The following is a 54,650-nucleotide window of genomic DNA, read 5'->3' as shown; positions in this document are numbered from 1 at the left end:
CGGCGACGGCACCTGACTTGGTGCGGGCCTTCCGGATGAATCTCATGGTCATGGTTCTAGCCTACGGTGGGCGCATGAATTAGTGTCCCTTTTCGATCTTCTGACCGGATGAATGGTCAGGTCAGAGGGTATTGATGATATACAATCACTAACCGTGGCACGATACAGGAGAAGTCCCATTTGAGGCTATTTAGCACTGTTTCAGACCATAGGAAAGTACCACGTCGGCACTACGGAACCAGCCCGTAAAGACAACTCGCTGGGGTTGCTGCTTCACTTGTGGGTGCGAAGGCGAGTGTTGGTTGAGTTTTTGTCGGAACCATCTTCGCACCTCCCGTAAACCACAAGTATTCGTTTAGTTAATTAGATCTCAGACGTGACTGTATTAATATTGGTAGAAGCCGATTCCTTCTCAGTATTCTGGGAAACTCAACTCATAAAGGGCGAAATGATGTCCAGAGCCCTGAGTCCACGTCGTCAGAAAAGAAGTACCATCTAAAGCTGTTTAGCAAGTAGCTTACCTCGGGGCATTGTCTTCGCTAACTCGTATTGGATCTTTAAGAAATCATTGTGGAGTAATTCTGGTATAGTTTTTTTCGTAAATAGCATGCTCTGCTGCGCCATTCTCCAACGCAGATATACAGTCTGATAAATCACCATTAAATATGGTGCTTAGGTATTCCGGTTCAAACTGCCACCACCGCGTTGCAAGTAAGCGATTTTTAGTTTCTTCCTCGAACCTCCATTTAATGAAACGCGCTGGAATACCACCGACAACTGCGTATGGTTCGACGTTGGAAGTGACAACTGCACCCGCTGCAATAATGGAACCATCGCCGACAGTTACCCCCGACGCGATTTTTACGCCGTCTCCAATCCAGCAGTCATTCCCGATAATTACTCTCCGCTTAGGATCATTGGATACCAAATTGGAATTCGATGGGTTAACTGGAAACGGGAAATACGGAGACGTCGTAATGTTGTTGTAATCATGGATCCCCAGGCCAATCGTTACATCTCGTCCAATACTGCAATATCTCCCGATCTCAACATAACTCCTTAGGAAACCACGATTCATGTACGTTCCAAAACCCACAAAAATAGTTCCAATTATTTCACACCCTGCGAGTCTGACTTCTGGTTCAGCGAAACACGCCCATCCCTTGGACACAATCTGAGAAAGTAAAGGGGGCTTTCGACTTTTCACAAACACTCACCTCCCAAAAACGAAACTTATCAATCATTCATCAACCGAGACAAAAAATACAATCAAGTATATTGGATATTTTACTTTTGCCGCTTCACTGAGGAAATCGAACTAATATTGAGCACATCTGGCAGTGTAATCTCAGTTTCGCCATCAAGGTGCCTCCTCAGAAGAATTATCTCAAATAATAAATCGTCCATTTCCGTTAATAGTTTGTTTTCCGTGTAACTAATCAGACCCTCAACACCACTCAAAATCTTGTTTTTAATGTCAGAATCATCAAAGGATTTAACTGATTTATTAATTTCTTTAGCTTCGATTATAATTTGAGAAATTAAGTCGGACTCTCGTTTACTGGCCCTCGCGCGAGCTCCTTCGTGATCACTCAACTGCTTTCTCAATAGCTCAGTATTAGTTTTCAAACCTTCCAACTCAATGTCCAGGCCACCCCGCAAGATGCCATCAAGATCGTTCAACGACTCTTGCACTTTAGAAATATGATTGCCGAAGCGGTCACTGAACTTACCGGTATGAGTGGCAATCTGACTAGAGATCTCGTCAATCTGGTCACTTAGGCGTCGCAGCATATGCTCTGCAGAAACACGTGACTTTTCGGCTGCCCTCACTCGAGCACCCTCATGGTCCGCAAGCCTACGACTATTTAACCGGACTTCAGAAAGAATCTTTTGGGATCCCCTAGCCCTTGAACTTTCGTGATCGATTAGTCGTTTCGAATTGTCATCAAGGCAGGTAAGCATCTCCTTAGCTAGAAGATTTTGCCGTTTCTCCATCGCCAGAAGTGTATCCTTCGTGTTCTTCGCATACTTCGCATTTTGGCGACGAATGCGCCAAGTTTCAATGAATAGGAAGAGTAGGACTAGAGAAAAACCAGCAAGAACAACAGTTGAGATATCAGCCAACAACCACAGCAGATAGAGGGCTACAATGCTGAATACCAAATAAAGTAATGACGCTAGAGAATCTAACCTTTTCATTTGTTATTCCCCTTCGCTACGCGGCTAACAAAGGCGCGAAGATGCAAGCTCATGATAGGTGCCATGTTAGACATACGCTTTGCTTCGACGGATTCACTGCCTAACGTAGAAATCCCATTCCACATAACCTCATCGTTACAAATCATCGGAAGAAATTCAGTTAGTTCTTCTGGTCCTGAGATTTCGACCGACGCCCCACCGAAGGTCTCCGAGAGCGACTGAGGCATTTCAGTGTGAATTACAGGCACCCCGAGTGATGCGGCTTCTACTGGAACCATCTCGAAGGTTGCAAACTTAATAGGATTCACCATTAATTTTACGGTGGAGAGTCTTGCTTCGTACTCTTCGATCATGAATGGCCAGACTTCGTCAATATCTAAAGGCACTTGATTCGCCGGACGGTATTGTTGAACCGCAATAATGGGCTCGTTCGGTACTGCTTTTCGAATTGCCCGAATCCATGCGTGAACGTCCCCTTCTACTAATTCAGGGTTCGACAATTTACCGATATCGCCGATAAATACACCCTTACGGTCTTCAAAACGTAGTGGCGTTTCTCGGAAAGTTTCCAGGCTCTTAGGGAAAACAGTCATTAGGTGACTGATAGTTTTGAACGCTTTGAGTTGCTTGACTAGGGTTGAAAAAACCATCAATGATACGACATTTCCATGTCGCGACTCATACTCTTTCATCTTTGCAACAATGAGTTCATTTCGGTTCTGCATGATATTTAGCGAGAGATTAATAAGTACCGGAATACCGGCAATTGCGTACTTTTCAATTAATCTTTCGACAGAAGCAAAATCAGGTCGTTCTGGATCACCTACATAAATGATTACGCAATCGGGGTCGAAAACATTAACGTCTTCGAGGTTGCTAGTTTCAATATCGTAAAGTTTTACCTCGTGACCAGCTGCTATCAGCATGTCTTTTGTCAGGTGGGCGCTCTTTAAGATTCCGCCCTTCTTCCACCTTTGCTTGTCAGTTCTACCGATGAACGCAACTTTCAGTGCGGAGCTTTCTTCCGAAACGGTGATTTCATTGATGACCCAAGGCTGATGCCTCTGTACAAGTTTGGTAACCATCTCTCCGACATCAAGGTTCTTATGTTGAGCCTTGCCCATCGATACCGTCGAGATTGCAGCTGGCGTATCAATTGGAGTCGCTTGGTCTGTTTCGTGTCGAAGGACAACCATCGGCACCTGTTGAAGCTGACACTGAATACCAAGGTATACGTCAGCCATATTGGGAAGCCTAAAGTCTTCAGTAGTCAGAGAGACCGTCGACGTGTGAAACCCACAAATGCCCGTTCCCAGAATATGGACAAAGGTGTCCCTACCGCGTAACTTGGAAAATGAAAGTACTTGTCGATACTTGGCATCATAGAATTTCTGGAAGTCATCTTTAAAGATCGATCCATGCCAACCGACAACAGCTTTTCGGGAGTATTTTTCAATTCCGTTTATAATTATCTGCACGTAATTACGTGGGTAAACGATGTCGTCATCACAAGTTAGATAGTAACCTTCGAAGTGATCCATAAATTGGAATTTTCCGCGGTCACCCAAGTCTGGACCAGTAAAGTAACGCACATTTTTGTATTCAGGCAACTGATCATTAACAGAGTCGACGGAATTTAAATAAACGAAAATTTCATCTGCTTGGGGTGCTAGCTGCTGAAGGACAGTGCTCAGACCAGATTCGCGGCCAGGCATTGATGCAATGCCAATTCTGACTAAGTCAGCTCTCTTGCGTACCGTGATTTCTTCTTTTGCCAAATTTCTATCATGTGCTTCGAAATCAGCAAGGTTAAGACGGACTTCGTCTTCAATTTGAGGTGCAAAGCTTGCCAGCAAGTTATCAAAATACATTCCTGGCTTCTTCACAGAATTAGATTGTGCTTCGACGTCTCGGGCTAACCGCTTATAGGCTTTAATTGACTTAAAGAGTGCGTTAGAAAGATCCAAGTTTTTGTCATTCGCGCTGTACATTTAGTCCCTTATTTATTCGTGTTCCGGACAAGCTTACGGCCATTCAGCACTTCCACGAGTCTTTTAGCTTGATTGAAAGTTGCTTGTTTTCGAGAATAAAATATGTAATTATCACTTCGTCCCAGAATTGCAATTACTTCGTATGAGTAGCTTTTTAGAATTTCATAGATTTTTCTGTAATTTTGAACATCGTGTATTTCCACCGATATTATCGGTAAGGAACGCTCAATGGTTTGTAGCGCGCCAAGTAGAACATCGGCTTCAGCACCCTCGACATCAACTTTGATAATACTTACTGATTCAGATACTTCTAAATCAATAGTAGATGTTTCCCACCGACCTTCCATGTCAATTTCGCCGCTGTACGTTCCACCGTTATCTTCGATATTCTGATGGAAATCGACTCTCTTGACGCTGGACCAAAGGGCGACCGGTCGGAGAACTACTTTGTTATCAAGCTCGTTAGCAGCGATATTCTTTCTGAGGATCTCTATGTTGCTCTCAATTGGTTCAAAAGTATAAACTTTTTGACCGAGTATCTTTGCAAAGAAAACGGTATGATTACCGATATTTCCACCTGCATCAAGGATGCTTTCATTTTCCACGAGAGTTGATAAGTGCCCGAGTAAAATCAGCACATCCTCTTCATAGAATCTCATGTTGCGTCGGATCTGTTCGAATAGGTATTCCCCGCTGATGCCGCAAAGCTCTACAGAGTCGTTTCCGTAGTTGAACTCTACGGATTCATTGCGTGGAACCTGTTCATTCGGATCAGTTTCTTGTTCGCGCACTTGAGCATCCCTGTACTTTCGGTAGTGTCTTGGTTCTCACGGCATTTATCCTCTGAGGCCTTAGTAACGCCAGTCAGTCCACCGCGAACTTAGGTTAAGATCTGTGTTCAGGTTGTGATTCTTAGAACTCTGATCAATTGTAATCATAATATGTGCGAAGTTTGCTTCTTGCTCAGTTACCGTGTTTGTGTCCTTGGACCCTAAACTCGACACGGATCCTGCTCGCAACTATGGGAACAGTACCGACAATTTTTGGTTCTGGGCAAGCCTTTGAATTAATAAATTCCACACTAATCTCAGACGTCATTTTGCAGCAACGTCGTCATCCCAGAGCTTCGACAGACAACGGAACTCCCTGCGATGCCAAACTAATTTGCATCGCAGGGAGTTCCTACAAGTAAACTTCTAAATCTCTAGATAACGATGCGTTATTCGGAAAGGTTGATCTCCCGCGCAACGCTCGCACCGATTGCAGCGCCGACAACATCAAGCACTCCGCCAGGAAGCGCCGAATCAATGTTGATGACAGCAACCGCTTCGGCACGTGCTTCATCACGGGAGACCTGCATGCCTGCAATATTGATGCCCTGCTCCCCCAGCACGTTGCCCAGTGACCCGACAACGCCTGGACGGTCGGCGTAGCGAACAATGATCATGTGATCCGTGATGGGGATTTCAATCTCGTGGCCGTTGATTCCGACAAGCTTCTCGATCTGCTTTGGACCGGTCAAGGTACCTGCAACAGCAAGCTGGGTACCTTCGTTGGTAGCGCCCTTGATGGTCAGCTGGTTGCGGTACTCAGGCGAGTCTGCGGTGGCGACCAAACGGGTAGCCACACCACGCTGCTCGGCAAGCACCGGAGCGTTGACGTAGGAGACCTGGTCCGAAACGACATCCATGAAGACGCCCTTCAATGCGGAGAGCTCGAGAGCCTTCACATCCAGGGACGCGATCTCCCCGGCAACGACTACGTCGATGCTGGTCAGCGAGCCGGAAGTCAGTGCATTGAAGATGCGACCGAGCTTCTCGATCAGCGGGATGCCTGGGCGGACGTTCTCGTCGATGACACCGCCTGCAACGTTGACGGCGTCTGGCACTAGTTCGCCAGCCAGTGCGAGGCGGACCGACTTAGCTACAGATACGCCAGCCTTCTCCTGAGCCTCATCAGTGGAAGCGCCCAAGTGCGGAGTGACGGTGACGTTCTCAAATTCGAAGAATGGCAGGTCGGTGCTGGGCTCGGTCACGAAAACGTCAATGCCGGCACCGGCGATCTCTTCATTCTTCAAGGCTTCATACAGCGCGTCTTGATCTACTAGACCACCACGGGCCACGTTGATCACGTAGGCGCTCTTCTTCATCTTGCCGAAGGCTTCCTTGCCCAGCATGCCCAGAGTCTCTGGAGTCTTTGGCATGTGAATGGTGACGAAGTCAGCCTGTGCCAACAGTTCATCCAGGGTTACCAATGTGACGCCCAGCTGGGAGGCGCGTGCGGGGGTGACATATGGGTCATAAGCAATGACATCCATGCCGAAGCCCTGCAGGCGTGCTGCGACCAAGGCACCGATGCGGCCCAAGCCGATGATGCCGGCCTTCTTCTCGAACAGTTCAATGCCGGTGAAAGAGCTGCGCTTCCAAGCGCCGCTCTTCAGCGAGGCGTTGGCTGCCGGAATGCGGCGGGCCAGGGAGACAATGTGGCCCACGGTCAGTTCTGCTGCCGAGATGATGTTTGAGGTGGGAGCGTTGACCACCATGACGCCGGCCTGAGTGGCGGACTTGATGTCAACGTTGTCCAGGCCTACGCCGGCACGGGCGATCACCTTCAGGTTCTTGGCGGCGGCGATGGCCTCGGCGTCAACCTGGGTGGCGGAGCGCACCAGAATGGCGTCTACGTCTGCGATTGCTTCGAGCAGCTGGGAGCGGTCCGCTCCGTCTGTCTGACGAATTTCAAAGTCGGGACCGAGCGCAGCGACAGTTGCTGGGGATAGTTGTTCGGCCAGAAGTACGATTGGCTTGTTGTCAGACACGGGTGTGGCACCTTTGCGATTTCTTGGGCTGATGCTTGCATATTGGTGATCGTTGATAATCGCCAACATGTTCTACCCTAGCGCCGTGGACGCTCAAAAACCGTTGAATATACGCATATTACGCAGCTTCTTGATGACTTTGTGAAAACTTTCACTTGCACCGTAGAATAATCTTTTTTACTGATAACGTGACCTGCAAAACACCGTCAGCTGCGGATGATGCTCACTTGATCTGTGCCTCCAAACCGTATATTCGGGGATTAGACAGCCTGACTCGTCTGGTAAACCTTGGGCTCATTGAGACGCTTCCTCATTCATGGACGTGGCACGGAAGTGGTTATACGATCAGCTGAGGGTTGAAACGCTATCACTGCGATTTGTGGTGAGTCCGAAACTTGGGAACATATGGAAACACACATTGGAATCATTGGCGGAGGGATCTTGGGGATCGCTCTTGCCCGCGCGTTGTCGCTTAAAGGTGAACACCGCATAACTGTGCTCGAAAAAGAAGCAACGCTTGCGAGCCACCAAACCGGCCGTAACTCCGGAGTAGTCCACGCTGGCTTGTATTACCAGCCTGGCTCGCTCAAGGCTCAGCTGTGTGCACGCGGTAAAGCGCTGACCCGTGAATACTGCCAGGAACATGCTCTGCCCTACCGGGAGCTGGGAAAACTAGTTGTTGCTTTGGGAAATGACCAGCTAGGACGACTTGCCGGCATGGAGCAACGTGCCATAGCGAACCAAGTCCCAGGATTAGCGCGGCTGCGCCGCGATGAGCTGGTGCAAATCGAACCTCACGTCGCAGGAATTGCCGCCCTGCATTCTCCGCAAACCGCCTCGGTGGATTATGGCGCCATAACGCGCAGCATGGCTGAAGAGGTCAAGGCTGCTGGCGGGGAGATTTTGCTGAACTCCGAAGTTACCGCCGTCAAGGTTTCTGACCAAGCTTGTTTAGTGTCCACCAAGGAAGGCACTCACCGCTTTAATCAGCTCATCGTCTGTGCGGGTTTGCAGTCAGACGTGATCGCACGAAAGGTCGGCGCAGATCCCTCACCTAAAATTCTTCCCTTCCGCGGCGAATACTGGGTGATGAGTAAGAGTTCGTCAGCAATGGTCAAGGGAATGATCTATCCGGTCCCCGACCCGCGTTTCCCCTTCCTAGGTGTGCACTTCACCCGCGGTGTATATGACGAGGTACATGTAGGACCGAACGCGGTGCCGGCGTTAGCGCGGGAAGGCTACGACTGGAAAACATTTTCATTCAAAGACACTATGGACTCACTACGCTGGCCAGGCGCATCAACTCTAGTCAAAAAATATTGGAAGATGGGTGCCGCGGAAATCGGCGCCTCGTTGATCAAGCCGTTGTATCTGAAGCAATCCAAGGCCTACCTTCCAGAACTCAAATCAGCAGATCTCGTCAGCAAAGGCAAAGCCGGAGTACGTGCGCAAGCGTGGAGCAAAGACGGTTCGCTGCTTGACGATTTTGCCGTGGACCAGGTTGGCCCGGTGACTGTGCTGCGCAATGCGCCTTCGCCAGCCGCCACCTCAGCGATGGCCATTGCTGACTATGTGCTTGAGCACTACCCCGTAGGCCGTCCACGATAAAAGTGTCGCCTTAGACGTTGATGTAGTCCGCGCACCAAGGTCCTAGCTGGTTCGCACATTGGTCTCGACGTCACCTTCCTAGCTTTGAGATTTACACACCCGAGATTCTCTCGTTTTCCATGTATTTCCTGTCTTCCGCACGTTGAGCTACATATTCTGGGTACGGGCATGTCCTAGCTAAGTTCATGCTCAAAAACTTCTCCCCTGTGCGGGAGCTTCCTTGGGGGATGTAATGAGCGTGGCGCAATTGAAAAGTCGTGAAGCCAGAGAACGTCGCGCTACGAGAAATTCTCGTTTCTGGGTAGCACTCGCTGCCCTTGCCGGACTGCTACTCTCCTTGTTGACGGTCGCGCCAGCGCACGCCGCCGAGCAGTGTGGTCCCCAGGACAATGCCATTGTCTGCGAAAATTCTAAACCTGGGTCACCGTGGACCGAATGGGATATCGACGGAGCCGGGGATGACTCAATCCAAGGATTTGCCGCTGATATCAGTGTGAATGTCGGAGATCCTATCGATTTTAAGATTGACACCGATGCCTCCGCATACTCCATCGATATTTACCGTACCGGCTGGTATCAAGGTCTCGGCGCACGGAAAATCACCTCTATTTCGCCCAGCGCTCAGCTTCCGCAGATCCAGCCCGAATGCTTGACGGATGTAGCTACCGAACTGACCGACTGCGGCACATGGGGTATCTCGGCAACCTGGAATGTCCCAAGTGATGCGGTATCGGGCGTGTACCTGGCAAAACTCACCCGCACCGACACCGGGGATTCAAGCCACATCACCTTTATCGTGCGCAATGAATCCAGCACCTCTCAGGTGCTTTTCCAAACTTCTGACCCCACCTGGCACGCATATAACCTCTACGGTGGTTCAGATTTCTATTCCGGAGCAGACAACGGCCGCGCTTTTAAGATCAGCTACAACAGGCCCTTCGCGACACGTGATGGAATTGAAGCCAGAGATTTCTATTTTGGGGCCGAATACCCAATGGTCCGATTCCTGGAACGCAATGGATACGACGTCAGCTATTTCTCCGGTGTTGACACCGACAGGCATGGAGACCTGCTCACCAACCATAATGTCTTCCTTTCCGTAGGCCATGACGAATACTGGTCCGGCGCCCAACGCAGCAATGTAGAAGCCGCCCGGGATGCAGGGGTGAACTTGCAGTTCCTTTCTGGTAACGAGGTGTACTGGCGTACCCGGTATGAGCCTTCAACTACCGGAGGAAATGATTACCGGACGTTAGTCAGTTACAAAGAGACCTGGTCCAATTCCAAGATTGATCCTTCCTCCCAATGGACGGGCACTTGGCGCGATCCGCGCTTTGCATCTCAAGAACAAGGCGGAGGTCTTCCCGAAAATGGGTTAACTGGCACCGCCTACGTGGTGAACAGTGGAGATCTCCCGGTCACGGTGAACGCACAAGAAGGAAAAATGCGCCTCTGGCGCGATACCTCTCTGGACAGCCAAACGGCGGGCAGCAAAACTGAACTTGCTCCGCATACCGTAGGTTATGAATCCAATGAAGACTTGCCCAACGGTTTCAGGCCGCCAGGGCTCATCCACCTGTCCACTACCACCGGGAACATTCCAGAATATTTGCAGGACTTCGGCAATCAAGTAGCCCCGGGGTCCACCACGCACCACACCACTCTGTATAAGGCAGCAAGCGGAGCTTCGGTCTTTTCCGCCGGTTCTATTCAATGGACCTGGGGACTTGATCAATGGCACGACGGTAATGGCGCGCCAGAAGATCCACGGATGCAACAAGCTCAGCTGAATCTGTTGGCAGACATGGACGCCTTACCTGCAACGCTTATGAGCAATCTAGAATTTCCGGACGCTCCCAAAGATCTTCAGGCTCCCTCGGTTCAGGTAACCTCGGCACCGGCGAGCGCGGTTTCCTTTGGCGAAATGGTCAGTGTAGAAGGCACCGCCAGTGACGTGCAGGGACAGGTCGCTGCGGTTGAGTATTCCTTTGACTCAGGACTTTCCTGGCAGCTAGCCCAAGGCACCACACAATGGTCAATTAACACGGTTCAACTCGGATCCGGTGAAAATGATCTGCTCGTCCGTTCGGTTGACGATTCTGCCAACTACCCCGCAGAGGCAACCCCTGTACCTTTCGAAGTAAAAGGACCATATAGCGCCTTCGGCCAACAAGAGCCTAAGACCAAGGATTCCGGGGACGGTTCCTCGGTGGAGCTGGGGTTGCGGTTTACTGCTGCGTCCGAGGGCTATGTCACCGGTGTCAGGTACTACAAGAGTGCTGCAAACACCGGTAATCATACCGGTACGCTGTGGAGCCTGAACGGCACCGAATTGGCGACAACCACTTTTAGCAATGAAAGCAGCACCGGCTGGCAAACCGCGTCATTCAGCGAGCCGGTAGAGGCACACGCCGGTGATGAATTTGTTGTCTCTTACTACGCACCTAACGGACACTACTCCGTGGCCGTCCAAGATTTCGCCTACCGTGGTGTTGATTGGTCTCCGGTGAAGGTTGCCGGCGGTTTTGGCACACCTTCAGCAGGTCTTTACAGTAGCTCTGCAGGTTTCCCTACTACTGCGTGGGACCGTAGCAACTACTACGTGGATGCGGTCTTTGAAACTGGCGCATCCATAGTACTCAGTGCCTATGGTCAGTCACCTATCCCGACAGCCAATAGCGTGCCGGTGACCGCGTCCATAGGTGCCACTCTTTCCAAACAAAGTGATCCGTCTTCTGTCAGCCTCAAGGTTCAGGACTCTTCCGGACAGAATGTTTCCGGCACCACCAGCTACAACCAGACCACGCGGCGGGCCACCTTCCAGCCGGAGGAACCACTAGCTGAGAGTGGCAGCTACACGGTCACCCTGAGCGCCACAGACTTGACCGGAAATCCGGTGGACCGCGGCAATACGTGGACTTTCAATACTGTACTGCCGGTACCCACAGATCCGGCTGCTTGTCCGTGCGGCCTGTACAACTACCAAGATATCCCCGCACAGCCTGTAGTTAATGACGGGAAGCCGGTTACTCTAGGCACCAGGTTCTCCGCGGATACTGACGGTGTGCTCAACGGGTTGAAGTTCTACCGGTCTCCCGGTGAAACAGGCACACACACCGGATGGCTCTATTCATCCAATGGCAACACCATTGCCCAGGTTCAATTTCCTGATGACTCGGCCACCGGCTGGCAGTATGCCGCCTTTGATTCGCCGGTCAGTATCCAAGCAAATACTGAATATGTTGCTGCCTACCGAAGTAATGGAATCTATCCAGTAACTCCCGGAGGGCTTGGCCAGCCTGTGCAGGCTGGACCACTTCGTACTACGAGCAATGCGGGGCACTACAGCTACGCCGAGGAATTCCCTGGATCTATGGTCTCAGCAAGTTATCTCGTTGACGTCAGTTTCACGGCTCGGGGCAATCCTGTCAGCATTACCGGTCAAACACCTGCCAAGGGCGCAAATGATGTGTCGGTGGATACTGAAATCTCCGCAACCTTCAGCGAATCTCTGGAACCAGGCGCCACCTTGGAAGTCAGTACTGCCCAAGGAAGTATTTCAGGTACCTCCATACTCGCTGCGTCCGGTAATTTACTGACCTTCACCCCGGATGCTGCACTGCCCGAAGCCACCGTAGTGAGTGTTAAGGCCACCGGTATTGTGGGCGCAGAATCTGGTGAAGTTTCGCTGCCTTCGTGGACGTTTAGGACGGCGGGCCAAGGCCCAGCCTTAAACACCTTCCTTGAAGATCAGCAGCCGGCCCAACTTGATCCTTCCGATAACGCTCCGGTGGAGCTCGGTCTGAAATTCAGTGCGCAAAAAGATATTCAAGTGCACGCGCTGCGCTACTACCAGGGTCCTGCGGGGCACGGTGAGCATTCAGGCTCTATCTGGGATTCCACTGGTGCAAAACTGGCCACCGCGACATTTGCACAAACCACACAGCAAGGGTGGCAGACTGCCTACCTGGACAGCCCAGTTACCATGACCCAAGGCAGTGAATTCACCATTTCTTATCAGGCCCCGTCAGGAGGCTACGTCTTTACCTCCGCGGACTTCGCCAATGGAAAAGCAAACGCTGAGCTTTCACTGACTGGTTCTAATGGGCTCTTCACCTATGGTTCAGGAAGTGTCCCAGCCAGTTCGTGGAATAGCAGTAACTATTTCGTGGACTTGGCCTATACGGTCAGCACTCCAGGTGGATCTGCCGAGCCTACCGAGTCGGCTACTCCTACCAGTCCCACCGCAACTCCTACCGAATCGGTGCAAGCTCTTGAGGTGACCGGATTTGTGCCGGGCGCCCAGTCGTCAGGGGTCGGGACTGCTGCAGCTATTTCCGTGAGCTTCAATCAGCAGATCGATGCTTCGGCAACTCTTACGGTATCTACCGGGGACACGACCATTGCCGGCACTACCGCAATCAGTACTGATGGCAATACCCTGGCATTCACTGCTACCGAGCCACTGCCAGCAGACGCGATCATGACCGTGACGCCAGCGAACATCAGCTCCCCGGGCTCACCGGAATTCAAAGTCGCTCCGTGGTCATTCCGCACCGCACCATTGGCACCTGATGATCCGTTGGCCTGCCCCTGTGGTTTATTCGGCAATACCGACACCCCAACGGTGGCAGCAATACATGATGGAGTACCGGTAACTCTGGGCACTCGGTTCTCTGCGGATACTGCAGGAGAAATCCTCGGAATGGAATTCTTCCGTAGCGTCGGCGAAACCGGGGCGCACAATGGCTGGCTCTACTCCACCACCGGTGAAGTTATTGCCGAGCTAGTCTTCCCTGATGTTCCGGTGTCCGGATGGCAGTATGCTGCATTTGATTCGCCAGTACCTATTGATCCCAATAATGAATATGTTGCAGCGTATCGAAGCAACGGCGTCTACCCAGCCTCACCAGGTCTATTGGGGAACGCATTACAGGTTGGCCCGTTAAAGACCAGCGGATCCGCCGGCCACTACGGTTACAACCAAGGCTTCCCCGCCTCCATGGTTTCCACCAGTTATCTCGTGGATGTGAGGTTTAAACCAGCGGCAGAACCGATCGCGCTCACTGACAGATCGCCGAGTGCTGGTGCCAGTGATGTCGCAGTAGACAGCGACATCACACTGAACTTCAGTCAAGCAGTGAGTGGCGAAGCAATAATCGCGGTGAGTGCTGGCGCCACTTTGGTTGACGGCACCACCCTCATCTCCAACGGGAATAAGACGCTGACTTTCAGCCCAACGGCTCCGCTACCCGAAGCCAGCGTGATTACAGTGGATACGGTTAATCTCCTAGGTGCGGGAAGCACCCAAGAAGTTTTTGCTCCATGGACTTTCTCCACCGTGGGTATCACTACACCCACGGTCTCCTTCCTCGGGCTGAATGAAACGCCAACTGTGCTGGATCCAGGCGATACCGCAGCGGTTGAATTGGGTATGCGCATGGTGGCGGAAACAGACGTACGTCTCCACGCCCTTCGCTATTACCAAGGACCCGGAGGCATCGGCTCTCACACCGGTACCGTTTGGGATTCCTCCGGTACTCAATTGGCTACCGCCAGCTTTGAATCGACTAGTGAACAAGGGTGGCATACCGCCTATTTGAGCACCGCCGTGGAAATCTCTGAAGGCACGGAGTTCACCGTTTCCTACCATGCGCCAAATGGTGGTTACGTGCATACTCCTGCGCAATTCGCGGATGGAAAATCTAATGGTGAACTGCGGTTGGAAGGTTCAAATGGCGTCTTCCGCTACGGGAACACTAGTAAACCCGGCAGTTCCTGGAACAGTAGCAACTACTTTGTGGACGTGCTCTACGAAGTTTCACAAGCTGACCCGACTGCGGGTCTAACACCCGAACCAAGCCCTCCAGTTCAGTCGGACAGCACGGCTGACACCGGAACTACGGAAACCCCACAGACACTAGACAGTGATTCTGTAGCTACAGAACCGGTGGCAAGTCCCACGGAATCATCTGCCAGCCGGGCAGCACAGGACGCGGAGGTGGCAAGTGAAGAGCCGTCCACGGTGGCACCTACGCCCTGATCACCGAGCCGATACCACCGGCTTAACCAGTGGTACGCACTACCGACGGTGACCACGCATCTTTGATAAATAGCTTGCGTTCGGAGTTGGTGGAGGCCAAGATGCTGTAGACATCACTGTCGCCCGCACTTCCGGTGCGTGGCATGCCGAAAATCAATGTCTGCGAATCCAGCCATTCCAGCTGATCATCAAATCCTTGTTCCAGCGGGAGGATGATTTCCCTCTGCGTCGTAAGATCTAGGACGGCAATATCCCAATGCGCCAGCCCACTCTGAGCCCGGCGTTTTTTGTAAGCCACTTTGGAATGATCCGGCGCAACGGATGGGCACTCAGCATTCTGGATGACGGAGTTCATCCGGCGCTCTTCCAAGTTCCCCTCCACCATCCACGTCTTATCTGCGGAAGCCACAGTGGCGTAGAACTTGTTTTCAGAAACAAAAGTTACGCCCCAAACGTTGCGGTCTACAGCTGTCAGTTCATGCCCATCAATGAAAATCGAGTAATCTTCAAGGTTTCCGAAGTCCTCCCCCTGCACGGACTTGATGACAGTCTCCGTAGAGAAACTGTCGGCGGCATAGGAATGCCCGGTGACAAATGCGGTGGTGGCTACCAGCCCTCCCTCGGAGATTCGTGTTCTGCTGGGAACTCCGGGCAACGGCCATTCAGCGATAGTATTTGCTTGCGCGTCAAGGATCCGCGTTTCAAAGGTTGTCGGGATTCCGCGCTGAGTGCGCATACAGGAAATATATTCGGTCGTCGCGTCGACCCTGTCACAGGCGGTCTGAGATAGTTCCCGAGGTCCTTGCGGCTCTGCGATAGCTACCGAGGCAATCTGCCCATAGCCTTCACCCATGGCGGTGTTGCGAAAGACTATTCGATTTCCGTCATGTAATTTATCGGTGATCTGGGCTGCGGATGCCCCGGTGGTCCGTGCTTGATAGCGTCCAAAGGCTTGCACCGCGTAGACCGTTACAGAACCAAGTGCTAGTACCGCAACGATTGCCAGGATGAGCCACCTGGTTTGAGCCGACATGCCGGCCGCCTGCTTAGTCATGAAGTTAGTGTACTTTCAGGTTCCCGGTGTTTGGACAGCAAGAGCCGACATGCCGGCCGCCTGCTTAGTCATGAAGTTAGTGTACTTTTAGGTTCCCGGTGTTTGGACAGCAAGAGCCGCCAGGCCACCGGCACCAACAGTAGTAGCAGCGCTGCGGCGATCAGCATGGCGGTGGTGCTGCCAAGGAGAATCCACAGCACTCCGAACCCGGTAGAGGCAAATAATCTCGCCACAGCTACCACCGTCTGGGCGGCTCCGATGGCCGTCGACGTTGCTCCAGTCGGTGCCAGTTGGCCTGCAAGCGCCGCTAAAACACCATCCGTAGCAGCATAGAAAGTACCCAGAAGCGCCAGTGCACAGATGAGGAAGAGCAAGGAACCGCCGGCCCCGGCACAAATATATGCCAAGGCGAGGGCTAAATGCCCAAGGACAAAGACCCCTGCACGGGATGTCTTATCTGCAATTCTTCCCAAAGGAACAGCAAAAATGAGGAAGAACAAGTTGGCTCCCACAAAAAGGAGCGGGAACCACATTGCCTCCAGCTGCCCATGTTCCATCAGCGCCAGATAAACGAAACCATCACCGATGGTCAGGAGTCCAAGGAAACCAGCGGCTAGCAGCACCTTTCCCAACGGCCCACGCACCAGCTCTCGGATTTTCGGCCACGGAACACTGCTGGTGCTTTCTTCACCGCGGTCTTCAGCAGCTTCATGCTGAACGAGTTTCCGGTTGGGCACCAGCAGTGCCAAGACCGCTACACCCAATACTGCGGCAGCCAACGACACCACAAAGACCATCCGGTAGTCCCCCGGAACCAGCATGAGCACCACAAACGCTAGCAGCGGGCCGACAGTAGCGCCCACCGTATCTAACAGCCTGTGTAGCCCGAAGGACCTGGCTAAATGCTCGGGTTGCGAAGCTTGCTGAATCATTGCGTCACGCGGTGCGGTACGGATCCCCTTACCAATGCGGTCTAATCCAATGACCGCAAGGATTCCGCCAAATCCTGTGGCAAACAATAATCCAACACGAGCAGCCATGGACAACCCGTAACCTGCTGCGGCAATCGGTTTGGGTTTGTTGCTGCGATCAGCGGCATATCCTGCTCCGATGCGGACCACGGAGCTAATGGACTGGTTCATTCCCTCGAAGAAGCCATAGGCAACCATGGAGAGACCCAGTGCGCCGGTAATATAAAGCGGTAGAACTGCGGCCACGGATTCTGAGGAAATATCAGTCAGCATACTGACTATTCCCAGAGCAATGACCGTCGGAGAGGCTTTGAACGCCACGGTTTTTGCACGGTTCGCACCAGAGGCTTTACGCGAGGTCCAGTCCGCGAGGCTCAGATACACTCGCTACTCCTGGATTTCAAATACTCCGGCTGCAACGATTGACGTTGCCCCGGTAGGTAGTTGGCGAATCGTTACCGTCGTAGAGTCCTCACCAAAAGACCCCAGCAATTGAGTCACACCGGTGACCGGTTCACTTTGCGTAGTCAGCCAGTGCTGCTTCTCGAAGTGCTCAGAATAGAAGGAAAGAACCTCATCTACGCTCGCGCTGCTACGACCTTCGACTCCGACAAAAACCAGCTGTTCCTGCTTCTCTACCGAAGACTGAACGATAGTTGTGGATTTGGGCACCGGTACCGCGTCTTTGGGAAATTCTTTGGTCAGTTTGCCGGTGGACACACCGGTTTTTGGAGCCTTCTTTAATACGGGTTGACGTTCCGGTGTATCCGGCAGTTTGAATTGCGAAGCCTTGGGTTGTTCGGGTACTTCCAACCGCGATTCCGAAGCGCTAGGTTTCGGGTCCCAACTTGGACGGGTAGCCTCAGCTTTGGGTTCGCCAGACTTTTTCTCTTCAGTCTTTGGTTTCATCGGATCAGAATCTTTGCCGGTTGCGGACGGGCTCGCGGATGCTTGAGCGGACGCAGCAGATGAAGCCGTGGGAGCGGTGGACAAGTGAGTTTGCGCAGTGTCAGCGGACGGGTCAGCAGTAGGAGTAGACCCGCCGAAATCCAGGGCGAGCGCGACCACCAGCAATATCGCGGCGGCGCCCAGCACTATAGACACAAGTATTTTGCTTTTCATATTTCCCCCATTAGTTATCATGCTCCCCCAGGATCACGAGATAACCTGCTCACTAGGCTATACCTCGGCCTGTAGAGATATAAGCGCAATAGGTCCGGAGACATACTCGATATTTACTTGGCAGGACTCGGGTAAACAGTGGGTTGCACTTCCCTTCTGCGTTGATCAATTTTTCTCGCTGAATACAGAACTATGCTCGGAAGATAGAGGCATACGGCATTGGGGTCCGTAGGCTCAACGGTTCGTGTTGAACCGAATTCTTGGGGGAAATTCATGACTCACATCGAGCGAAGTGCCGATGTGTCGCCTTTAGCGACCATTGGCAATGAGAGCAGCGTTTGGCACCTGGCACAGGTTCGCGAAGGTGCTGTTCTCGGAGAAAACTGCAACATTGGACGAGGCGCTTACATTGGTCCCGATGTTGTTCTGGGTGATAACTGCAAGGTGCAAAATTATGCGCTGGTTTATGAGCCGGCGTCGCTGGCTGATGGGGTCTTTATTGGCCCTGCCGCGGTACTGACCAATGACCTCTTTCCACGCGCCATCAATCCTGATGGAACCCGCAAGGGAAATGAGGACTGGGAGGCAGTCGCAGTCACCATAGAACAGGGCGCCTCCATCGGAGCGCGTGCCGTCTGCATTGCACCAGTGCATATCGGAGCTTGGGCCATGGTGGCCGCCGGCGCGGTAGTCAACCGGGATGTCCCGGCCCATGCACTGGTAGTTGGCGTGCCAGCACGGCAGATTGGCTGGGTAGGCACGGCCGGCCACCGACTGGAATTCACCGATGGCTCCTGGCAGTGCCCTGCCACCGGTGAACGCTATGACCACCTCGGCTCCGATTTCACGGTTCCGGCCTAACCGGCCACTGGTATCTCCCGCACTTTCCACCATTCCAAAGCCCGCGCTGTCTTCGACCGGGTTTGGTGGTGCTTACACATCTTTCAAGGAAAATCATGACTGCCACAAATCAACGCGTGGATCTGGCCGGAATAGTGGTGGATCTACTCACTCAAACGGACGCCGTCAATAAAATCATTGGCCACGCACGCCAGTCCAAACAATCACCGGACGCCGCACTGTCACCGTTATCGGTAGTTTCAGCAAATCTGGACCATATCGTGCAGTTTGGTCACGGAAGCCGTTGGCAAGGGGTGCTGGGTGACTCCCTGCATCCCAGTAGGCCGCTGCGCTACATGCCAGAAGCACCCTCCCCCTTTGATGCACCGCCAATGTTATGGCTGAACCTCATCGATGGGGCACCGTTAGTCATGCGCACCAAACAATTGACCGGAAAGCTCTGGCCAAGGCTCGCTGGAAGCGATCTGATTGGCCCCATCCTCGATGAAGCCGAAGTTCATGGACTGCGTGTGGGATTCCTTGGTGGCCAGCCTAAAATTCAAGCCGAGCTCGCCACACAGCTAGCCGAACAACGACCCAATCTGCGCGTCTCAGGATTCTGGTCCCCGGAGCGCAATGAGATTGAAAACGAAACTCTCTCGATGCAATTAGTGGGCGCCATTCGTGAAAGTAACACCGACATTCTCGTAGTCGGGCTGGGTAAGCCACGTCAAGAACTGTGGATGGCATCTTACGGATCATTGACCGGAGCCAGTGTTCTTTTAGCCTTTGGCGCTGTGGTAGATTTTCTGGCCGGAACCGTACAACGTGCACCTGGATGGGTGGCTACTTCTGGGCTGGAATGGGCGTGGAGACTAAGTCTTGAACCTCGCCGGCTGGCACAGCGCTACCTCGTGGATGATCCTCCGGGATTGCTGACGCTGCAACGGGCAAGCAAGCTCATCTCCCCCACGCAGGCAAGTCCGCTGGTGCAAAAACCTGCCCGCAAATTCCCGAGATTACAGCCACCAGGTGAGGGAAGGTTCGTTGCTGGGAAAGCTCCGGTGGATGTTTCGGTCATCGCAGTGACCTACAACAACGCCGACTCAGTTGAGCAGCTAATTTCCTCGTTACGTGATGAAGCTTCGGGGCTACGGCTGCGAATAGTCATTGCAGATAACGGCTCGGTGGACAGTACGGTACATCTGTTGGAAAAGCATAATGATGTCATCGTGGTCCCTACCGGTTCCAATCTTGGCTATGCTGGCGGGATCAATGCAGCGAGGCCATATACCGGCGACTGCGAAGCGGTGTTGATCCTCAATCCTGATCTTTATGTCAGTCCCGGATCTATCCAGCGACTGCTGAACAGAATGTGGCTCTCGCAGGCAGGGATTGTTGTCCCACGCCTCCTGGAAGAAGACGGAACCACCTACACGTCCTTGCGCCGTGAACCAACTGTGCTTCGCGCGACTGGTGATGCACTGTTCGGCGAGCGCGTCTCACGACGCCCAGGTTGGGGTTCAGAAATTGAATACAATCTTGAAAGCTACGCCCATCCGCATCAAATTGATTGGGCCACCGGAGCGGCACTGCTCATCGATTCAGCATTAGCCAAAGAACTCGGCCCCTGGGATGAGCAGTTCTTCCTCTACTCGGAAGAAACCGACTACTTCAAGCGTGCCAGGCTGGCCGGAGCACGGGTCTGGTATGAACCGGAGTCTTCAATGACCCATCAAATGGGCGGATCCGGAGCCTCGGTGCAGCTGGAGACCCTCATGGCTGTGAACCGCATCAGGTATGCACGTAAGCAGCAGCCTGCGCGCACCGCCACAATGTTCCAGAACGCCGTCATAGGACACGAAGTCTTGCGTTCCTGGAAGCCACAACGCGGTGGTGTGCTGCGCGCAGTAGCCACTGAACGCTCCTGGTCAAGCCTGCTGGCGGCTACCCACGGGAGCAAACCTCATGATGGTTTCCCCCTCGGTACGGTGATTATCCCCGCACACAACGAGGCGGCCGTCATTGCCCAGACGTTAGAACCTCTGCAACCGCTTGCCGAGCAAGGACTGGTCCAGGTCATTGTTTCCTGCAATGGGTGCACCGACGACACCGCTCAGGTTGCCCGGCTTTTTTCCGGGGTGAAAGTCATTGAGATATCTACGCCGTCAAAGGTGGCGGCGTTGAACGCGGCAGAAGAAATAGCCAAAGGATATCCAAGACTGTATTTGGACGCAGACATCATCATCACTGCCTCAGCCCTGAGAATGGTCTTTGAACACCTTGGGGAACGCGGCGCACTTTCGGCAAGACCGGCATTCACCTATGACACGGCAGGAGCCTCCAGCATCGTAAGGGCCTTCTACCGGGCACGGCGCCGGTTACCAGGCACCAACGATGCTCTATGGGGTGCCGGCGCGTATGGCCTAAGCCAGACCGGACGAGCACGATTCACGCAGTTCCCCGCGGTAGTCGCCGATGATCTATTTATTGATCAATTGTTCGGGGCTCAGGAGAAAACCGTGCTCCCCACAATTCCTGTGCAGGTCAAAACCCCGCGCACCGTCGGGTCCCTGCTTGCCATACTGCGCAGGAACTACCGCGGACAGCAGGAGCTACTGCGCCAAGACCAAGCAACGTCCACCACCCGGTCAACACTCGGCCAATTAGCGAGGTCTATTTCAGGGCCAATCTCTGCCTGGGATGCGTTGGTATATGCCGGCATGGTTACCGTAGCCCGTAGAAGCAAAAAACCTGTCGCCACCGGTGCAGGGGTTTTCTGGGAACGAGATGATTCAAGCCGCCGGGCGGCTTAGTACCCAGCAAAAGCTGACTGCGTGATCTGGCATGGTCTGCTTCTCTTCAACGGTTCGCTGACAAACCATCACAGAAACTAAGATCATCTACTAGTAAATATAGGTTGGAATCACCGGCAGACGCCGGTGATTCCAACCTATATATTCGCTGCACTCCTGCCTCGTGCTTGGCTCGAGTTCTGCTGACCGCCGGCAGCTACGTGACCCATCGTCTTGAAGTTAAGCCTCCCGGCGCAATAAATCCTCGGGCCGAGTCAGCCTAGAGGAACCCGGTTTATTATTTGGCCACACAGTTGGTGACGGGCACCTTGTAAATATGGATGGTATTGCCGTCGGCGAAGTGGTCATCGAAGATTCCCTCCGTAGCCTTTAGGCTTCTGTTTTCATTGAGCACTTCTACATCAGTTGAACCCACACATTGCAGTGTGAATGATGCCTTCTGCTTGGTAGGTTGCGCTGACCCGGCAAGTACGTAAAAGTGATCCTCGTAAGATTTCACTCGAACGTTGACTGCACCCTCGGCACTGAGTACCCCCTCGGCAGTGACCGAATTCAGTGCCGGAGCCAAACGTGAAACTTGGTCGTTAATCCGTGCAACGGCTGAGCTGTTGTCCTCGCCGCAGTCACGCAGGACGTGTTGCGAGGCGCATTGTCCAGAAAAACTATGATTGAAATACACTATGCCTCGGGCTCCCGCGATGAGGCTCTGCCACACTGCTGCACGGATTTGTGCGGGGGTTACCGTAGGTAATTTCTCGTCGCTAAAGGGACGACCCAACTCTACAAACCCCCATACAGGTTTACTGCCCGCAGGCTGAATATAGTCCCGGATCTGCTTTACCGTATGTCCATAGTTAGCCGCGAGCCGGCATTCGGACACGGTTAAATCTCGTGGCTCTTCAAAGCGTGTTCCACCCTCGGTCTTGTGACAAATATTGGGATCGGTAAACCAGTAGTTATCTGCCGATACCACGTCGGCATAAGTACTGGTGAAATGTGTTCCGACTTCATCATCACCCCAGAAGGTCACGCCTTTGCCGAAGTTCGCGTAGACCATTGTTCCTGCTGGCGCTTTCTCTAAAGACTCCGCCAATACTGTATAACCACACCGGCTCTCTTCTGGCTCGCAGATAGGGGCCTCTCCTGGCCAAGCTCCCGTCCATACTCCCTCGCCGGATTTACCCCACATATCCACCTCGTCGGGTAGAACAAAACCGTTGAGGCCTGGTTGGGGCGTACCGCTTAGTACATACGATCCGACGTCATGTGCAAACTTTGGATTGGATTCAGGGGTTAGTTCAACATAGGTATTGATGCCGAAGGAGCGATCAGTCACCGCATCTTGTGCATCCATCAGACTTTCATGCCACACCGCAAGCGGAAAATAAGACGGATCATCGGGTAAAGAATCAACAAATTCACCATAATAAGCGGACCCCCCATCGTTGGCGGTAGTGTCGAAGGTTTGCTCAGCGACTCCCACCGCGTTGGTGCATCCTGCTATAAGAGATCCGGCCAACAAGATGAAACCTAGCTTGCCTACTTTGCGTAGTTGTTGATTTCTCTTGGAGGTGCACAGTTCTACGTCCAAGTTGTGCAATGTCTTTGTCATGACCAGCCCGTCTTTCGGAGAACTATTTCATGTGCCGTCGCGGCCGCCATAATGGTCAGGAACGCCAGTAAAAGAAGTGCCCATTTGGTGCGTGGCAGTATCTGAACGGGGACCACTGCTTCAGGGTAAATGTCGGTAATAATATGTGCACTGCGTTTCACGTTCATTTGCTGTTGCGGTTCCTCGGCCAGAGCGGTCAGTTCGGTCATCGTTTGATCCATGGTCGATAACACCTCTTCCGCTGACGAGGCGAGCACTTCAACGGTGATCGTTGCTTCTCTCTGGTAGGTCTGCCATTGCCCGCCAGCGTTGGGTACACGTACCAGTTCCCCACTGCGCACACCGGTGCCATAAATGGGAGCAGTGACTGGTTCAATAGTCGATGGCCCATGTATTCCGGTGTACGTTTCTTTCACTAAGGCAGCAAAAGGTATCAGATCCCGCGCATCGGTGCGCAGGGAGTTTCCTCCTACCGCGCTGGATGGTGGCAGGAATACCAAATCCTGCTGCGTCCAATAAGTGCCAGGCGCTTGCCTGATTGCTTGGGCAACGGGCAGTGCGAGCACAACTATTAACACCGCAGCGGCAGCAGCAAACATCCGCGCCTTTTTAGGACCAATGCTAGGAACCGCCATTTTCGGGTGTAGACGTTCGGAATCCTTGGACAACCTCCAATACGCCGCACTAATCCCGAGCACTAAGAAGAGCACGCCGGGCGCCTGAGGGAACGAGAAACTGTCAAAGAATGCCATCAGCGTGGCGCTGGAAATTATCGAGGCGGCCAGGCCCACGCCCAAATGATTATTTAGCGATTCCTCGCCAGTGCTTCTGCCTGCAATGGCGCAGTAGACCCCTGTAGCGAGCAACGCGACAAATGCGAATGCACCGACAATTCCGATTTCCAATACCAGTAACAGCAGCTGATTATCCAGGATTCGGTAGCTGGGCAAGAAGGTGCCAAAACCACGTCCAAAAAACGGGTTTGTACTAAATACTTGGAAAGCGAAGTCCCAGCTTCCTGTGCGGGATTCCACACTGGAATCACCGCCCTCAAACATTTCCATGATGGCGCGTAAGACCGAAGGAAGAGCGATCATCACCGCGCCGGCTCCGGCAATTCCCAGCAACACGACTCTGCGGCGCAAACGCGCATTCCAGAAGGGCATCATGGCAAGTATCCCCAGCGCCAGGCCGATTAGTGCCGAGCGCGTCAAGGAAACAAATGAAACACCCACCAGTACTGCCACCGGAAAAAAGCGTCGGATGAACCCTAGGTTCCGGTCCCCAATGCACAGGGCAATAGCCAATGGCACCAGGCTACTGACAACTGCGGCGAATTCCAGGGCGTGCCGTGCAGTTCCCCGGGGGCGCATGAATCCGCTACGCAGATCGACGCCACCGTCAATGCTTGCCAAACCAGGCGTTGGGAATCGATCGATGAGTACCGTGCCGGTAAGGAACTGATACATGCCCAGTGATGCCACCACAGCACCGAGTACAACAAGACGTCTGCATAAGACGGCTAATCTTTCCTTGGACTGGATTCCGTCAGCGGCTACGAAGAAGGCGCCGGCAAACCCTGCCAAGCGCAAGATGCCCATATCTGCAGCGTTCTGATCCGGCTGCGGCAGATTTGAGGAGGCCGCTACGACCTCGCTGATCATCACGGCCGCGGCAAACGCTAAAAAGGTGAGGTACACCGGATTGGAGAACCTCACCCGGCTTGCAAGGCGGGTTCGATACCAGAGCCACCAGACCATAAGTCCTATCGACAGCAGGACCGCCGGTGTTCCGGCGCCGCCTAACTGCGCGATAGTTCTGTCGCTGGGGACAATGAGAAGCACTACTGCGTATACCGTCAGCCCGGTTACTGCATCGGCTTGCACTCGTGCCGGTTGCGGCAATGGCACCCATCTACGATGCTCCGAGGACTTGAGCATCTGTCAAGTTCCGTTAGCGAATCGTACAGGCTGCGCGGTCAGCCTGGCTTCGGTGACTTCAAGACGCGCAGCGATCTCGGCCGGAGGCTGCGTCATCTCCGCCGAGCCAGGATCATCGTGTTTGTCATCCGATTTCCGGCTCTTGCTCTTGGGCTTTCGTTTAGCTAAGAACTTGTCTAGTGCAGCGACGAACAATACCGTGGCGACAGACCCGCCACCAGCGGCTACCGCCATAAGTTGCAGCTGACGCTTGTTCTCAGTTTCCGCTTCGCGCGACTGAGCTAGAGTCATGGTTCCGATTTTGGCGTCTGCAGGTACCTTCAGTTCGTCCTGCAGCGTGTTCAAGGCAATCGGTACTTGCGTAGTCACCTTTTCTACCAGCGTTATTGCTTGGTCATCGGTGGGCGCCGCCACGGAAATTTGAATAATCGGCCCGGTTGAGGTGGCGTCTTGTTCAAGAGTGAATGATTGATCAGGATTCGAGCCAATAACTTCTTCTTGTGAAGCCGCCGAATTCATTGTAATTACTAAGACATTGAGTGCTTGGCCTAGTCCTCCAAGGTACAGGTATGGATTATCACCATCCTTGACCGACTTTTCTGGTGGCAATAGCACCACCGTTGATGTTGCACTGTACGTCACCGGTGTGACGGTGTATGCCCCGTACACTCCGGCTACAGTCAAAATAACTCCGAGCACGACGATGTACCACCGTCGTAAAAGACTTCGAAGCATGTCGCTTAAAACCATTTTTTCCCCCAAAAAAATGTCACAAAAGTGACTCCCCCAGTGTTGCCACGACTATTGCGTACCAAGTCCCTCTTGATGCGCGATAAGGGCAACAATCCCCATATTACGTGATTGGCGCCTCCTTTAGAGATGATAATTCGATTAAATCTATGGCGCGCTGTTCCCAGGAGTGCCCGGCCGCAAAATCTCTACGTTCTGCGATCTGTGATTCTTGCGTTGGACGAGCGATAAATTCCTGGAGCAACTCGATGACCTCACCATTGGTATTTCCAACCGCCAGATGCTCGGTGTCTAACCAGTGTGAGGAAGGAAGGTTTGTTGAGACCACAAATAGCCCTGCCGCCAAGTAGTCCAAGGTCTTCAATGGGAAACTCGCCTGGTTAAATTCCGAATTTGTATAGGGGGTGAGGCCTACCCGGCAACTGGCCAAAAATTCCGGGACCTGCGTGGGCGGAATTTCACCTACCCATTGCACACCGGGAGATTCCAGGAAATTCCGCATGCGTGTCACCCACTGCGCGTTGTTACTTTTCATCGGTCCGGCAACCCGAAGCTTTAATCCTTGATCTCGGATCTCTTCAAGCAGCCCAACGTCTAGGCGTTCGTTGAGCTGTCCCAGCACCGCGATCACCGGTTGGCGGTCACCGGCGCTAAGGTCCGAGATTTTACAACCGTTGGGCAGCAAGTTTGTTATCTGCCTCGATTGCAGTTGATCAAGCTGGGCAGCCAGATGCGGGGACACGGCAAAAACCTTATCGGCAACCGCCAGGTTCTCGTTCAAGCGTTCGGAAACACTGCCGGCAGGTAGCCCCATGAGCTGTTCACCGGCAATCCAATCATCGGTAACGTAGAGGTACTTCGTACCGGTGATCTCTGTCGGGAAGCTTGCACTAGCCGAGGAATGAATGATCAGACGCTCGGCTGGCTGCTTGGTACCGGCAACCCGCAGTAGGGTGCGTACGGTTAGTTTGTCGTAGAGTTTACGCAGCCACGGATAGCGCACGCCGACCGGAACGAAAGTCTGTATCCGGGTTATTTTCCCTGCGACCTGGTCACGGCTTGTTCCGAACAGTTTCGCTGGCCTGGAGCCATCCGTAGTCAAGGATGACTTCAGTGTTCGCGGCGGATCCACCCAAATGACTTCGGTCTGGGCAGATAATGCTGTCGCCAGCATGTGATCGGTACCCTTGATGTCATCCCAAAAGGTGCCGGCAAGGTAAATCACCTGCTGGATCGAAGTATCTGATCGGCGAGGACCAAATCTTGCGCTCACAGTATTGCTGTTAAAGTCGTCCATCACGGTTTTACGCCATAATTTCTGACGTAGACGCGCCAGTTTGTATTTTGTGAATTCCCAGGCAGCTAAACTCCAACTACCTAGTTCATTGACCAACCGGACACGATGTGTCCGCTCAGCCGTATAGAGGTCTTCCAGCGTTCGGGACAAACTTTCCAAAGAATATCGAGATTCCACCAGTCCCCTACCAAAATCTCCGAGTTTGCTCTGTCGACGCCCCGCATCAAGCAGTGGCAACAAAATCGATGTGAGGCGTTCAGTACCACCGTGGTCAGCAGTACCAACTCCGTACCAGCCTTGCCAGAAGAACTCATCGGCCGAGTCAGGTTCAAGTAGCTTCCAATAGCCTTTCTCGCCTTGAACAATCAGCGGTTTGGCGAACGCCATGGCACGCAATGCAGAGCCACCCATGCCCAGGGCAATGTCAGCAGCTGCATAGGCAGGACGCGGGTCTGCCATCTCCCCGGTCAGCACAATGCTCCCGGGGTACCGCGAGTTCACCTGTTCGGCACGTTCACTTACGGTGTCCGCGGCAGAGCCTCCGCCAATTATGGCCAAGCAAATAGGACGCTCCTCAGCAATCTGTGCGATTGTATCGATGGCCGAAAGAATTCCCTCAAGTTTCAGCTCAGGCACGAGCCGTGAAACCACCACGACCAACGGCACACCAGAGTTGATGGAATATTGCGTGCGGAATTCTCGACCAAGTTTTTGATGCACATTATTCGTATGGACGTCCACCGGCGGCTCGAGGAGCGAAACACGGTTGAATCCTCGCTCATTCCGCTCAGCCTTAATTTGCTCGGTACCCACCGTCAGCGACATGGTTCGAGGGATGAAATCGGCCACCGCCATTGACATCACCGTGGCGATACTTTTCGTCTGTTTCAAGCCGAGAGTCGCCAGAGCGCATTCCAATGCGGGAGGCCATTCAAAACCATGGACTATGTCTATCTGACGTTCGCGAACTAGCCGTCGCAGATCCGCAACGATAGCGGGAGTCGGCCTAAACCGTGGTCTTGGTGACTGAATGAATTCAAGACCCAGCTCACGTACCTTGTGTACCAGCTCGCCCTCCCACCCATAAACAATGACCTCATGGCCGCGATCACGCAACGCGCCTGCTAGCTCGATGGCGTTGAGCTGACTGCCACCCATGGCTAGGTCGTGGGGATAAATCAGGATCCTCATGTGCTCGTTTCCAAACTCTCAGTGCGTGAAATATTGCGAATCTGCCCTATTTCGTTGCGGCAGGTCAATAGCAGCAATGCCATGATCAACAAGGTCCAAATACCGGCAATGGTTAATGCCAGTAGCTGCTGCGTAATGAAGCGGGTAGCCAAATAACATCCGCCCCATGCGAAACCACCAGCTAGTAGCGGCAGGCACAGTTGTCGCAGTATTGCGCCGAATCCCACTCCGCCACCGCGTAACTGCCACAGGTACACCGGTAAGAGGATTACCACGGACACAACCGCGTAGGCGCAAGCTACTCCGACCATGCCGGCAAGCTGCGCTCCAATCCATAACGCAGGAATCAGCACGCCAAGCCCCACCAGCTGAATAACCAGCACGGTGTTGGTTCGTCCCACCACCACCAGATAGTCGTAGACCAGCTCGTTAAAAACCTTGGACAGGGCTGCAATGACCAGCCAGCTCAAAACCTGCGCGGCCGGAATCCACGGTTCCCCGTAGACCAATATGATCAACGGGTGCGCAACCGCTGACATCGCTAGAAAAGCAGGGATGGTCGCGCTGGCTAAAACCTTAGACAAGCTGGTAATGGCTTGCCTCAGTCGTAGAGGATCATGTTGTATCGCAGAAAATGCTGCGGGAGCTACTCGGCGAAGCGGTTGCGAGATGATGTTCAGCGGCCAGCTGGAAAGGTTGAATGCCAGGACATAAAAACCTAATGCGACACTTCCCAGCGCGGCACCGACGACTAATTGATCTGCATACCCGACGGCAAAAACAATGATGCTGGACCCTGCCAAGGGCAACCCAAATTTGATCAATGCGCGGGCATGGTTCCGGTTCCACCCAAATCGGTATTTCAGCGGTGAGGCTTTCAAAAACATCACCGCTGAAATCAGACCACCAGCTAACCGTCCTACGGCCAAGGCCATGGCACCCAAGCCCACTAGAGCTAAAATGACCGAGAGGATAGCTCCGACCCACACGTTGACTTGATCAATCACCATGCGCGTGCGTTCTTCAAAAGCACGTTGGAGCAAGGCCGCGGGACCTGCCACGATGCCGTTGAGCAGTACGGAGAGGATCAGTATTCTGACTACTCCCGTCGCTTCAGGATCTCCCATGAGTTCGGTGAAGCGCGGTGCCGCAAACCAGGAGATCGTGCAGAATACTGCGCTGCCGACAACGGAAAGCGTATTGACTGTCGACGCAATGAGTGCCGGTTCTGAAGGCCAACGGACTATAGCAAGGCTGACTCCGAGCTCATTAAAACTGAGCACCGCCATGAGCGCGACAAGCGCAATAGCAAAAGTACCAAATTGCTCCGGACCCAATACTCTGGCTAGAACGATACCAATGCCCAGAGTTCCTAATCTTGAAACTAGGGTATTGGCCAGGCTCCAGCTAAAAGCACTACCGGCTGAATTCGAAGCGCTAGGCGATCTTGTCCGCTTCCCGAGGTTACGCATTGGATCACAGCACCGAAATCAGCGCGTCTGTGACTCGCCGCTGCTGCTCCTCGGTGATGTGCGGGTACAGCGGCAGAGAAAGGATCCGGGCGGCAGCATGCTCGGTAACCGGGAAGTCCCCTTCTTTGTATCCCAGGTGTGCGAAGGCTTGCGTCAGGTGCACCGGATACGGGTAGTGGATTCCTGCGCCAATACCAGCAGCATTTAGCTCCGCCACCACTCGATCACGCTCTTCCACCTGCACCACATATAGGTGCCACACATCGTGGTTCCCCATGGCTTGCTGCGGCAAGGTGACTCCAGGGACCTCGGTCAGCAGTTCGTTATAGCGCGCTGCCGCTTGGCGGCGCAGCTCATTCCATCCGGCCAGGCGTTCCAGCTTGGCGCTGAGCACTACCGCTTGCACCGCATCCATCCGGGAATTGCGTCCCACAACCTCGTGCACATATTTGGTGCGGCTGCCGTGAGCCGAAAGCAATCGGACCTGCTGCGCTAACTGCGCGTCACCAGTGAGTACCGCTCCGGCGTCACCGGCAGCCCCGAGATTCTTGCCAGGGTAGAAGCTAGTGCCAGCGATATCCCCCAAGGTCCCGGCGCTACGCCCATGGCGGGTTGCGCCTTGAGCTTGGGCTGCGTCTTCGATGATCACCGCACCGCAAGCGCTGGCAATGGGAGTCAGCTCTTCAACAAAAGCGGTCTGCCCGTAGAGATGTACCGGCATGATGGCTTTAGTCTTTTCGGTAACGGCTTCGGCTACCGCCAGCGGATCAATCAGCAGGTATTCGGAATCTACGTCTACCAGCACCACGGTGGCACCGGTGAGGCTGACTGCCTCGGCGGTGGCAATGAAGGTATTTGCCGGAAGGATCACCTCATCGCCCGGCCCAATCCCGGTGGCACGGAGCGCCAGCTCCAGTGCATCGGTGCCGTTTCCCACCCCAACGCATTCTCCGGCGCCTAAGAAGCGTGCGTAGCTTTGCTCAAAGTCAGCGACCGCTGCTCCCCCAATGAAGGCGGTATTTTCGAAGATCTGTGCAAGCGATTCATTAACCTGCTGCTGTACTTCTTGCTGCTGCGCCCGCAGATCCACCAACGGAATCTGGCTGTGGGTGCTCATAGTCTTGTTACTCATGCTCTAGACCCTGTCGATTCAAGATTTGTAGACGTAATGATCTGCCGGGCTGGGTTTCCTGCCCAGATCTGCTCTGCCGGCAAGTCGCGCAGCAACGCTGATCCCATGCCGAGCACCGCACCAGCACCAATCTGTACATTTTCACGCACGGCCGAGTTAGTTCCGAGGTAAGCCTGGTGGCCCACGGTGACCCGGCCTGCCAGTTTGGCTCCGGCCGCCAACGTGCAATAGTCCTCAAGCACGTTGTCGTGGGTCAGTACTACCTGGGGCATGAGCACCGTGTGCCGCCCCATGGAGATATCGCAGGTCGCCACGCAGCCAGCGAGGATGATACTTCCGCATCCCACGCTCACCGAGCTTCCGAGTACTGCCGAGCCGTGAATGTGTGTTGCATAGCGAGAATCATCCAGACCCAGCCGGGTCACAATAGCTGCCCGGCTGCTTCCCTTCCCGGCACAGATTAATAGCTTTTCGGTACGCTCTTTGGCTAGTGCCAGTCCCCCAAGAACCCGAACTTTGCCAATGAGCGTTCCGTGCAATGCAGTGTTGTCATCAAGCAGTCCTATGACCTCATGGTCACCGGTCTGCTCGATAGATGAGATGGTTTCTCGGGCCAGTCCACTGGCTGCCACAAGCAGTATTTTTGCCATCTCACTCACCGCCGGTGGCGGCCAGCACGTTGGACAGCACGCTGGTGATCACGCGATCCTGCTCATGCTCTTCCAGCTGGTGGTAGAGCGGCAGAATCAGTGTATTTGCCGTCAGATGCTCGGTGACTGGCAGCGGAGAGACAATTCCAGAATGCCCGGCATAGGCCGGTTGCAGATGCGAGGCCATGATGCCGCGCCGGGCTGAAATACCATCTTCGGCAAGCCTTTCGAGCAGTCCCTCACGGTCCACACCAAATTGTGGGCCAAGCTCAATCCAGAATGACTGGAAGTTCGAGGTCCCATACTCCGGATCCGTCACACAACGCAGTCCCGGCACATTCGCGAAGGCTTGCTGGTAGCGGGATGCTAAGAACCGACGGCGGGCCACCATGGTGTCCAGCTTATCCAGCTGGACTAGGCCAAGGGCTGCCTGCAAATCCGTCATGCGGAAGTTGTAGCCAACTTCCTTATAGCTCTCGGCAGGTGCCAACGTGGAGTTGTGACGTTCGGCAGCCGAGACATCCATTGAATGTTCACGCAACTGACGTGCGCGTTTGGCCCATTGCATGTTGTTAGTGGTGAGCATGCCACCTTCGCCAGTGGTCAAGAGCTTGCGTGGATGGAAAGACCACGCGGACACGTCCGCGCCGGCCCCCACCGGAGCTCCACGATACGTTGATCCTGCGCCGCACGCGGCGTCTTCAATGAGAACCAGTCCCAACTCATCACAGAGCGCACGCAACGGCTGAAGATCCAGCGGCATACCGCCCTGGTCCACCACAATGAGTGCAGTAGTTTTCTCGGTCAGCACCGCACGGACGGTCTGCGCCGTGACGTTTCCAGTCAATTCCTCAACATCCGCGAACACCGGACGGGCACCGACATAGGTCGGTGCATTAGCGGTGGCCACGAAGGAAAACGAAGGGACCACCACATCGTCTCCTGCTTTGACCCCGGCGACCAGCAACGCCAGTTGCAAGGCGGTAGTGCAGCTGGACGTTGCCACCGCAAAATCCACTTGCTGATGCGCGGCGAAGGCTTCTTCAAAGGCTACTGTCCGTGGCCCCTGAGCGACCCAGCCCGAGGCAATAACCTCGGCGACTGCGTCGGTTTCGGCTGTTCCCAGCCATGGTTTCATCACACTAATGCGATTCATGATTCTTCCCCCAAAAAATCTTTGTTCGCTTATTTGGTTACGCCGACCGGCTTTTTCAAGGCCCGCCCGGCAGCTACTTCTTCACGCAACGGCTTCCACCAGTCCACGAGTTTCCGAAGACCCTCTTCCAGGCCAATCTTTGATTCAAAACCAAGATCATGCCGTGCGGCGGTGGTATCTGCCAGACGCCGGGACACCGAGTTCACAGCGCGTTCCGGGCCGTATTCGATATGCAGATCCGAATCCATGGCCTTGAGCAGAGTTTCAGCCAGTTCCTTCAGGCTGGTCTCGGTGCCGCTGGCCACGTTGTAGATGCCTTCGGATATTGGGCTGCTGGCAGCCAACAGGTTGGCCCGGGCGATATCCTCGGAAACCACAAAGTCCATGGTCTGGGATCCATCACCAAAAATTAGTGGTGGCAGACCGTCCGCTATGCGTTCCATCCAGCGCACAAGAACCTCGGTGTACGCACCGTGCACATCCATGCGCGGGCCGTAGACGTTGAAGTAACGCAACATCACGTAGTCCATGCCGTACATGGCACGGAAGGATTTGAACAAGCCTTCGTTGAAGGTCTTGGCCGCCCCGTAGAGGGTGTCGTTGTTGTACGGGTGATGGCGCTCGGTGGTCGGGAATTCCTCGGCCATGCCATACACCGACGCGCTGGACGCGGCGACAATCTTTGGTACTTTCGCTTCTACCGCCGCTTCGAGGACGTTAAAAGTTCCGTTGACCATGACATCTACCGCGAGGCGTGGTTCCTCCGCGCACTGGGTGATGCGGATAGCCGCCTGGTGGAACACCATGTCCTTGCCCGCGGTCACTTCACGCACGAGGCTGCGGTCTGCGATATCCCCCAGGATGAGGTTCACACGCCCGGTGGCCAGCGCCTTCTCGATATTGCTGCGCCGTCCGCGGACCAGGTTGTCCAGCACGTCAATCTGCTGGGCACCGGCTGCCAGTAGCTGATCCACAATTTCGGAGCCAATGGTGCCAGCTCCTCCGGTGACCAGGTAGCGTCCGCCTGCAAGGTTCTTAATATTTTCGTTCATCGTGCGTTCTCCATGACGGAAGTAGGGTTTTGTGTTGGCTGGGCTGTGGATCCTGCAGCCAAGCTTCGGCTTGCATCTTCTAAGACCTTGAGCACCCGAAGTGCCGAAGGCCCGTCGGTGGGTGCAGGCCGTGATCCACGGATGCTGGCGGCAAATTCGGCCACCATCAATCCCAATGGTTCAAATTCTGAGAGCGCCGGAGACCAGGTGTCGCCGAGCCGGTAAGAAATGGTGGCGCCCTTGCGGTTTTCCACGTCGGCGCGGATCATTTCCTGCCGGTCAAGATCCACACCGCGGTCGAAGATGGTGAGCCGCTGCTGTGGATTCAGGTCATCCCACACCAGGGTTTTTCGGCTACCACCAATAACCATCTGGCGGATCTTTGTTGGCGAAAGCCAATTGACGTTGATATGGGCCAGGACGCCGTGATCAAGTTCCATGCTCAGATACCCCACACAGGACTTGCCTGCGTTCAGCGGATCTGAGCCAAGCGCTGTGACACTGCGCGGGTTGAGCCCGCCGGGAATCACGAAATCCAGAATGGACAGATCATGCGGGGCAAGATCCCAGAACACATCAACGTCCGGCTGGACCAGCCCGAGGTTGATCCGGGTGGAGTCAATATAAAGAATGTCGCCTAGTTCGCCAGCTGCCAATAATTCGCGGATTTTCAGGACCGCAGGCGTGTAGCAGTAGGTGTGGTCAGCCATCAGGATAGTTCCGGCCGCTGCGGCGGCATCTACCATTTGCGCCCCGTGCACCGAGTTATCTGCCAGTGGTTTTTCCACGACCACGTGTTTACCGGCCGCGATGGCGGCCATGGCAATCGCATGATGGGTCCGTGCCGGGGTGGCGATGGCCACCGCGTCCACGTCATGGAATTCCAGTAGTTCATCGAGTGAACCCACCACGGCAGGTTCACCGGTCTTGCGCGCCAGTGCTTCGGCCCGGTCTAGATCCATATCGCAAATGGCCACTAGCTCCCAGTCAGTGCTCATCGCGAAGTTACGTGCCAGGTTCGGTCCCCAGTAACCTGCGCCGATGACGGCCACACGCAAGGCAGGGTGAATCAGGGTTTCGGGTGCAACGCTCATTAGTAAGCTCCATCGGGTTTGATCATGACGCGGAAGGTGCGCCAGATAATGCGCAAGTCGCTGAGCACGGTCCAGTTCTCTGCGTAATACAGATCCAGCCGTACGCTTTCCTTCCAATCCAGGTTTGAACGGCCGCTGACCTGCCACAGTCCGGTCACTCCGGGCTTGAGCAGCAGCCGGCGGTGAGTGTGTCCCTGATAGGTCTGCACCTCCGTGAATAGCGGCGGACGTGGTCCCACCACCGACATTTCACCGAGCAGCACGTTCACAAACTGCGGCAGCTCGTCCAGCGAGTGCTTACGCAGCCACCGGCCAGAGCGGGTAATACGTGGGTCGTCCTTAAGTTTGAAGAGCGGGCCGGCTCCCTCGTTCTGTTCTTGGAGTTTGGCCAGACGCGCTTCGGCATCTTCGACCATGGTGCGGAATTTGATCATCTTGAACGGGCGTCCATCTTGGCCGGCACGTTCTTGTTTGAAGAAAATCTTGCCTGGCCCATCGAGTCGGATGAGCAGCGCAATGACCAGGAACACCGGGGCAAGCCCGAGTAAGGCCAGCGAAGAAAAGACAATGTCGAAGCCGCGTTTGAAGAAATAGCGTGCGCCGGTGAACTTAGCCAGTTCAACATGGAGCAACGGCATGCCATCTACCGGGCTAGTACGTACCCGTCGGCTGGCCACACCGGTCAGCGCGGAAACCACAATGAGCTTTGTGCCGGTGCTTTCCAAACGCCAGCCAAGTTGCTGCAAGGCGGTGTTTCCGCCGGTGAGCGGGCCGGCAACGATGACCGAGTCTGCGCCCAGCCGAGCTACCTCTTGCTCAATGGAACCGGCGTCATAAGCCAGCGGAAGCGTGGGATCAGCAAGTCGGATATCCTGTTCGGCCTGCGCATCCGCAACCCCGTCCAGCAGTACTCCAACTACCCGATAGGCCGGGCCCGAACGCTTAGAAATCTGGCGGACGGCGAATGGTGTATCGGCTGGTTGCCCGTAGATCAACACGTTGCTCAACGCGTAGCCGCTGCGGCTTCGCCGGATCAGCCACTGGCGCCAGGTCCACCGGCTGGTGAGCAGGGCGGCTAAGCCTATGGGCAAGGTGATGACCAGATAGACCCGCAGATCACCGAATCCGGTCAAGCCGATCAGTGTCCCTAAAGCCCCGGCAAGAACCAGCGCGGCATAGACAAGGAATTTGTATTCCTGCATCCCCACGGCGACACTGCCTAGGGTGTGCGCCTTAAAAGATTTCAGACTCAGCATCCAGGCCATGGTCAACAGCACTGCTGTCAGCACATAGGGCCCACCTAAGGACGGTGCCAGTGGTGTACTCACCGCACCTTGCCCCATGGCCAGCGCCGGCAACGCGCTAGCAGCGCCGACGATCAATAGGTCTGTGGTGAATAGCTTACGAAGATAAGCCCGGCCGTTGGATCCTACGGTTGTGACAGTGCGAGTGGACACCGGACGCAAGGTAGTCCAAGACCCCAGTGCGTTAAGATTATTTTCGCCTAGTCGGCTGCTAATTTGCGACATTACTGTGTCCCGCCTTGCTCTGCGACATGGCATGGCAAGGGCGGGCACAATTTGGCAACACAATGTTAAACATCTATGTTTCCCCCAAGAAAGATGCAATTCCCCAATTTGAGGACGGTCCAGCCATTCCCAAATAGCTGTGTTGTCCTCGTATGTATTGAGCCTAGGATGCAATTGATCACTGCACACGAGTGGCGGAACACTCAAATGCTCCGCTGCCGGCATTCGTAAATACCCGTTTGGCACTTGGTTCCTACTCGCTCACTACTTGAATAAGTAAAAACGGGCTTAAAAGAACAGACCCCGCACCAGAGCAGAGGGGTTACTGGTGCGGGGTCTATTTCTTGCCAAGGGACCGGCGGCCGCGCTGGGGGTATATCCTTGCGGATTCACGAACCACCGGCCCCGTTTAAGGGTTGAGTCTCGCTGCCACAGCAACAGCAAGCAGTGTGGCAGGTACGCACTCGTTCGGGAAGGGTCTGGTAGGTTGCTCGTCGGCTCCCAGAATTCACATTACGCAACCAGAGCATTGCACCGCACGCGTGGTACTTACCCCAAGATTGCCCAAACCACTTGTAATTACCTAGTACCGGTACCCGCTTGGAGTCCTGCGTTATTAAGCGCAGAGCGTTCGGTAATTCCCAGCTTTGAGAACACCCGGTAGAGGTGTCCTTCAACGGTTCGCTGCGAGACGGTCAACGCCCTGGCAATCTGGGCGTTATTCCGGCCTGCACGGGCCAGCTCCACGATTTCAGCCTCGCGCGCAGTTAACTCGGTCAACGCCAAAATGCGGGCAATGTACTTGCCCGAATCCAGCCCGTGCTGTTCGAGGATTTTTGCGGTGCGCCGCAGCAGTGCACCGCATCGCCGCTGGTCTCCTGCAGCCGCGTATTGTTCGGCGGCCCGGGCCATCGCTTCGATAGCCACTAGATATTCCTCCTTGGCCAGGGCTTGCGCAGCTAAGTCTTCCAGCGGCTCGCTGTTAGCTGCGCCAAGCAATTGCATCAGCCTCGCCAGTAGCGCGGGCCGTGAGCCCTGGTGTTCGCCGGCCAGGAGGCAAAGCCGCTCGCGCTGCGGCGAATTGGCCATTTCCTCATCGCTGAGTTGCCGAGTCTGGCTGTAGAGGATTTCGCGCTCAACGAGCGGGAAATCACCGATGGATTCGCCTTCATGCGGATTGCCCAGCGCTGCGGCGAAAGCTCGCGGAAAGATACGCTGTTCAGAGGCTTCCTCGCCTAGGTATCCGGGCACCGCGGAATATCCTCCGGCCACGTCATCCACCGTTCCGAATGCCACGGCTGCGGGTACCGGAGTTCCCAAGCGCGCCAGCAGTAGCCGATATAGATTAGTAGCCACCGCCAGCACCTGTGCGGTATCAACAATCCGCAGTTCGGTCACTGCCTCGGCGATCTTCGAAATGGCAGGACGTACCCGGCTCTGCAAGAGATCACTAATTCCGTCCAGCAAGGAAACGACTCCTTGATAGTGCTGAATTGAGTTTAATTCCGTGCCGCGGTACTCATTGATGAACTGCTTTGCACGTCGATATTCGCCAAGGAACAAGAGATTCCAGCCAATACGGAAAAACACGCGCACCTCGTAGAGGGAACGTAGTTGTGTTTGTGCCTGAAGTATTTCCATGGCCGATTCAGCCAACTGAAGTGCATCCGAGCACAGTCCTTGAGAACTGTATAGGTCACTGAGTGTGATCATGGAAATGATTCGTGCCTGAATCGGCAGATCGGGATCTTCCAGGAAGTTGTGCAGCTCTTGGGCGCTAGGCCGCGGTCCCTTGGCTGAATTAACCCGAATCCACAAATCCAATACGCCGGCCCCTGCTTTTTGCAAGGCGAGAAACGCTTCCACGGCAAGTGGATCGTCTTGGCCTTCGGCCCGGCTCTCCCACGTGCCCAAGATCTTTTGCAGTTCGCTCCGATCCATACCGATGCAGGTAGTCACCTCTAGCAGGTAGGCAAAAGCCTGACCCAGTATTTCCAAGTCGGTCAGCTGATCAATCAGTCGTAGCAGCAGGGCACGAGCCGCATAGTACCGGCCCATTCCCAACAGGACTTGGGCTTCGAGCAGTGCGCCTTGTTCGTGAAGCTGCGAAAGTTTTCCCAGGGTGCATAACCGCAAAGCCAGGGCATAATCCAATGCACTTGCGGTTTCCTGTGCGATCTGAAGAACCGTCGCCGCAGGTACCGGTTCTCCGATTTCCAAACTCCACAGCACTTCCAGTGCGTTAGCCTCAATCTTCAATTTAGCGCCGGCGGTGCTCCAAAGCTCGTGCAGCTGCGCGCTTTGTTGCTCGGTCACCAATTCCCGGACCACGCGTTGCTGCATTTCAGAGCGCAAAGCAATCGCACCGTCGACGACCGCTAGGTCCCCCGCGTCAACTAATCGCCGATAGGGCAGAGAACATTCATCAAGCAGTTCCGGACGTTGCGGTCCGCCCAAGGCCAACAGCCGCAGGGTCAACTGTTCCTCCATCGGCAGATAGCGGGTCAGTTCGCGGCCTAAAGAGCGTAGCCGCGCATCAATTTCCGGCAATGGACGGGCAATGATCCATACCGGTTCGTGAACCGTTGAGTCCTTCAGTAGAGAATCGTCCTGGAACAAGATTCCTTGATCCTTGCAGGAAGCTGTATAGGCTTCCACGAAGCGCGGATTACCCCTAGTCATGCGCTCGATAATCCGCACCGATCCGTCGCTGAGCCTCCCGTCAATAATCTCTTCGGCAACTTCTCTGACGCCCCTGAGATCCAGTGGTTGCATGACGATGGTGCTGAGCGAGGCAACCTCGCTCAGTGTCCCAAGCGGCGAGTTGGCATCCAGGGTCCCAGCACCTACAGCAATGAGTTTCACAGCTGCATTTTCAATAAGCAACGACAACACAAAACAGCTTTGGGCATCCAGGTATTGTGCGTCCTCGACAAGCACAATATGGGACCGCGTTGCACGATCTGCGCTAAACAATGTCCGGTTCAGCTCGCGCAGCACAGCCACTGGCTCATCAATGCTGTCCAAGGCCCCTAAGTAAGGTGACAAGGCACCATGAGCTACAGAACTCAGAGACTCACTGCAGAATAACGTCATTACCGGGCGCTGAATGCCTGATGCTGACAACACCGCCTCCACGAGACTGGTCTTACCCATGCCAAGGCCTCCAAGAATCAACGCCCCTCCGGAGCCTGGATGACGCAATACGTGTAGCAGTTCATTGTATTCAGGTGAACTAGCGCGGCTGATTCCTCGCGGCTTGATCATCTTTGGGCTACCGTGCGTCGACTCGAGCGATCCAAAGCCGTTAGTTCTTGGCGGTTGCGCACCTGGAGCTTTGAATAAACCTGGTAAAGGTGACCCTCCACGGTACGTATCGATACACCATTAAATTTTGCTATTTCGAGGTTCGATTTTCCGCGGATCGCCAATTGAGCAATCTGAGCCTCGCGTTTAGTCAAGTCACGAACCCAACTCGGTTGCTGTTCCGCCGAATCAATTTGGCGTTCGCCCAAGGATGCATTATCCGGAGCCGAAGCTCGTTTGTACCCGTTGACAGCCTTAGACAATTTGCGTTGCTCCTTAGCGTCTAGCAAGGAAAAAAGCTCATTATGCGCCGGGGCAGCTAATAGCAGGTGGCCATGGAAGGCCAAGGTTTTCAGGGTCTGGGCCAGCACCACCCCATCTATTTCGCTGGCCGACTTTGCAAGCTGGACAAGACTCTGAGCTAACATTCCTTTGCACCGACGACTCACTACTTCAAGCTGTGGCAACGAGTCCCAGTGACCCAAACGCACGGCGAATGCCAAGGTAAGCATCTGCAGAACCTGATGTCCCTCCCCTTGGATTTGCTGCGCAAATTGCGTTAGCCGAGCCTGAGCCACGTCTTTTGAACCTAATTCAGCCAAGCTGAGAGAAGAGAAAACTTCAGACGTCCAAGTGTAGAAGTTTATTGGGGTTGACGTGTTTTGAGCTTCGCTGGGCCCATTGGCCATCAAGGTGGTAGCTTCCAGTCGCCTGCCTGAACAGGCCAAGGCATAGGTGACTACGGATTCCACGGCACAGCGAAGACTCTGATCACCTTGGTAGCTCTGTTGTTGCAGACAAGGCTCCAATACTCGCAGGGCTCCTTCGTGATCGTTGCCCAACCCGAGGAGAATTCCATGCACCGTTTGAGCGTGAGCCATCAGCAGCGGATTGAGTTGACTACCAGCGGCAAGTTTTTGCGCGCGAGACGCCGCTAATTTCCAATGTCCTGCCAAAAGCTCGGTTTGCAGGAGTAACTGTTCAATATCTGCTACGTCCTCTGGACCAAACCTGCTGACTAACGGCGCATTAAAGCGGATTGCGCGCAGCTGATCATCCACGTGTCCCGCCAAAGATGTGGCGTCAGCCTGGCGCGACTGTGCTGCCCAGCCTTTGGCTTGAATTGCCAAGGCACGTAGATGCAGAGATTCACTCATCCAATTCGAAGATCCCGCTAAAACCTCAGTACCGCCAATTACCCCTGAGCTGTTGGTCATTTCGTCTTCTGACAACAGCGACATCTGGCTGAGAACTTCAAGTTCCTGTCCAGCGAGGATCAATGGTTCACGCGCACCGGACTCGTTGATTGCCAAACGCAGCCCCTGCCAGGCGTAACCGATAGCCTCAGGTGTTGCCGACTGCCGGCCAACCAGAGTCAACGCGTTGACATGCATTTTTAAAATTCCTACACGCACCAGTGGATCAATCTGCCAGCCTGCCGGACCGTATCCGTGGCTCTGGAACTTTTCAGCCAGTGCAAGCTGGTCGGCATATTTACCGATATCTTTCAGTTCCCGCAGAGCTTCCAATGTTTGTGCGGCATCTGGATCTGGATGCAGTTGCGCAAGTCGGGTGCGGTCACTGGCTTTTGGCTTCCCACCGGCATCGGCACGCATCATCAATCCGAGCAAGGGTGTGGCTATCGCCACGCTGTTGGTAGATTCATGAAGGTACTTGACCACTCCGCGATTGAGCAGACCATCAAGTGGAGCCGTCAAACCAGAAAGATGGACGCGATCCAAAGCTACCGGGCCGCCGAGCGACAGGATGGTCAGTAGCTCTCGTTCTGCAGCAGTCATTCCCGCCGTTAATGAACTGGACAGTGACTGGATTTCTTGACCCGCCCCCAGTTCGGCCGAGCGGAGAACCCACACACCATGTTGCTGAACCAACTGGCCATTCACGCACCAACTACGGACAAGCTTCAGCATCAGTCCGCGATTACCGTTGGTCAAATAGCACAGTGTCGCCGAGCTATAGATCGAGATTTGTCCACCGAGTTCCTGCTCTAAAAACTCGTGAGTCTGCGTGCTGTCCATGCGGCTGACACGAAGCTGTTCGAGTTTTCCCGACCGAAATAAGGCAAAAAGATCACCCGGTAGATCCTGCACATGTTCGCAGATAACGACGAGTTTGATTTTGCCCATGACGGCGAGCTGGGCAAGCAATGAGCTTGATTGCTCGTCAATAAGATCCGGACGTCCAAGCATCACCAATGCAGCAGAATTCTCAAGGCAAAGAATCTTTCCCAGCCCGTGAATCAGCTCGTGGCGCGTGGCTTGCGAACCAACGTCCAACTGCGCTAGCAGAAACGACAGCACACCCAATGGCACCTTCGTGCCAAAATTGCTTCCGTTCAAGCGAATGAGTCGTGGTGCCTCGCTGAGCAAGCCAAGGCCAGCCTCGACTACTGCGCGACGACCACTGCCGGTTGGACCGGAGACCACTGCACCAGACAACTGCGGATCACTGAGGATCCTGCCAATTGTATTTGCTGGAATGTCCTTTGATTTCGTTAGAAATTTGGCATCTCCCCAGAGCCTTTGGACATTTTGAGCGTTGTTAACTGACAAAAAACGTGAATATTCCATTATTCAAACCGCCCCAATCGGTTCGTTCCCCCCAAGATTACGGTTGGAATGTTTAGATTCCACCGCGTGAATCCCATATTAGGATGGAACCGCCCGGAAATCAGCTGCTTGCCACAATAATGTTGCAATACAGGTACTAGATACTCGGTTTCCAGGTACCGTGAAGTTTTACAGGTACTCCAGTACCGAGCTGTTGACTCTGCACTAGAATCTATTTGACTTGGGGCTTTCCGAATTATTTGATTTTTCGGTCACTGAAAATCCACGGAAATATCGAGGAATATTCACTGGTCTTTCCGTCATACTCTATTTTTACTCGGTCACGTACTGTGACTTCTCAGACGCAACTTCCAGAAATTGCGTAAGCAAATCTGCCTCAGGTCGGCTGGCAAATCCGGTGGCACGTAACTTGTCCATGTTGAAGGTGCTGTGCTTTGGACGCGGCGCCAGAAATTCCTTATCGAAAGCATATTCTCGGGTGGTTGTCGGCTGCACTCTTGCCGGATCATGTCCACTGAGTTCAAAGACTCTGCGCGCAATCTGATACCAGCTCGCGGGCTCGCCGTTTCCTTGCAGGTGATAAATTCCCGGGGAACTGCCCGAATTTATTAAGTGAATGATTCCTGAGGCAAGTTCGCTGGCGAAAGTCAGCCGGCCTATCTGGTCGTCAACCACTTTCGGGTCAATCCCTTGCTCGGCCAGACGCAGCATGGTCAGCACAAAATTGTTCCCTTGGCCGATAACCCAACTGGTCCGCACCACATAGTTCTGGGCATGGGCCAGTACGGCTTGTTCCCCGGCAGCCTTGCTCTGACCGTAAACACCCAAGGGACAGATCATTTCATCTTCATCAACATTGTCTCGTTCGCCATCAAAGACATAGTCGGTGGACAACTGCACCAAGGTGACACCCTGTTCCGCGCATGCTGCGGCTAATTGGCGTACGGCCACAGCATTGACCTGCCAGGCCTCGGCGCGGCCTGCACGAGTTTCCGCGAGGTCTACCGCGGTCATCGCTGCCGCGTTAATGACGTGGCTGTATCCGGAAAGCTCCAGCGAGTCCGTGAATCCGGAACGCTGCAGATCTACGTCGTCACGTGTCAAAACCACAAGTCGCGGGTCAATCTTGGCCAGCTGAGCGAATGCACGACCCAACTGCCCATTGCCGCCGAGCACAGCAACTTTCTTTGGCTGCACGGGCTTGGCTGCATTGAGGTACGGATGGTCTCTGTCGGCCTGTGAAACGATGGCTCGATCCAAGTTGATAGGCCAGTCAATCTGCAGTTGCGGGTCAGCAAGATTTACATAGCTGTACTCGGCGCGCGAGGCTTCGGTCCAGTGTGCGGTGACCAGGTAGGAATACACGGTGTTATCGCTCAAGGTCTGGAACGCGTTAGCTACACCCCGAGGTACAAACACTGCTTGATCCGGTCCCATCCGCACGGTGAATACTGTGCCGAAAGTCGCCCCGGGGCGCAGGTCCACCCAGGCGCCGAAGATCTCGCCGGAGAGCACCGAAACATATTTATCCCAAGGCTCCGCGTGCAAACCACGCGTGGTACCAAGGTCTGCGTTGAACGAGACATTGTTTTGCACAGGGTGGAAGTCTGGCAATCCGGCCGACACCATCTTTTGGCGCTGCCAGTTTTCTTTGAACCAACCGCGCTGGTCGGCATGCACCGGTAAGTGAAGTACCAATAACCCGGGAATAGCCGTGTGCTCTACCTTGAGTTGTTTGTCCTGGCTCATCAGCTCGCCACACGAACGTCGGTAGCAAGCTGCGTCCGATAACGCTCCTCGGTTTGTGCCTTGCCCGGCTCCCACCATGAACGGTGATCCCGATACCAAGCAATGGTCTGCTCCAAACCATTCTCAAGGTCGGTGTACTGCGGTGCCCAGCCCAATTCCTCGCGTAGCACTGAGGAATCAATGGCATAGCGCAGATCATGCCCTGCACGGTCCGCAACCCATTCAAAATCATCAGCTTCCCGGCCCATGAGATTCAGGATCAATCCCAGAACGTCACGGTTATTGCGCTCACCATCGGCACCTATGAGGTAAGTACGCCCAGGTTCACCGGCCTGGAGAATTCTCCGCACCGCAGAGGAGTGGTCGCTGGCGTGGATCCAATCGCGGACGTTGGCTCCGTTTCCATAGAGTTTCGGGCGTTGCCCTTCAAGGACGTTGGTGATCTGCCGCGGAATGAACTTTTCCACGTGCTGGAACGGCCCATAGTTGTTGGAACAGTTGGACAGTGTTGCCTCAATGCCAAAGGAACGCACCCATGCCTTGACCAGCAGGTCGCTAGATGCCTTGGACGCCGAATAGGGGCTTGAAGGCTTATAGGGCGTGGATTCGGTGAAGCGCTGCGGGTCATCCAGTGCCAGATCCCCGTAAACTTCATCCGTGGAGGTGTGGTGCAGGCGTACCTCGTGATGGCGCACGGCTTCAAGTAGTTCAAAGGTCCCCACGACATTTGAATTCAGGAAGCTGCGAGGATCATGCAAGGAATTGTCGTTGTGCGTTTCTGCGGCAAAATGAACTACCGCGTCATGCTGCGGCACCAGCTCATTGACCAGCACGTAGTCGCAGATATCCCCCTCTACAAGGTCTACCCGTTTGGGATCAAGACCGGATAACGACTGCCGATTCGCGGCATAGGTCATTTTATCTAGGACTGTGATTTCACTGTCGGAGTGCTCAATCATATGGTGGACAAAGTTCGCCCCAATGAATCCTGCTCCCCCAGTTACAAGGATTCTTTTCATCTTCTCAGACTAGCCAGAGGCCCGACAGGTGCAGAAGCAACCTAGCAATTTTCGAGTATGACTACTCTGCCGGCGCTGTCGACCCCATAGTTATGCTCGGAACATGAGGGGAATAATACTTGCTGGGGGAACCGGGTCGCGTCTGCACCCAATTACACAGGGAATTTCAAAACAGCTGGTGCCGGTCTTTGATAAGCCGATGATCTACTATCCGTTGTCGACTTTAATGCTCGCTGGGATCAAAGACATCTTGATTATCACCACACCACAGGATGAGGTTCTATTTCGAGGGCTGCTTGGGGACGGCTCTCAATTCGGAATAATGCTCAGTTATCGTGTGCAATCAACACCAGATGGGCTTGCACAAGCATTCCTTATCGGTGAAGACCATATTGGTGATGATTCGGTTGCACTGGTGCTGGGTGACAATATCTTCCATGGGCCTGGCTTCGGCACACAATTGCAAAAATACGTGGACAACCCCGGGGCTAGCATTTTCGGGTACTGGGTTGCTGATCCACGTGCCTACGGCGTCGTGGAATTTGATGACGAACACCGAGCCATCTCTTTGGAAGAGAAGCCTGCAAACCCGAAAAGCCATTATGCGGTTCCGGGATTGTATTTCTATGACAACTCAGTCGTAGCCAAGGCTCGCGAGCTGCGGCCATCGGCGCGCGGTGAATTGGAAATTACCGATATCAACCGGTTGTACCTGGACGAGGGAAAGCTCAACGTCAACGTTCTGGCTCGGGGTACCGCCTGGCTGGACACCGGAACCTTTGAATCATTGAACGACGCCTCAAACTTTGTGCGCACCATCGAGGCCCGCCAAGGGCTAAAGATCTGTGTTCCAGAGGAAGTCGCGTGGCGCCAGGGATTTATCGACAATGAACAGCTACGCCAGCGGGCATTGACGCTCGCCAAGAGCGGTTACGGTGATTACCTCAACGGACTGCTTGACTTCAGCTTCGCCGATCCATACCACTAAGCTCTCGCCTTGCTTCTCAAATGATTCCCTTCCCCTGTCCGGAAGGGAATCATTTTGCGTTTTCCTCGAAAAACACGATTCAACGACATCTTTATACGAGTCTTTTACTTTCTGGCAGATTCTCATATTAGAATCAGATTTCGGGACCATGGAGTCCCGTACTCGGACCGAAAATTCATTGGGGAAAAATTGAATAAACTCGCTCAGCGCGCCCTTGCTATCATCGCAACCGGCGCACTCGCCTTCTCAGGTGTCACCGCGGCTACTGCTAGTTCGCAGCCGTCTGCTGTTCCGACCATTAGTGTCTCCGCCGCCAAGAAAGCCCCGGCCGTCTCCATCAAGAAGATCGGGACTAAAACGGTCAAGGGTTCAGCGAAGGCAACCATCAAGCCCAGCTATTCCAAGGCAAAGAACGTCAAGATCAAGTCCGCGATCTTGAGCGTGACCAAGGGCAAGAAGTCCGTGGCCAAGAACAAGAAGTCGGTCAAGCTTGCAGCCGGTACGTACAAGGTCACCACCTCGGTTAAATACCAGCTCAAGGGCAAAACCTCGACTGTTAAGAAGACCCAGACTTTGCTGGTCAAGAAGGCTTCGACCAAGAAGTCCGTGAAGATGAACGGCAAGGTCAAGAATTGTCCTGCTGGCTACCCGGTGAAAGGAAACCGTACCGGCAGTAATAGTGAGTGGAAGTACCACGTACCTGGTGGGGCGTTTTACGACCGTACCAAGCCTGAAGAGTGCTTCAAGACCGCTGCCGATGCTCGCAAGGCCGGCTACCGAGCCTCCAAGCGCTAAGTCTCCCAGCTAGATACTTGGGAACAAGACGATAAATTGACCGTGGTTGCTTTCTTCGGAATGCGGCCACGGTCAATTACTTGGAAGCATAAAGGTCTCAGAGGCAGTGCACCGCCGGTATGAACTAAAGTTGATTTTTACTTTTCAATGGCGTCTTTAGCAGCATCCTCGTCATCATCGTCTCGGCTCTTTCTGATGTTCTCAGCTAATGAGGCGGCCATATCTCCTGCCTTATCTAGAGCACGGTTCTTCGTGTCGTCTCCAAACTGCTTAACAGCGCTAAGGCCATCAGCACCTGCGTCAGTAACCTTATCCCGGACTTCTGAGACTGCCTTGAGCCACTTCTTTGATTCAAGAGCACCAAATGCACTCTCAATTCCCAGTCTGTTTTGGAACTCACCTACATCGTTGGATACGACATTTGTTGCTTTGATGACATCGCTCGAAGACTTGGGATGCAATAGAACCTTGGAGTTGGCCAATCCAGCAACAGCTGCAATTCGTTCCAAAAGTTGCTCGGTCACTTGTGTGATGTGGGTGATTCGACGTTCACGTGATATTTCGAGTCCAACTCGATGATTTTCGAGCTCCTCGGTGGAGCCATTCAAAACGCGGTCCAGCTCCAGGACAGACATGCCATCTTGGAGCTGGAAGCATCTCGCCAAGACGGCCAACCATGGGTTGACCTTAGATTCGATCTCGCGAGTGATCTTAGCGAGTTCACCCATCTTGGATTTTTTCTCAAGTTTTTCTGCTAGCGCGTCCAGGGCACGCAGTGCGTACGCTTGGGTCGATGCAATGGTTTTGGCATTCGATTGAACCTTAGACCAGGTAGTTTCCCCGACAAAGCCAACCTGTTCCCGAACAGTCATCGCATCGTCGATCAGCATCCCCACGCCGTCGATGTCTGCAAAAACCAAATCATTCTGCGCACGCAGGATATCGTCGACTTTTTCATCAATCACCTTCAGGTAGTCGGTGATTTCATCCATGGTCTGTTGCATGGCGTACTGCGCCATGATGCCGCCAACGCCCGTAAGGACCGCAGGATTAGACAGGAAAGCGGTAGGACTGGTGATAATCTCAAGGTGTTTGCTGATCTTGCCATCTTTCATGAGGACGGCTCGCTTGAGTCCCTTTCCTGATCCAGCCATCAGATTTTTGTGTTTAAAAATCTGTGCCGATTCTTCGGAGAGCTTGACCCAGCGGCCGTAGTTCTCCGCTATCCCACTGCTAGCCTGCAGCGCCGATGCTCCGAGGCCTACAGCTGGGTTCAAACGATCAAGTGGCAGTTCTTTGGAAAGTAGTCCAACAGAATTCAAGTACTTGTCAACGGCACCACGTTCGCCCAAAACAGCTACGCCGTTACCGTCAGCGACAATTTCAATATCGTTACTAGCCATTTTTGCTCCTTCAGCATCAATGTTGCACCGCAGTCGTGCCAGCAAGTACACGACCAGTCACGTTTGCGCGAGTGCGGTTTGAATGCGACTCAATCCAACCGGTATCCGTACCACTATGACCCACGGTGAGAAATCTCTAAACCAATCTTCCCACCATTTACTTGAATACTAAAGCACTTGCTGATCACAGGGTTCCACATCCATCCAACGTTTCGTGCTTTTCCCCCCTTCGATTCCACTGAAAGAACGTGCCACTTTGTGCAAAACAGAAACCCCTGGCTCCGAACGATTTTTCAATCGATCGGGGCCAGGGGTTTAGCTATAGGTCGAGGGTGAAGCCTGCCTTAGCGAGCCACGGAACCATCTACGTAGTCATCCGACGAGGAATCTGAGATCCAGGAGAACAGCGAGCGCAGTTCGCGGCCGGTGGTCTCGATTGGGTGCTCTTCACCCTTCTTGCGCAGTGCCTTGAACTCTGGAGCTCCGGCCTTCTGGTCTTCCATGAAGCGGGTAGCAAATGCACCGGACTGGATATCAGCCAGTACAGCCTTCATGTTTTCCTTCACCTCTGGGGTGATCACGCGTGGGCCGGAGACGTAGTCGCCGTACTCAGCGGTGTCGGAGATGGACCAGCGCTGCTTGGCGATGCCACCTTCCCACATCAGGTCAACAATCAGCTTCAGCTCGTGGAGTACCTCGAAGTAAGCGATTTCTGGCTTGTAGCCAGCTTCGGTCAGAACTTCGAAGCCGTACTGTACGAGCTGCGAGGTACCGCCGCAGAGAACTGCCTGCTCACCGAACAGGTCGGTTTCGGTCTCTTCGGTGAAGGTGGTCTCGATGACGCCGGCGCGGGTGCCACCGATGCCTGCAGCGTAGGACAGTGCCAGTTCCTTGGCGCCACCGGTGAAGTTCTGCTCCACGGCGATCAGGTCAGGAATACCACGGCCTGCTTCGAATTCGCGGCGCACGGTGTGGCCCGGAGCCTTCGGGGCAACCAGTGCCACGTCAACGTTTGCTGGTGGCTTGATGAAGCCGAAGCGGATGTTGAAGCCGTGGCCGAAGAACAGGGCGTTGCCCTCTTCGAGGTGCTCGGAGATCGACTCTGCGTAAACCTGAGCCTGGACCTGGTCCGGGGTCAGGATCATGATGACGTCTGCCCACTTGGCGGCTTCTGCCACGGTGGCGACCTTCAGGCCTTCGGCTTCTGCCTTGGCGCGGGACTTCGAGCCCTCGGCCAGGCCGACGATGACCTCTACGCCGGAGTCGCGCAGGCTCAGTGCGTGTGCGTGACCCTGGGAGCCGTAGCCAATGACTGCGACTTTCTTGCCCTGGATGATTGAAAGATCGGCGTCGTCTTCGTAGTACATATCAGCCACTGTGATTTCTCCTTAGGTTTTCTTCGACAAAGAAGCTTGTTGTTAAAAGTGTATTTGGTAGTGCTCAGGCGGAAAGGGTTTTCAGTGCCCTGTCGCTCATCGATTTGGCTCCGCGTCCCACGGCCAAGGTACCGGCCTGGACAATCTCACGGATGCCAAATGGTTCAAGGACCGCCAGCAGTGCATCGATCTTCCCGGCGTTGCCGGTTGCTTCGATGACCAGTGAATCCTGGGCCACGTCGATCACCGAGGCGCGGAAGAGCTCAGCCGCCTGTGTAACCTGCAGGCGCGTTGCCGCGTCTGCGCGGACCTTGACCATGATGTGATCGCGTTGCACCGAGGTTTCCGGTAGCAGCTCCACGATCTTGATGACGTTGATCAGCTTGTTCAGCTGCTTGGTGACCTGCTCCAGGGAATCCCCTTCGGCGTCAACCACCACGGTCATGCGGCTGATTCCCTCGATTTCGGTGGGACCCACCGCGAGCGAATGAATGTTGAATGCGCGGCGGGCGAAGAGGCTGGCTACTCGGGTGAGTACGCCGGGAACGTCTTCGACAAGTACCGACAGCGTATGCTTTGCCATGTTCTAGTCTTCCTCTTCCCAGACTGGGGTCATACCCTTAGCGATCTGAATCTGATCATTGCTGACACCTGAAGGGACCATTGGCCACACCATGGAATCAGCGGAGACCACAAAGTCAATCACTACCGGACGATCATTGATTTCCAAGGCCTTCTGGATGGTCGCGTCGATATCCTCGTCGCGTTCACACCGCAAGCCCACACAGCCATAGGCGTCTGCCAGCTTCACGAAGTCCGGAACTCGTGCGGTTCCGTGACCGGTGTTCAAATCGGTGTTGGAGTAGCGCGAGTTGTAGAACAGCGTCTGCCACTGGCGGACCATGCCCAGCGAGGAGTTGTTGATGATGGCGACCTTGATGGGGATCTGGTTGATCACGCAGGTGGCCAGCTCCTGGTTGGTCATCTGGAAGCAGCCGTCTCCGTCAATCGCCCACACCACACGGTCTGGCTGAGCTACCTTGGCGCCCATTGCTGCGGGTACCGAGTAGCCCATGGTGCCCAGGCCTGCGGAGTTCAGCCATGAGCGCGGACGCTCATATTTCACGAACTGCGCCGCCCACATCTGGTGCTGGCCCACGCCGGCCACGTAGACCGCCTCGGGACCGCTGAGTGCGCCAATCCGTTCAATCACGTTCTGTGGAGCCGAAAGCCCGTCATGAGTTTCGGTGTAGCCAATCGGGTAGGTTTCACGCAGGCGGTTGAGCAATGCCCACCAGCCGGTGAGATCCTGTGGCTTATCGGTTTCAAAACGCGTAGTGCAGGCTTCTTGCAGCTGCGGAATAATTTCATCCAGCGAGCCAACAATTGGCACATCCGCGGTGCGGTTCTTTGAAATTTCCGCCGGGTCGATATCGGCGTGAATCACCTTCGCGTTAGGGGCGAAGGATGGGAGCACCCCGGTGACGCGGTCATCAAAACGTGCGCCCAGAGTAATCAGCAGGTCTGATTGCTGCAAGGCGGTTACCGCGGACACCGCGCCGTGCATGCCAGGCATGCCGACGTGCTGTTCGTGGCTGTCCGGGAACGCGCCGCGTGCGGTCAGGGTAGTGACCACCGGGGCGTTGATGAACTCGGCAAAAGCCTTCAGCTCCTCATGCGCGTTGGCCTTGATGACGCCGCCGCCCACGTAGAGCACCGGACGGCTTGCGCTGGCGATCAGCTTGGCGGCTTCGCGCAGCTGCTTGTTATGCCCCTTGGTCACCACGCGGTAACCGGGGATGTCCACCTTTGGTGGCCAGGAGAACGTCATGTCCCCCTGCTGGGCATCCTTGGTGATATCTACCAGCACCGGACCGGGGCGTCCGGTCTGTGCGAGGTAGAAGGCACTTGCCATAACTCGTGGAATTTCTTCTGGATTTGTCACTAAGAAAGCATGCTTGGTAATTGGCATCGTGATGCCAACAATGTCCGCTTCTTGGAACGCGTCCGAGCCAATAAATGCGCTGTGTACCTGGCCGGTAATTGCCACCATTGGAACCGAGTCCATGTTGGCATCTGCTAGCGCGGTGACGAGGTTGGTTGCACCTGGACCGGAGGTGGCGATACAAACGCCCACTTCACCGGAAACCATGGCGTAACCCTGTGCGGCGTGGCCTGCACCCTGTTCATGGCGAACCAAAATGTGATTAATTTTGGTCGAATCCATTAGTGGATCATAGGTGGGAAGGATGGCCCCACCTGGTAATCCGAAGACGTCCTTGACGCCTAGTTCTTCCAACGAGCGGACGATGGCTTGTGACCCCGTCATCTTTGTGGGAGCGACGATATTATTCGGACCCTGTACCGGGTTCGAAGCTTCCACGACGGAAGAGACAGCGGTGGCGGCATCCTTTGATCGATTGATTGATTTCGCAACCGAGGCCGGATTGGCTGGTGTTGAGTTGCTCATCGGGACCCTTCCTTTTCTATCTCTTCGTTAGCGCATAAAAAACGCCCCGCGGCCGTCACTACTGACGAAAGGGGGCTGGCGCGTTACCGACGTTCTGTCCTAGTGGACAACGTTTCAGGCTTCGCGCCTGATAACTAGTAGAACCTCGGTGGTTGTTTGCATATCTCTAGTTTTCTCCACCCGGAGGGAAAGAGCAACTGGAGACCCCTGACATCTCATTATATGAGATGAATGTCCATTGGTTGGACGCGTTGGCGTCCAACCAATGACTTTTACAAAATCTTCTTAGCCGCAGTAGGCGCCGGTTGACGCCGAGTTGACCAGTTTGACGTACTTGCCGAGCACACCAGTGGAGAACTTAGCCGGCAGTGGTTCCCAGCCGACCTTGCGAGCCTCCAGCTCGGCAGGCTCAACCAGCAGGTCAAAGCTGCGCGCGTCAATATCCACGCGGATCTTATCCCCATCCTTGACGAAGGCGATTGGCCCGCCGTCAACGGCTTCCGGAGCGACGTGCCCAATGCACAAACCGGTAGTTCCTCCGGAGAAACGGCCATCGGTCAGCAGCAATACATCCTTCCCAAGTCCCGCACCCTTGATGGCACCGGTAATGGCAAGCATTTCGCGCATCCCCGGACCACCCTTAGGACCTTCATAGCGGATGACCACTACGTCTCCTGCGTGAATTTCGCCGGCATCCAAAGCCGCCAGTGCACCCTGCTCACGTTCGAACACGCGGGCGGTACCCTCAAAAACGTCGGCGTCAAAGCCTGCGGATTTCACCACAGCACCTTCCGGTGCCAGCGAACCATGAAGCACCGTGACACCGCCGGTCTTGTGGATCGGATTGTCCACGGCGCGAAGGATCTTGCCGTCAGGATCCGGTGGAGCAATATGCGCCAAGTTTTCTGCCATCGTCTTACCGGTGACGGTCAGGCAGTCCCCGTGCAGCAATCCAGCATCCAGCAGCGCCTTCATGACCACCGGTACACCGCCGATACGGTCCAAGTCATTCATCACATAGCGGCCAAAAGGCTTCAGGTCCGCCAGGTGCGGAACTTTGTCGCCAATGCGGTTGAAGTCTGACAGGCTCAGTTCAACCTCGGCCTCGCGGGCAATGGCCAGCAGGTGGAGCACCGCATTGGTGGAACCGCCAAAGGCCATCATCACGGCAATGGCGTTTTCAAAAGCTTTTTTAGTCATGATGTCGCGGGCACGGATGCCCTTGCGCAGCATCTCAACGACGGCCTCGCCGGACTTGTGCGCGAACATGTCGCGGCGGCGGTCCGGGGATGGCGGGGCAGCCGAGCCAGGCAGGGACATGCCCAGTGCCTCGCCAATGGATGCCATGGTGTTGGCCGTGTACATGCCGCCGCAGGCGCCTTCGCCCGGACAGATGGCACGTTCAATGCGGCCTAAGTCTTCTTCGCTCATCTTACCGGCGGCGCACGCGCCCACGGCTTCGAAGGCATCAATCAGGGTGACATCTTTTTCGGTGCCGTCTTCGAGCTTGACCCAACCAGGCATGATGGAACCGGCGTAAAGGAATACCGAGGACAGATTGAGCCGGGCAGCTGCCATCAGCATGCCTGGCAGCGACTTGTCGCAGCCGGCTAGCAGGACCGAACCGTCGAGGCGCTCGGCCATCATGACGGTTTCTACCGAGTCGGCAATGACCTCGCGGGAAACCAGCGAGAAGTGCATTCCCTCATGGCCCATGGAAATGCCATCGGAGACCGAGATGGTGCCGAACTGCATGGGGAACCCTCCCCCAGCGTGAACACCCTCCTTGGCGCCTTGCGCCAAGCGGTTCAGCGAAAGGTTGCAAGGGGTAATTTCATTCCACGAACTGGCAATGCCGATTTGCGGTTTAGCGAAGTCATCGTCTCCCATGCCGACCGCACGCAACATGCCGCGTGATGGGGCAGCGTGGATACCATCGGTGACCACACGTGAACGTGGTTTGATATCTGGGGCTGTATCCTGGCTCATATTTGAGATTCTAGTAGTCAATATGACCAATTGGACAACCCATGACGCGACAATGACATATTTCGCTATGCGAGGAGACTGATCAATTTGTCCATCAAAGTCGGTAGAGTGGAACTTATGGACCCACGCCCAGACGAAAATCCTACCGACCACGTCAAGCGCCTCCTCCATGAGGCCTTTGACTCACAGATCCCCAACTTCGCCAGCTATAACCTGGTCGCAGGTACCGGCATTGCCGGCTCGGGAGGATTAAAGGTCATTGGATATCGACGTCAGCCAGCGGAACTCGTCCTCGCACCGGTCTCTTCAACCGATCTTTCCGCGTCGGAAGCAGCCATCACCATCAACAACACCAACGTGAATCAGCTGGCCTTGCTCAACGATGGCGGTTACGAAGTCGCTACGTCCACCGGACGCGTCTTCCGTTTTGCTATCCCCGGGACTCCGAGTATCGACGTGCATGTTGATGATGCGGTCAGCGTTGGCGCGGTTATCGATCAACAAGTAGATGCGCGGGATTTCGCTGATTTCATGGATCACTTCATGAATACCATCGAGGGCACCGAAAGCTTCGTGTAGGACACCTGCAGTATCCCTGAACTCCGGCGGGCTCGCGCATCGCGCGAG

The 54,650-nt window shown here is 54.4% G+C and carries 35 protein-coding genes; 7 read left to right on the top strand and 28 right to left on the bottom strand.

Features of this window, described 5'->3' with window-relative positions; genetic code table 11:
• Positions 1–565: 565 nt before the first annotated feature.
• The 5 genes from VJ369_RS18290 to serA form a co-directional block, all read right to left on the bottom strand.
• Complete coding sequence (locus VJ369_RS18290) at positions 566–1,078, bottom strand: CatB-related O-acetyltransferase (RefSeq protein WP_324093432.1); 513 nt, start codon at positions 1,076–1,078, stop codon at positions 566–568.
• 209 nt (positions 1,079–1,287) lie between these two features.
• Positions 1,288–2,202, bottom strand: coding sequence for a hypothetical protein (locus VJ369_RS18285; protein ID WP_324093431.1), 915 nt, complete (start codon positions 2,200–2,202; stop codon positions 1,288–1,290).
• The gene (locus VJ369_RS18280) at positions 2,199–4,193 is read right to left on the bottom strand and encodes a hypothetical protein (RefSeq protein WP_324093430.1); all 1,995 of its coding nucleotides are present in this window, start codon (positions 4,191–4,193) and stop codon (positions 2,199–2,201) included. The genes VJ369_RS18285 and VJ369_RS18280 overlap by 4 nt, the downstream gene beginning before the upstream one ends.
• Before the next feature lie 8 nt (positions 4,194–4,201).
• Positions 4,202–4,984, bottom strand: a complete 783-nt coding sequence (locus VJ369_RS18275) for an FkbM family methyltransferase (RefSeq protein WP_324093429.1) — start codon at positions 4,982–4,984, stop codon at positions 4,202–4,204.
• 428 nt (positions 4,985–5,412) lie between these two features.
• A complete protein-coding gene (gene serA, locus VJ369_RS18270; RefSeq protein WP_324093428.1) occupies positions 5,413–7,008 on the bottom strand; it encodes a phosphoglycerate dehydrogenase in 1,596 nt (531 codons plus the stop codon).
• A gap of 405 nt (positions 7,009–7,413) precedes the next feature.
• Between serA and lhgO the strand changes: the two genes are divergently transcribed.
• Together lhgO and VJ369_RS18260 are read left to right on the top strand one after the other, a co-directional pair.
• Complete coding sequence (gene lhgO / locus VJ369_RS18265) at positions 7,414–8,616, top strand: L-2-hydroxyglutarate oxidase (RefSeq protein ID WP_324093427.1); 1,203 nt, start codon at positions 7,414–7,416, stop codon at positions 8,614–8,616.
• Positions 8,617–8,854: 238 nt separating this feature from the next.
• Positions 8,855–14,659 carry a DUF4082 domain-containing protein gene (locus VJ369_RS18260; RefSeq protein WP_324093426.1) on the top strand — a complete coding sequence of 1,935 codons (5,805 nt, stop codon included), beginning with the start codon at positions 8,855–8,857 and terminating at the stop codon, positions 14,657–14,659.
• Between the two features lie 22 nt (positions 14,660–14,681).
• Here VJ369_RS18260 and VJ369_RS18255 read toward each other — a convergent pair whose 3' ends face one another.
• The 3 genes from VJ369_RS18255 to VJ369_RS18245 form a co-directional block, all read right to left on the bottom strand.
• The gene (locus VJ369_RS18255) at positions 14,682–15,713 is read right to left on the bottom strand and encodes a hypothetical protein (RefSeq protein ID WP_324093425.1); all 1,032 of its coding nucleotides are present in this window, start codon (positions 15,711–15,713) and stop codon (positions 14,682–14,684) included.
• 68 nt (positions 15,714–15,781) lie between these two features.
• Positions 15,782–17,068, bottom strand: a complete 1,287-nt coding sequence (locus VJ369_RS18250) for an MFS transporter (RefSeq protein ID WP_324093424.1) — start codon at positions 17,066–17,068, stop codon at positions 15,782–15,784.
• A 3-nt stretch (positions 17,069–17,071) separates the two neighbouring features.
• Entirely contained in the window at positions 17,072–17,806 is a 735-nt protein-coding gene (locus VJ369_RS18245; protein WP_324093423.1) for a hypothetical protein, read from the bottom strand.
• 273 nt (positions 17,807–18,079) lie between these two features.
• Between VJ369_RS18245 and VJ369_RS18240 the strand changes: the two genes are divergently transcribed.
• Positions 18,080–18,667: an acyltransferase gene (locus tag VJ369_RS18240; RefSeq protein WP_324093422.1), complete on the top strand. Its 588-nt coding sequence runs from the start codon at positions 18,080–18,082 to the stop codon at positions 18,665–18,667.
• A gap of 95 nt (positions 18,668–18,762) precedes the next feature.
• Complete coding sequence (locus tag VJ369_RS18235) at positions 18,763–21,462, top strand: WecB/TagA/CpsF family glycosyltransferase (protein ID WP_324093421.1); 2,700 nt, start codon at positions 18,763–18,765, stop codon at positions 21,460–21,462.
• Between the two features lie 277 nt (positions 21,463–21,739).
• Here VJ369_RS18235 and VJ369_RS18230 read toward each other — a convergent pair whose 3' ends face one another.
• The 15 genes from VJ369_RS18230 to rfbB all read right to left on the bottom strand — a co-directional run bounded on the left by VJ369_RS18230 (position 21,740) and on the right by rfbB (position 45,002).
• The gene (locus tag VJ369_RS18230) at positions 21,740–23,074 is read right to left on the bottom strand and encodes a hypothetical protein (protein WP_324093420.1); all 1,335 of its coding nucleotides are present in this window, start codon (positions 23,072–23,074) and stop codon (positions 21,740–21,742) included.
• On the bottom strand, positions 23,071–24,984 hold the full coding sequence (locus tag VJ369_RS18225; protein ID WP_324093419.1) for an O-antigen ligase family protein: 1,914 nt from the start codon (positions 24,982–24,984) through the stop codon (positions 23,071–23,073). Before VJ369_RS18225 ends, VJ369_RS18230 begins: the two co-directional genes overlap by 4 nt.
• A gap of 33 nt (positions 24,985–25,017) precedes the next feature.
• On the bottom strand, positions 25,018–25,749 hold the full coding sequence (locus tag VJ369_RS18220; protein ID WP_324093418.1) for a hypothetical protein: 732 nt from the start codon (positions 25,747–25,749) through the stop codon (positions 25,018–25,020).
• 118 nt (positions 25,750–25,867) lie between these two features.
• Positions 25,868–28,252 (bottom strand): glycosyltransferase, encoded by a 2,385-nt coding sequence (locus tag VJ369_RS18215; protein ID WP_324093417.1) that lies wholly within the window; start codon positions 28,250–28,252, stop codon positions 25,868–25,870.
• Positions 28,249–29,724: a lipopolysaccharide biosynthesis protein gene (locus VJ369_RS18210; protein ID WP_324093416.1), complete on the bottom strand. Its 1,476-nt coding sequence runs from the start codon at positions 29,722–29,724 to the stop codon at positions 28,249–28,251. The genes VJ369_RS18215 and VJ369_RS18210 overlap by 4 nt, the downstream gene beginning before the upstream one ends.
• A 4-nt stretch (positions 29,725–29,728) precedes the next feature.
• The gene (locus tag VJ369_RS18205; protein ID WP_324093415.1) at positions 29,729–30,856 is read right to left on the bottom strand and encodes a DegT/DnrJ/EryC1/StrS family aminotransferase; all 1,128 of its coding nucleotides are present in this window, start codon (positions 30,854–30,856) and stop codon (positions 29,729–29,731) included.
• The gene (locus VJ369_RS18200; RefSeq protein ID WP_324093414.1) at positions 30,853–31,506 is read right to left on the bottom strand and encodes a NeuD/PglB/VioB family sugar acetyltransferase; all 654 of its coding nucleotides are present in this window, start codon (positions 31,504–31,506) and stop codon (positions 30,853–30,855) included. The genes VJ369_RS18205 and VJ369_RS18200 overlap by 4 nt, the downstream gene beginning before the upstream one ends.
• 1 nt (position 31,507) lies before the next feature.
• A complete protein-coding gene (locus VJ369_RS18195) occupies positions 31,508–32,662 on the bottom strand; it encodes a DegT/DnrJ/EryC1/StrS family aminotransferase (RefSeq protein ID WP_324093413.1) in 1,155 nt (384 codons plus the stop codon).
• 29 nt (positions 32,663–32,691) lie between these two features.
• Positions 32,692–33,714: an NAD-dependent epimerase/dehydratase family protein gene (locus VJ369_RS18190; protein ID WP_324093412.1), complete on the bottom strand. Its 1,023-nt coding sequence runs from the start codon at positions 33,712–33,714 to the stop codon at positions 32,692–32,694.
• Positions 33,711–34,808: a Gfo/Idh/MocA family oxidoreductase gene (locus VJ369_RS18185; protein ID WP_324093411.1), complete on the bottom strand. Its 1,098-nt coding sequence runs from the start codon at positions 34,806–34,808 to the stop codon at positions 33,711–33,713. Before VJ369_RS18185 ends, VJ369_RS18190 begins: the two co-directional genes overlap by 4 nt.
• Positions 34,808–36,337, bottom strand: a complete 1,530-nt coding sequence (locus tag VJ369_RS18180; protein ID WP_324093410.1) for a sugar transferase — start codon at positions 36,335–36,337, stop codon at positions 34,808–34,810. The genes VJ369_RS18185 and VJ369_RS18180 overlap by 1 nt, the downstream gene beginning before the upstream one ends.
• A gap of 579 nt (positions 36,338–36,916) precedes the next feature.
• Entirely contained in the window at positions 36,917–39,604 is a 2,688-nt protein-coding gene (locus tag VJ369_RS18175) for a helix-turn-helix transcriptional regulator (protein ID WP_324093409.1), read from the bottom strand.
• Entirely contained in the window at positions 39,601–42,234 is a 2,634-nt protein-coding gene (locus tag VJ369_RS18170; protein WP_324093408.1) for a helix-turn-helix transcriptional regulator, read from the bottom strand. The genes VJ369_RS18175 and VJ369_RS18170 overlap by 4 nt, the downstream gene beginning before the upstream one ends.
• Before the next feature lie 312 nt (positions 42,235–42,546).
• The gene (locus VJ369_RS18165) at positions 42,547–43,983 is read right to left on the bottom strand and encodes a bifunctional dTDP-4-dehydrorhamnose 3,5-epimerase family protein/NAD(P)-dependent oxidoreductase (RefSeq protein ID WP_324093407.1); all 1,437 of its coding nucleotides are present in this window, start codon (positions 43,981–43,983) and stop codon (positions 42,547–42,549) included.
• Complete coding sequence (gene rfbB / locus VJ369_RS18160; RefSeq protein WP_324093406.1) at positions 43,983–45,002, bottom strand: dTDP-glucose 4,6-dehydratase; 1,020 nt, start codon at positions 45,000–45,002, stop codon at positions 43,983–43,985. The genes VJ369_RS18165 and rfbB overlap by 1 nt, the downstream gene beginning before the upstream one ends.
• A 103-nt stretch (positions 45,003–45,105) precedes the next feature.
• Here rfbB and rfbA point away from each other — a divergent pair, with 103 nt between their 5' ends.
• Positions 45,106–45,990: a glucose-1-phosphate thymidylyltransferase RfbA gene (gene rfbA / locus VJ369_RS18155; RefSeq protein ID WP_324093405.1), complete on the top strand. Its 885-nt coding sequence runs from the start codon at positions 45,106–45,108 to the stop codon at positions 45,988–45,990.
• Between the two features lie 189 nt (positions 45,991–46,179).
• Entirely contained in the window at positions 46,180–46,785 is a 606-nt protein-coding gene (locus tag VJ369_RS18150; RefSeq protein ID WP_324093404.1) for a hypothetical protein, read from the top strand.
• Positions 46,786–46,922: 137 nt separating this feature from the next.
• On the opposite strand, the gene VJ369_RS18145 is transcribed toward VJ369_RS18150, so the two are convergent.
• The 5 genes from VJ369_RS18145 to ilvD all read right to left on the bottom strand — a co-directional run bounded on the left by VJ369_RS18145 (position 46,923) and on the right by ilvD (position 54,023).
• Complete coding sequence (locus VJ369_RS18145) at positions 46,923–48,188, bottom strand: hypothetical protein (protein ID WP_324093403.1); 1,266 nt, start codon at positions 48,186–48,188, stop codon at positions 46,923–46,925.
• Positions 48,189–48,532: 344 nt separating this feature from the next.
• Complete coding sequence (gene ilvC / locus VJ369_RS18140) at positions 48,533–49,555, bottom strand: ketol-acid reductoisomerase (RefSeq protein ID WP_382344689.1); 1,023 nt, start codon at positions 49,553–49,555, stop codon at positions 48,533–48,535.
• Positions 49,556–49,628: 73 nt separating this feature from the next.
• Positions 49,629–50,147: an acetolactate synthase small subunit gene (ilvN, locus tag VJ369_RS18135; protein ID WP_096288635.1), complete on the bottom strand. Its 519-nt coding sequence runs from the start codon at positions 50,145–50,147 to the stop codon at positions 49,629–49,631.
• Positions 50,148–50,150: 3 nt separating this feature from the next.
• Positions 50,151–52,034: an acetolactate synthase large subunit gene (locus VJ369_RS18130; RefSeq protein ID WP_324093402.1), complete on the bottom strand. Its 1,884-nt coding sequence runs from the start codon at positions 52,032–52,034 to the stop codon at positions 50,151–50,153.
• A gap of 285 nt (positions 52,035–52,319) precedes the next feature.
• Entirely contained in the window at positions 52,320–54,023 is a 1,704-nt protein-coding gene (gene ilvD / locus VJ369_RS18125) for a dihydroxy-acid dehydratase (protein ID WP_324093401.1), read from the bottom strand.
• Positions 54,024–54,110: 87 nt separating this feature from the next.
• On the opposite strand from ilvD, the gene VJ369_RS18120 reads away from it, so the two are divergent.
• On the top strand, positions 54,111–54,602 hold the full coding sequence (locus VJ369_RS18120; RefSeq protein ID WP_324093400.1) for a hypothetical protein: 492 nt from the start codon (positions 54,111–54,113) through the stop codon (positions 54,600–54,602).
• Positions 54,603–54,650 lie beyond the last annotated feature (48 nt).

Origin of the sequence: Glutamicibacter sp., assembly GCF_035257265.1 — a bacterium.
In the GTDB taxonomy this organism is placed as follows: Bacteria; Actinomycetota; Actinomycetes; order Actinomycetales; family Micrococcaceae; genus Glutamicibacter.
This window is presented reverse-complemented; position numbering and strand designations above follow the sequence as displayed.

Excerpts from the sequence above, each read along its gene's own strand:
- ilvC (WP_382344689.1), bottom strand. The coding sequence starts at position 49,555 with ATGTACTACGAAGACGACGCCGATCTTTCAATCATCCAGGGCAAGAAA.
- VJ369_RS18240 (WP_324093422.1), top strand. The coding sequence starts at position 18,080 with ATGACTCACATCGAGCGAAGTGCCGATGTGTCGCCTTTAGCGACCATT.
- VJ369_RS18200 (WP_324093414.1), bottom strand. The coding sequence starts at position 31,506 with ATGGCAAAAATACTGCTTGTGGCAGCCAGTGGACTGGCCCGAGAAACC.
- VJ369_RS18185 (WP_324093411.1), bottom strand. The coding sequence starts at position 34,808 with ATGAGCGTTGCACCCGAAACCCTGATTCACCCTGCCTTGCGTGTGGCC.
- VJ369_RS18210 (WP_324093416.1), bottom strand. The coding sequence starts at position 29,724 with ATGCGTAACCTCGGGAAGCGGACAAGATCGCCTAGCGCTTCGAATTCA.
- VJ369_RS18290 (WP_324093432.1), bottom strand. The coding sequence starts at position 1,078 with ATGAATCGTGGTTTCCTAAGGAGTTATGTTGAGATCGGGAGATATTGC.
- VJ369_RS18170 (WP_324093408.1), bottom strand. The coding sequence starts at position 42,234 with ATGGAATATTCACGTTTTTTGTCAGTTAACAACGCTCAAAATGTCCAA.
- rfbB (WP_324093406.1), bottom strand. The coding sequence starts at position 45,002 with ATGAAAAGAATCCTTGTAACTGGGGGAGCAGGATTCATTGGGGCGAAC.
- VJ369_RS18180 (WP_324093410.1), bottom strand. The coding sequence starts at position 36,337 with ATGTCGCAAATTAGCAGCCGACTAGGCGAAAATAATCTTAACGCACTG.
- VJ369_RS18215 (WP_324093417.1), bottom strand. The coding sequence starts at position 28,252 with ATGAGGATCCTGATTTATCCCCACGACCTAGCCATGGGTGGCAGTCAG.
- VJ369_RS18205 (WP_324093415.1), bottom strand. The coding sequence starts at position 30,856 with ATGAGTAACAAGACTATGAGCACCCACAGCCAGATTCCGTTGGTGGAT.
- lhgO (WP_324093427.1), top strand. The coding sequence starts at position 7,414 with ATGGAAACACACATTGGAATCATTGGCGGAGGGATCTTGGGGATCGCT.
- VJ369_RS18195 (WP_324093413.1), bottom strand. The coding sequence starts at position 32,662 with ATGAATCGCATTAGTGTGATGAAACCATGGCTGGGAACAGCCGAAACC.
- VJ369_RS18220 (WP_324093418.1), bottom strand. The coding sequence starts at position 25,749 with ATGCTTCGAAGTCTTTTACGACGGTGGTACATCGTCGTGCTCGGAGTT.
- VJ369_RS18190 (WP_324093412.1), bottom strand. The coding sequence starts at position 33,714 with ATGAACGAAAATATTAAGAACCTTGCAGGCGGACGCTACCTGGTCACC.
- ilvD (WP_324093401.1), bottom strand. The coding sequence starts at position 54,023 with ATGAGCCAGGATACAGCCCCAGATATCAAACCACGTTCACGTGTGGTC.
- rfbA (WP_324093405.1), top strand. The coding sequence starts at position 45,106 with ATGAGGGGAATAATACTTGCTGGGGGAACCGGGTCGCGTCTGCACCCA.
- VJ369_RS18235 (WP_324093421.1), top strand. The coding sequence starts at position 18,763 with ATGACTGCCACAAATCAACGCGTGGATCTGGCCGGAATAGTGGTGGAT.
- VJ369_RS18145 (WP_324093403.1), bottom strand. The coding sequence starts at position 48,188 with ATGGCTAGTAACGATATTGAAATTGTCGCTGACGGTAACGGCGTAGCT.
- VJ369_RS18230 (WP_324093420.1), bottom strand. The coding sequence starts at position 23,074 with ATGACAAAGACATTGCACAACTTGGACGTAGAACTGTGCACCTCCAAG.
- VJ369_RS18130 (WP_324093402.1), bottom strand. The coding sequence starts at position 52,034 with ATGAGCAACTCAACACCAGCCAATCCGGCCTCGGTTGCGAAATCAATC.
- VJ369_RS18245 (WP_324093423.1), bottom strand. The coding sequence starts at position 17,806 with ATGAAAAGCAAAATACTTGTGTCTATAGTGCTGGGCGCCGCCGCGATA.
- VJ369_RS18175 (WP_324093409.1), bottom strand. The coding sequence starts at position 39,604 with ATGATCAAGCCGCGAGGAATCAGCCGCGCTAGTTCACCTGAATACAAT.
- ilvN (WP_096288635.1), bottom strand. The coding sequence starts at position 50,147 with ATGGCAAAGCATACGCTGTCGGTACTTGTCGAAGACGTTCCCGGCGTA.
- VJ369_RS18285 (WP_324093431.1), bottom strand. The coding sequence starts at position 2,202 with ATGAAAAGGTTAGATTCTCTAGCGTCATTACTTTATTTGGTATTCAGC.
- VJ369_RS18280 (WP_324093430.1), bottom strand. The coding sequence starts at position 4,193 with ATGTACAGCGCGAATGACAAAAACTTGGATCTTTCTAACGCACTCTTT.
- VJ369_RS18165 (WP_324093407.1), bottom strand. The coding sequence starts at position 43,983 with ATGAGCCAGGACAAACAACTCAAGGTAGAGCACACGGCTATTCCCGGG.
- VJ369_RS18255 (WP_324093425.1), bottom strand. The coding sequence starts at position 15,713 with ATGACTAAGCAGGCGGCCGGCATGTCGGCTCAAACCAGGTGGCTCATC.